This is a genomic window from Amycolatopsis panacis (assembly GCF_003600245.1).
Classification (GTDB): domain Bacteria; phylum Actinomycetota; class Actinomycetes; order Mycobacteriales; family Pseudonocardiaceae; genus Amycolatopsis; species Amycolatopsis sulphurea.
Map to the genome: position 1 here is coordinate 114171 of NZ_QZFV01000087.1, position 55671 is coordinate 169841.

A 55671-nucleotide genomic window follows, 5' to 3' on the forward strand; every position below is an offset into this window, starting at 1 on the left:
CCCTTTCCACGGACACCTTTTTCGACCTGGACAATCTGTCCACAGTGGTCCAGCAGTCGCTGGTGGTCGGCACGCTGGCGCTCGGCCAGACGCTGATCATCCTGATCGCGGGCATCGACCTGTCGAACGCCTCGTCGATGGTCGTGGCCACGCTGGTGATGGCGAAACTCGCCGCGGCGGACACGAACGGGTTCGTCGCGCTCCTCGCCGGGGTCGTGCTGACCGTCCTGGTCGGCCTGTTCATCGGCACGCTGGCCACCAGGGTCAAGCTGCCCGCGTTCATCATCACGCTCGGCACGTTCACCGGACTGACCGCGGTGGCCAAGCTGATCGCGGGCGGGCAGGCGGTGCCGGTGAGCGACGGGCTGCTGCAGTGGCTCGGCACCAAGCGCTACCTGTTCGGCGGCATCCCGATCACCTACGGCATGACGCTCGCGCTGATCATGTTCCTCGTCGTCTGGTACGCACTGACGAAAACCGCGTGGGGCAAGCACGTCTACGCGGTCGGCAACGCGCCGGAATCGGCCCGGCTGTCCGGGATCAAGGTCAACCGCACGGTGCTTTCGGTGTATCTGGTCGCCGGGCTGTGCTTCGGCATTGCCGCGTGGCAGGCGCTCGGCCGCACGCCGAACGCCGACCCGAACCAGTTCCAGCTCGGCAACCTCGACTCGATCACCGCTGTGGTGCTGGGCGGCACGAGCCTGTTCGGCGGCCGGGGCTCGGTACTCGGCACGCTCTTCGGCGCGCTGGTCGTGGCGGTGCTGCGGTCCGGGCTGACGCAGATGGGTGTGGACGGCAACTACCAGGACCTCGCCACCGGTGCGCTGCTGATCGCCGCCGTCGTGGTGGACCGGATCGCACGGAGGCAGCAGTCATGACTTCCGAGAACCCCACGCTGTCCGCGCGCGGCCTGGTGAAGCGCTACGGCCGGGTCACCGCGATCGACGGCGCCGACTTCGACCTCTACCCCGGCGAGGTGCTCGCCGTGGTCGGCGACAACGGCGCGGGCAAGTCCAGCCTGATCAAAGCCCTTTCCGGGGCGGTGGTACCGGATGCCGGGGAGATCAAAGTGGACGGCCGGACCGTGCACTTCAAGTCCCCTTTGGACGCCCGGCACTTCGGGATCGAGACGGTGTACCAGGATCTCGCCGTGGCACCCGCGCTGGACATCGCCACGAACATGTTCCTCGGCCGGGAGAAACGGCTGCGCGGGCCGCTCGGCATCGGGCTGCGCAAGCTGGACGCTGCGACCATGCGTGCCGAGGCGCAGCGGATCCTGGACGACCTCGGCATCCAGGTCAAGTCCATCTCGCAGCCGGTCGAAACGCTCTCCGGCGGCCAGCGCCAGGGCGTCGCCGTCGCCAGGGCCGCGGCGTTCGGCACCAAAGCGGTGATCATGGACGAGCCGACCGCCGCGCTCGGGGTCGCGGAGTCGGCCAAGGTGCTGGAGCTGATCGGCCGGATCCGCGATCGCGGCCTGCCGGTGGTGCTGATCAGCCACAACATGCCGCACGTGTTCGACATTGCGGACCGGATCCACGTACACCGGCTCGGCAAACGGGTCGCCGTGGTGTCGCCGAAGACGCATTCCATGAACCAGGTGGTCGGACTGCTCACAGGTGCCCTGAAGCTGGCCGAAGACGGTGAGGTGGTCGAAGTCGCGGCCACCACGCACGCTGGGCTGACCTGACGTGCGAGTGCTGCTGGCGGGCCTGTGCACCGTCGACGTGGTCCAGCGGGTCGCCGCTTTCCCGGAACCGGGCGAGAAGGTGCAGTCGCTGCGGGTGGACGTCGCGGCCGGTGGGCCGGCGACGAACGCCGCGGTGACTGTGGCCGCGCTCGGTACCGGGGCGACCCTGCTGACCGCGCTTGGTGCCCACCCGCTGGCCGCACTCGCGTACGCCGACCTCTCCGCGTACGGGGTCGATTTGGTCGACCTAGCCCCAGGCAAGACCGAGCCGCCGCCCGTGAGTGCCGTCGTCGTCCGAGACGGCGACGGGGAGCGCACGGTTGTCTCTCGTAACGCCGCAACCGACGAACCTCTGTCCCTTCCCGCGCAACCCGGGTTGTTCGACGACCTGGGCGCTGTGCTGCTGGACGGGCACCACCCGGAGCTGGCGCTGGCCGTCGCCCGCGAGGCGCGCCGCCGTGACATTCCGGTGGTCCTGGACGCGGGCAGCTGGAAACCCGTGCTGGACGAGCTGCTGCCGCTGGTCGACGTGGCCGCGTGCGCGCAGCGTTTTTCCGCGCCCGGTCCGACGCTGTCCGAACGCGGGGTTCCGGTGGTGATCACCACCGCCGGGCCGGACCCGGTGCGCTGGCGCACCAAGGAAGATTCGGGGCAGGTCGCCGTGCCACGGGCCGAAGCCCGGGACACGCTGGGGGCAGGCGACGTATGGCACGGCGCACTGGCACACGCCGTGGCGACGCTCGGGCGTTCGGTACCCGGCTGGATCCGGGAGGCGAACGCGGTGGCTGCGGAACGAGTACGGCATATCGGTCCGCGGTCCTGGACTGGCGCGGTCGGGTTGTGGACCGCGAAAAATGCGGAAGAGGGAGAACAATGACGGCTTTCGACCACCTGCTTATGCGGGCCGAGGGGCTGGCCAAACCACGCGAACGGCACGTGCTCGGCATCATCGGCGCACCGGCGTCCGGCAAGACCACGCTGGCCTGGGCGCTGGCCAACGCGCTCGGTTCACGGGCGGCGGTGGTCGGCATGGACGGGTTCCACCTGGCGCAGGTGGAACTGCGGCGGCTCGGCCGGATCGAGCGCAAGGGCGCGCCGGACACCTTCGACGCGGCCGGGTACGTGCAGCTCGTCCGGCGGCTCGCAGAGGGCAAGGAGACCGTCTACGCGCCGGAGTTCCGCCGGGAAATCGAGGAGCCGATCGCCGGCGCGGTCCGGGTCGCGCCGGAGGTCCAGCTGGTCATCACCGAGGGCAACTACCTGCTGCTGCCGGACGATCCGTGGAGCGGCGTGCGGCAGTACCTCACCGAGGCCTGGTACCTGGCGCCGGACGAGCCGGAGCGGATCGAACGGCTCGTTTCCCGGCACCGTCGTTACGGCCGGTCACTGGTCGAGTCCCGTCGGCGCGCGCTGGGCTCCGACCAGCGCAACGCCGATCTCATCGCGAACACGGCCGACCGTGCCGACCTGGTGCTGGAGAACCTGCCCCTGCGAAACTTCGTGCTATGACCCGGACCGGCGGCGAGGTCGCGACCGGCGTACTCGTGGTCACCGGTGGTAGCCGCGGGATCGGCGCGAAGATCTGCGAGCTGGCCGCCGAACGCGGGTACGCCGTCGTGGTGAACTACTCCGGCGATCCGGCCCCGGCCGAGGCCGTCGCCGAACGGGTCCGCGCGCACGGCGGGCCGGGCCTCGCGGTGCGCGCGGACGTTGCCGACGAACAGCAGGTCAGCGCCCTGTTCACGGCCGCGGAAGCGCTCGGTCCGCTGGTCGGCGTGGTGAACAACGCGGCGATTACCGGCAACACCCCCGGGCGGCTCGACGAGCAGCGTGCCGACACTGTGCGTCGGGTGCTGGAGGTCAACGTCGGCGGGGTTTTCCTGTGCTGCCGAGAGGCAGTCCGGCGGATGTCGATCAAGCACGGCGGTGCGGGCGGCGCGATCGTCAACGTGTCGTCGACGGCCGCGCGCACCGGCTCGGCCGGCGAGTGGGTGCACTACGCGGCGTCGAAAGCCGCGGTCAACACGCTCAGCTTCGGCCTCGCACAGGAGGTCGCCGACGAGGGTGTCCGGGTCAACGTGGTCGCTCCGGGCCTGGTCGAGACGGGATTGCACGAGGCGGCCGGGCTGCCGGACCGGATCGCCCGGATCGCGCCGGCCATTCCGTTGCGCCGCCCAGGACAGCCTGCGGAAATCGCCGAAGCGGTGCTGTGGCTGCTCTCGCCCGCGGCGTCCTACACCGTCGGTGCCGTGCTGGAGGTCGGTGGCGGCCGCTGAGTCCCGGCCGGAGAGACGGGGTTATCACGATTCGTGGTGGATGTCGTCACCTCACCGGTCGTGTACGCCGGCCTGTGTCACGCTTGGTGCGCCCTACGGGGAGGGGATGCGAAAGGACGGCCTCGAAAGTCATGCCCAAGCTCACGTCTGTGCACCATCTGGCGCTCACCGTGACCGATGTGGACCGCAGTGTGCCGTGGTACGTCCGGGTACTCGATCTCGAAGAGAGCCACCGGCGCGAATACCCCGAGACCGGGCTGATCAAGGTGGTGCTGCGCTCGGCGGGCGACGGGTTCTCCGTGGTGCTGGTCCAGCATCCCGACACCGGGCGGCGGGCCTTCGACGAACGCCGCACCGGCCTTGATCACGTCGCGTTCTGCGTCTCGTCGCGGGTCGAGCTGGCCGAATGGGAGGCGCGGCTGGCCGAGTTCGGCGTGGCCTACACCCCGCCTGCCGAATCCCGCACGTTCGAAGGATCCTGCGTGATCGTCTTCCGCGATCCGGACGGCATCCAGCTGGAGATCTGGTCCGACCCGGACTCCTGACTCGCGTCGGCCGAAGAGCTGTGAAGGGTCCCTTCACAGCTTTGGGGCGGCCCGGACTCAGGCGCGTGCGTCGTCGGTTTCCTCGACCGGCCGGCGCATTTCCTGCCGGTAGCGCAGCACGCCGTAGGCGGTGCCGAACACGAAGAACGCCACACTCACCCACAGCGCGGCCGTCTTGACCCACGGAATCGCGTCGAGCAGCCCGGCGCCGTAGTAGCCGAGCAGCACCAGCGTGGGCACCCAGAGCAGGCCGCCGACGGCGGTGGCGAGTATGAACCGCCGCGAGTCCATCCGCGCGGCACCCGCGACGAGCGGCGCGAGCGTGCGGATCCACGGGATCCACCGCGCCGCCACGATCGCGAAGAACCCTCTGCGGTCGAGAAACTCTTGCGCGCGTTCGAGATTCGCCCGGTTGAGCATGCGCCCGCCGCGGCGGGCGATGAGCCGCGTGCCGGTACCACGGCCGATGTAGTAGCCGACCTGGTTGCCGAGCACCGCGACGACCAACGCGGCCGCGGACAACAGCCAGGCGTCGAGGGCCGAGTTGTGCTGGGCGAGCACCACGCCCGCACCGAACAGCAGTGAATCGCCGGGCAGGAACAGCCCGATGATGAGCGCGCATTCGACGAACACGAAGCCCAGCACGATCACCCAGACGAGCAGCGGCCCGGCCGTGTCCAGCCAGCTCAGCCCGGTGCCCGCGGCCTCGACGCTCACGACATTCACGCGAGGAGCCTACGTGCCCGGAATCGGGGTGAACGACAACACCATCGAATTCCCGCCCTTCGGTAACTTTCGGTATTCCACTGGTGAACTACCTGTTCACCCGGGACAAACGAACGGGCCGCCCGGAATGGTTCCCGGGCGGCCCGTTCGGTGCGTCCCGCTACAGCTGCGGCAGCGATTCGCCTTGCACGGCCTCGATGTCCAGCTCCACCTTGACGGTCGTGCCGATCGCGGCCACGCCCGCTCGCACCATCGCGCTGTAGTTGATCGCGAAATCATTGCGGTGCAATTGCGTTTCGGCATGGAAAGCGGCACGTACCCCGCCCCACGGGTCCGGGCCGTGCCCGGTGTAGCGCAGGTCGAGTTCCACTTCCCGTTCCTCGCCGTGCAGGGTCAGCACCCCGCCCAGCGCCCACCGGTCGGTGCCGCGCCGGGAAAGCCCGGAGCTCTCGAACGTGATCAGCGGATACGCCTCCACGTCCAGGAAATCGGCCGAGCGCAGGTGGTCGTCGCGCATCTGGATACCGCTCTCGATGCTGCCCGCCTTGATTTCCGCGCGGACGCCGGAGCGCTCCACCGGGCGCGCGACGTCGATCCGCCCGCCGACATCCGGGAACCGGACCTTGATGCTGGCGATGCCCATATGCCGGGCGGTGGCCACCACGGAGGAATGCATCGGGTCGATCGTCCACGGCCCCTCCGGCGGCAGCTCGACCGCCTCGGCCACCGGGGCCAGCGAGATGTCGCCGAGGAGGCCGGCGCCGTCCGAGCCGATCTGCACGGTGCGGGCCAACGGCGTGAACCCCGGTGCGGTGATCACCGCGGTGTACATCCCCGGGGGCAGCGCGTCGGTGTGCACTGCCCCCTTCGCGTCAGTGGCTTCCCGCGCGACCTGGCGGCCGTTCAGGTCGGTGACCGTCAGCACCGCGTTCTCGACCGGCCAGCCGCCGCTCGAGCGCAGCTGTGCCCGCAGCCCGCCACTCATGCGCGGTCCACCAGATCGTCGAGCGCCTGGTCGTAGCTCAGCTGCACGTCGTGCTCGGCTTCACCCTCGCGGAGGGTCACCTGGCTGGTCGCGGGCGGGTAACCGCTCGCCACCACGGTGTAGGACCCGATCGGCAGATCGCTCACCACGTACCGGCCCTCACTGTCGGTGCGGGCCACCGCCGAGACATTGCCGTTCGCGTCCAGCACGGTGATCCGCGCGTCCGGCACGACCCGATCGCCCTCGGTGCGGGCGACACCCTGCAGCAGCACCGCCCCGGCCAGTTCGACGTCGTGACGCAGCACTCCGCTGTCGGGCACGGTCAGCGTGACCGCGACCGGACGGAACTGCGGGCCGCTGGCGACCAGCGTGTACTGCCCGGCACCGACCCCGGTGAAGGTGTAGATGCCGTCGTCGGCGGTGATGAACGCGCCGTTCACCTCACCGCGCGAGTCGGTCAGCGTCACCGTGGCGTTCGCCAGCGGCGCCGCGGAACCGACCGAGCGGACCACCCCGGTCAGCTCGCCGGAGCCGGTGAGCGTGACGTCGAGCTTCGCCGGTCCGCCACCGACCACCACGCTGGAGGCCTGCGGCTGGTGCCCATGCGCGGCCACGATCAGCACGTAGGTGCCCGGTCCCTGGGTCGGGATCGAGTAGCTGCCGTCGCCGTTGCCGACCGCCCGCGCGACCTGGCGGCCCTGCTGATCGATCAGCGTCAGCGCCGCCCCGCTCACGTGGCTGCCGTCCTGACGGCGCACGTGCCCGGTGATCGGGACGCTGCCGGCCTCGCCGCCCGCCGAATTGCTGATCGGCATCGGCAGAGCGCCGGACACTGCTTGCGGGTCACCATGGCCGTTGGCCAAGGCGTGCCTCCCTCCGGGGTTGGCCGCGGAGCCGACGAGAACCGGTTCCCGCGGCGTTTCTTCGAACAGCGATCCGGGCTTCTCCGCGGCCGGCTCGGCGATCGCCGCCGGTGCCTTGTCCTCGTCGAGGTCCAGCAGCGTTTCGCCGCCCTCGACGGCGGCCGCGGCCGGGTTCATGCCGGCCAGCGGGATTTCCTTCATGAACAGCAGTACGAGGGTGCCGAGCAGGGCCACTCCGCCTGCCACGTAGAACACCGTGGTGATCGACTCGGTGAAGCCGATCAGGACCGGTGTCTTCACCGCCGCCGGCAGCGACTGGATGATCCCGGTGTTGCTCTGCAGGTCACCCACCTGTCCGGCGGCGCCGGGTGGCATGTGCCCGCCGAACGCCTTGGTGATGTTGCCGGGCAGCACGTTGAACAGAATCGTCAGGAACACCGCGACGCCCGCGGTACCACCGATCTGCCGGAAGAACGTGGCCGAAGCGGTGGACACGCCCATGTCCTTGCGCGGGCCGGCGTTCTGCACCGCGATGATCAGCGTCTGCATGCACTGGCCGAGACCGAGGCCGATGACCAGCGCGGCGACCAGTGGGTGCCACAGCGGTGAGTCGTACTTGAGCTGCGCGAAGAAGAGCGCACCGGCGGCGATCAGAATCGTGCCGAGCACCGGGAAGATCTTGTAGCGCCCGGTCCTCGAGGTGATCCGGCCGGAGATGATCGAGCTGGACATGATGCCCGCCATCAGCGGCAGCATCAGCAGCCCCGACTGGGTCGGCGTGTACCCCTGCACCACCTGCATGTACTGCGGAATCATGGTGATCGCGCCGAACATCGCCACACCCACGATCACGCCGCCGACGATGGCCACGGTGAAGGTGGAATTCTTGAACAGCCGCAACGGGATCAGTGCTGCATCCCGCATCAGCTTCTCGACCACGATGAACAACACGACGCCGACGCCGCCGATGGCGTACATCCAGATGGACTTGACGTCGCCCCAGCCCCACTTCTGGCCCTGTTCGGCGACGATCAGGAACGGCACCACGGCGACCACCATGGTGAGCGCGCCCCACCAGTCGATCTTGTGATCGTGGCGCTGGTGCGGGACATTCAGCACCTTCGCGACGACGAACAGCGCGACGATGCCGATCGGCACGTTGATCAGGAAGACCCAGCGCCAGCCGTGCAGGCCGCCCAGGACGTCGAACCCGGCGAAGAACCCGCCGAGCACCGGGCCGAGCACCGTCGAGATGCCGAACACGGCCAGGAAGTAACCCTGGTAGCGCGGGCGTTCCCGCGGCGGTACGACGTCGCCGATGATGGTCATCGCCAGCGACATCAGGCCACCGGCGCCGAGCCCCTGCACCGCGCGGAAGGCAGCCAGCTCGTACATCGAGGTGGCGAAGCTCGAGGCGAGCGAACCGGCCACGAAGATGCCGATCGCGGCGAGGTAGAACGGCTTGCGGCCGTAGATGTCGGAGAGCTTGCCGTAGATCGGCGTGGCGATCGTGGAGGTGATCAGGTACGCGGTCGTGGCCCACGCCTGCAGGTCGAAGCCGTGCAGGTCGTTGGCGATCCGGACGATCGAGGTACCCACGATCGTCTGGTCGAGCGCGGCGAGGAACATGCCGCACATCAGGCCGCTGATGATGGTGATGATCTGGCGGTGCGTCAGCCGCGGTGTGTCGCTGTCCTCGGCCGGAGTGCTCCCCTGCGGCTGAGGTTGTTTCTCGACGGTGGACGTCATGTGGTTCTAGGCCCCCTTGGCCGAAGACACCCCGGGGGTGTCGGACGGCGGTGGAAAGTTGTTCTCGATCCCGGTGTTGAGCCGCTCGAACAGGTTCCGGAGCGTCTCGCGTTCCTCCTGCGCCCAGTCGCCGAGCACGTCGGCCAGCCACAGGTTGCGTTGCTTGCGGTTCTCGTCGAAGACCCGCAGGCCCTCGGCGGTCGGGGCGAGCAGGCAGGCGCGGCCGTCCTCCGGGTCCGCCTGCCGCTCGACCAGTCCGTGCTGCACCAGTGAGCTCGACTGCCTGCTGATCGTGGAGATCTCCGAATGCAGGAATTCGGCCAGCTTGCTGGTGCGCTGCGGCCCCTCGTGGATGAGGCAGAAGAGGATCGCGTAGGCGGCCCGCTCGATGCCGTCCGGACCCTGCTTGGCGACCTGCGCCTTCGCCTTGGTGATCAACCGCACGAATCGGACCAGCTCGTTGCTGAGCTGGTCGGCGAGGTCGAGTTCGGCCTTGGGCCGGACGGTGGAGCTGTTCGGTGCCATGGGCGGATCTTTCTGCCGGTGGAACGAACCGTTGCTTGGCGGCTGCAACTAGTTGCCTAGGGCAAGGGTGTGCCCGTTCGGCACATTCTGCAAGCGTGGAACGCGTGGTTGTGTCAGAGGACACTTTAGTTGTTACGTGCAAGCACATTTACGCAGGGTGGTTTGCCGGATTCCTCCGGCTTGCCCTGCTGCCCGGGAACAGATCCGGCTCCGGCGGGTTGAACCTGGCATGACCCACGACACAGCGCTGTACGACCTGATCGGTTCTGGCAGGCAGGGAGTCCTCGCGACCCTCAAGCGCGACGGCCGCCCGCAGCTGTCCACCGTCAGCCACCACTTCGATCCGGAGAGCCGCCGCCTGCGGGTGTCCATCACGGACTCGCGGGCGAAGACGAAGAACATGCGCCGCGACCCGCGGGTCAGCTACCACGTGAGCAGCCCGGACGGCTGGTCGTACGCGGTGGCGGAGGGCACGGCTGTGCTGACCCCGGTCGCGGCCGCCCCGGACGATCCGACGGTCGACGCGCTCGTCGAGCTGTACCGGGCGCTGGCAGGTGAGCACCCGGACTGGGCCGAGTACCGGCAGGCCATGGTGGCGGACGGGCGGCTGGTGCTCACGGTGGAGATCGACCGGGTGTACGGGATAGTCAGGTGAGTTCGCCGGGCTTCGCCGCTGTTGCGGGCTCGGCGGTGACGTTGTTTTCGAGCTCGTCCGCCTGCGCGGTGGCGACGGCGTCGATGACCTGGCCGGGCGGTTGGCGCGCCCTTGTTCAATTTCGTTGGTAGCGATCCCGGCTGACCCCGGCGACGGTCGCCTGCTCCTCGCGTCGCAGACCGGGAACGCGGCGCCGGCCACTGGCCGCCGGCTCTGGCTCCGACGGCCGAGTGCGTCGGCTCTGGAGGAATGCGCCCGGTTCGGTTACCGCCATGCCGCTCACTGCTGCCCTCACTGAACTGCCTCCGTGGCTCACGGTGCGTTCATGGCTTTGTTGTTCACCCGCAACCATTTCCGCCGGTGCGGACCGCGCTGTCCGTCTTGTTCCCTGCGGTCATCGTGGTGGATTTGCGCTGCCGCCAAACGATCCTGACCCCTGCCGGACGCTCTCGTACTGTCCCGCACGCGTCAACGCAAGGTCATCGCGACCGCCCTCCCACTTTGTCCGCTTGACCGATCGGGCCTCCTTCGGCTGCGGCTTTTCGTTTGTTTCGTAGGAAAATCCAGGGCTTCAGTGGTGGCGTTCGCCCATCCGACACCACCGTTCCACGTCACCACCGACGGATCTCGTCAGTGCTCGACTCCGCTCTGGTCACCCACATCGAGCCGGTTCGCGATGATGTCGATCCGTCCCAGTAGCGAGTTCGTCCCGTCCTCACTGAGCGCCGTGCGCATATAGAGCCCTTCGCCGACCAGTAATACGAGTTCCGCCGTCAACGGATCGTCCACATGCTCCGTCAACAGGTCGCGGAACCAGTTCATGCACCGCAGCGACACCTCGGCCGCGATCGGGTCGTTCAGCACCAGCCGGAGGGTCGCCATGTTCGTGCGGTGCACCGGCAGGTTTTGCGTCACGTCGGTGACCGCAGTGCGCAGGTAGTAGCGCACCACGCCTTCCGGCGCTGCGCGGGCGAGCGCGAGATCCTCCTCGGTGAGCCGCTCCAGCCGCTCGAGCAGGCCGTCGCGCAGGGCGTCCTTGGACCCGAAGTGGTAGAGCAGCCCACCCTTGGACACCCCGGCGTGGGCGGCCACCGAGTCAAGGGTGATCTCGAGTGGTCCCCGCTCGATCAGGAGAACCTCGTAGGAATCGAGGATGCGGTCTCGTGCTGAAGGTCTGGCCATTGACCTTGACTATACCGTCCGGACGGTTTACCTTCAATCCGGGATCGAAACTGTACCGTCTGGACGGTGCAAGAAAGGATGAGTGCGCCATGGCGAGGCGCGGACAATGGCTGGCGTTGGCCGTACTGGTACTCCCGGTACTGCTGATCAGCGTGGATTCGACAGTGCTCGGCTTCGCGCTGCCCTACCTGAGCGCGGATCTCGCGCCCACGGGAGCCGAACAGCTGTGGATCGTCGACGTCTATTCCTTCGTGCTGGCCGGATTGCTCGTTTTCATGGGCACGCTGGGTGACCGGATCGGCAGGCGCAGGCTGCTGCTCTGGGGCGGGGCGGCCTTCGGCGCGGCTTCCGTGCTGGCGGCGTTCTCGACCTCGCCGTTGATGCTGATCCTGGCGCGGGCGCTGCTGGGGGTCGGCGGGGCGACGCTGATGCCCTCCACGCTGTCCCTGATCCGCAGCATCTTCATCGGCGAGCGGGCCCGCCGCACCGCGGTGGCCGTGTGGAGTGCGGCGTTCTCCGGCGGTATGGCGGTCGGTCCGGTCATCGGTGGCTGGCTCCTGGAGCACTTCTGGTGGGGTTCGGTATTCCTGATCAACGTCCCGGTGATGGTGGTTCTGCTGATTGCCGGACCGTTGCTGCTGCCGGAGTTCCGGGATCCGAAGCCGGGCCGGTTCGATCCCTGGTCGGCGCTGCTCTCGTTCGGCACGATGCTGCCGGTGGTCTACGGCGTGAAACTCGCCGCCACCGAGGGGTTTTCCTGGACTGCCGGGCTGGCGATTCTCGCCGGGCTGGCGCTGGGGGTGCTGTTCGTTCGCAGGCAGCGCCGGCTGGCAGCGCCGATGCTTGATCTCGGGCTGTTCACCGACCGGATGTTCGCCGGCGCGGTGATCACCAACATGCTGGGCGTGTTCGCGATGGTGGGGCTGCTTTTCCTGCTGCCGCAATATCTCCAGCTGGTGCTCGGATTGTCCCCGCTCGTGGCCGCGCTGTGGATGCTGCCCGCGACCGCGGCCGGCGTCATCGGTTCGCTGATCGCAGCCCGGCTCGCCCGCCGGGTGCGGGTGCCGGCGCTCGTCAGCCTGGGCTTGGTGTTCGGCGTGGTCGGATTCCTGGTGCTCACCGCGATCGGCACCCAAGCCGGGCTCGCCGCCGTGGTGGTGTCGTTCGTCCTGGTCGGCGGAGGGGTGGCGTTGTCCGAGACACTGACCAACGACCTGGTCATCTCCGCCGCTCCCGCGGACCGGGCGGGCGCTGCCTCGGCGATCTCGGAGGCTGGTTACGAACTGGGCGCGGCGCTCGGCACTGCCCTCCTCGGCAGCCTGGCCACTGCTGTCTACCAGTCAGGACTGCCCGCCGGGGCGCCTGCGGCAGCGCACGACACCCTTGGCGGTGCTGTCGCAGCCGCGCACTCCCTGCCGCCTCCCGGCGCGGCAGCCATGCTCAGCGGCGCCCGCGAGGCGTTCGTGGCGGCACTGCACACCAGCGCCTGGGTCGGCGCCGCGGTCCTGATTTACACGGCCGTGCAGGCGTATTACCTGCTGGCCCGGCGGCGAAACCGGCCGAGGTCCGGGAATCCGGAGGAGGTGGTGTCGCACGGCTGATTCAAGACGGTTCCACACGACCGCGCCGACTGCCCGGATGAGCCCAGAGACGACCTCCGGCTCGGGCCGTGGGTCCAGACTCCGGTTCGAAAGTCGTTGCTAGGAAACGGAAGCCGGTCCCGGAAGGGAGTCACGCGTTCGGATCGACGGGGCGGCGGGCGTCTGTCCGGAAAGGAACCTGCGCAGTCAGGGTGAGGGCGGCAGGAGCGCCTTGGTCGCTGCGCGGGTTCACCCCGCCAGTCCAAGGAGTCCCTGTCTGGACAGGCACAGGCGGCTGTGGTCCGGAATGACCGGAGGTGGCGCGTTTCTACCTCAGCCAGAGGTAGAACAGGTGGTGCGCGACCCTCATCGCTGCCGTGGCGGGGTTTGCCGGACGCGTCCAGCCGGCTGGGGGTTCCGGCCCGCACCGCGGAATGCTCTTCGGAAAAAACATTCCGCACTGTGGAGTTCCCGGTCTACCATGACGGCATGAGCAACGATGCCCTCCTCCAGCGGTTGCGGGACCAGCTTGGTTCCGGTGCTGTGCTCACCGACGCCGACGTCACCAGTACGTACGCGCGCGACATGATGCCGCTCGCGCCCGTGGGCAAGCCGTTGGCGGTGGTGTTGCCGGCGGACACCGCGGGGGTCCAGGCGGTGGTGCGTGCTTGCGCGGAGGCGAAGGTGCCGATCGTGCCGCGTGGGGCGGGTAGTGGGCTCTCCGGTGCGGCGAACGCGGTCGACGGCTGCATGGTCCTCGTGCTGACGAAGCTGAACGAAATCGTCGAGGTCGATGCGGGCAACCGGCTCGCGGTCGTGCAGCCGGGCGTGGTCAACCTCGATTTCCGGTCGGCGGTCGAGAAGCACGGGCTGTTCTACCCACCCGACCCGTCGAGCTACGACTGGTGCACCCTCGGCGGCAACCTGTCCACCAATGCGGGCGGACTCTGCTGCGTCAAGTACGGCGTGACCACGGATTCCGTGCTGGGGCTTGAAGTCGTGCTCGCCGACGGGTCGTTGCTGAAGACCGGACGGCGCACCGTGAAAGGAGTTGCCGGCTACGACCTCACGAAGCTCTTCATCGGCAGCGAAGGCACGCTCGGGGTGATCACGCAGGCCACCGTCGCCTTGCGGCCGCTTCCGCAGGCGCCGGCCACCTTCGTCGCGGGCTTCGCGACCACCGAGGCGGCCGGTGAAGCAGTCGCGCGGGCGGTACGGGAAGGACTGGTGCCGTCGCTGCTGGAGATCATGGACGCGGCGTCGATCAAGGCCGCCGAGACCTACCTCAACACCGACCTCGGCGCCGGCTCCGACTGCCAGGCTTTGCTACTCGGCCAGTCCGACGCGGGCGGCGAGGTCGCCCGCCGTGAGCTGGCCGCGCTGGAGCAGATCTGCACCGACTGCGGTGCCGATCTCGCGTACGCCACCGACGACCTCGAAGAGGGTCGGATGCTGCTGCAGGCCCGGCGCGTGGTGCTCACCGCGCTGGAAACCTACGGTGTCTGGCTCACCGATGACGTCTGCGTGCCCCGCACCCGCATCGCCGAACTGATCCGCGGTTGCGAGCGGATCAGCCAAAAGGTAGGCCTCAAGATCGCCGTGGTCGGCCACGCCGGCGACGGCAACATGCACCCGACCATCGTCTACTCGCCCGACTCCGAAGCGGAATTCGCCCGCGCGCAGCAGGCGTTCGACGAAATCCTTGAGGTCGGCCTGTCACTCGGCGGCACCGTCACCGGTGAACACGGCGTCGGCAAGATCAAACGTGAGTGGCTCGCCCGGGAAATCGGCCCCGTCGGCATCCGGGTGCATCGGCGGATCAAGCAGGCTCTCGACCCGGAGAACCTGTTCAACCCGGGTTCGATGTTCTCGATGGCCGACTGAGCCGGCGGACGGTCAGTCGCGCACCCGCGGGATCTGCTGGGTGACCTCGCCGGCGTCCTCGGCCGGCGCGTTCTTGCCGCGCCGTCCACGCAGGTACTCGATCGCGATCGGCACCACGGACACCAGCACGATCACGATGAAGATCGCGTCGACGTTGTTGCGGATGAACTCGATGTTGCCGAGGACCGCACCGAGCACCGTGATCCCCGCGGCCCAGAGGATGCCGCCCAGCACCGTGTAGGTGAAGTAGCGCTTCGGGTCCATCCGCCCGATCCCGGCGATCCACGTGATGAAGGTCCGCACGAACGGCACGAAGCGCGCCAGCACCACGGCCTTCGGGCCGTGCTTCTCCAGGAATCCGTGCGTCTTGTCCACGTACTCCTGCTTGAAGATCTTCGAATCGGGCCGGTTGAACAGCTTCGGCCCGACGAAGTAGCCGAGGTAGTAGCCGCCGACGTTGCCTGCCAGCGCGGCGATCGTGACCAGCACGCACACCAGCCACAGCGGAGCTTTGAGCGTGTCGTTCGCAATGAACAACCCTGCGGTGAACAGCAGGGAGTCCCCTGGCAGAACCGGGAAGATGCTGCTCTCGATAAAGATGATCAGGCACAGCACGGCGATGACGGGAGCGGTCAACCCGCTCAGCAGGTGCTGCGGATCCAGCCACGACGGCAGGAGGGACATGGTCGTCACTGTGCTCTGCGCGAGAATCACACCGAAAACGGTACAGGGTGACGCTGTGTGCTTTCACCGGGCAAGGAATCGCAGGTCAGCGAGCGTCAACCGGGCATATCGGACGCGACCGCCCGGTGCGTCCCGACTCGCGGCGGAAACGTGACGAACCGGCCGGAGCGGTATGGGTAGCCGGATGGCCGGACGGACGCTGTGATCCCGCGCGGACTCGGCTGGGAAGCGTGGCCCGGGCAGTGTGGCTACTGGTTGGCGTGGCTACCGATTGGCCGTGTGGTGGCAGCGGTCGTGGCGGTGTCGGTGGCCGTGGCCGGGCCGAATGGCCGTGGTCGGGCCGAGATGTCACGGTCGTCAGATCAGAGTCAGCAGGCCGATCACCGAACCGGCGGCGAGGCCGAGCAGGACCGCGAGCAGCAGAATCCAGTGCGCGGGCAGCGGACCGGCCTGTTGGGCCGGCTGGACGCTGGTGCCGGAGGTGGTCGGCTCGGCGTCTTCGAGTGCCGCGCGTTCGCGTTCCAGGGAGTCGGCGCCGGCGCCGGAGAGGAGGCCGTAACGGGGTGGCAATTCCGTCGTGGGGCCTGTTGCCCTTGCTCGGCGGCTTGTCGCGCCGTGAGCGTACGCAGGGGAGGCGCCAGGGGGGATCGGGCCGGTCACGGCGGAACTGGAGGTGGCCGGGCGCGAACCGGTGTGGCCCGGAGCAGCAGGGCTCGGGACTGCGGGGAACGAACCCGTAGACCCGGAGGCGTGCGGGGGCCGGCCAGTCGTGACCGGGCCGGAGCCGGTCGAGCTTGCTGCCTGGCCGAGGTGACCGGTGCTGTGGTTGCCCTGGCCCGCTGCGGCCGGGCCTGCGGCTGGAGCGCCGGGGCCGGTTGGGCTCGCGGCGGCGTTGCCTGGGCCGGGACCGGTGGGGACGGTGTTTGCCGGACCAGAGCCGGCAGGGCCGCCGCTTGCCGTGCCGGAACCGGTGAGATCGGCACCTGCCGGGGTGGTGGCCCCCAAGCCGCTGGCGGGGCTGGTACCGGTGCCCGTGGCGCGGCCATCAGCGGAACCAGAGCCGGTAGGGTCGCCGCTTGCCGTGCCGGAGCCGGTGAGATCGGCACCTGCCGGGGTGGTGGCCTCCAAGTCGCTGGCGGGGCTGGTACCGGTGGCCGTGGTGCGGCCATCGGCGGAGGCAGAGCTGGGCTTTCCGGCCCCGGTACCGCCGGGCGTAGAGCTGGGTGTGCTGACGGCGCCGGTACCGGTCAGAACAGAGCGGGGCTCGCCGGTGGTGTTAGTACCTGCGGGAGTTGAGCTGGGCTGACTGGTGGCGGAGTCGCCGGTGACGGACTTGGTGGTGCTGGTGCCGGTGGGACCTGAGGCGCTGGGGCTGGGCATGCCGGCGGCTGGGCCGGTGCCGGTGACGGTGACGCCGGGGTCGGTGCCGGGATCGGGGGTGGGCTGGGCGGTGCCGGCGTCAGCCGAAGTGGAATCAACCGGAGCAGGACCGGGCGGGTTGGATCCTGTGGCGCCAACCCTGGTGCGGTCGGGGTTTTCTGGGACCGTGCCTGTCCTGCCGGGACCTGCCGGGTTCAGCGAGGGCGAAGCGGCGCCGCGGGGCAGGATCGGACCGGCCTCGCTGTCATCCGAAGTGCCTGAACCGCTCTGATCCGGTGTGCTCGGAGTTTCCTGATCCAGAGCGTTCCGGCCCGGATCGCCGTCGCCCTGGAGCGTGGGATTGACTTCGGTCGCAGCGCTCGGGGCTGGGCCGTTCTGATCCGAGGGGCTCGGGTTGCCTGTACCTGCGGCGGTCGACGCATCCGGGGTGGCCGGAATGCCCGATGTGCCCGGATCGGACACCGTCGGAGCACCCGAGGCACCGGGAGTGCTCGACGCGCCGGGAGTGCCTGGCGCAGCGGGGGTGCCTGACTCGGCCGGAGTGCCTGACGCACTTGCAGTACCTGACTCGGCTGGAGCATCCGAGGCACCATGAGCACTTGCCGCCACCGGACCATCCGACTCGCCCGGAGCCAAAGCGCCCGGAGCCGCCGCACCCGCCGCCGGATCATCCGCCGCACCCGGAGCGGGTTCGGCCCGACGGCCCGAGCCTGGAGCCAGATGGGGTGCGAATGCCGCCTGTGCGCGCAGCGCCTCGGCCAGCAGGCGCTCCGGGTCCTTCGGCTCGCTCATCCGCTCCGTCTTCCTCCGGGGTCTCGGGTTTATGTGCTCAAGGTAGCCCTGCCGACCTCGGCCACCCACTCGCCCTGGCGCAGGACGCGGGTCGGGTGCAGGTCGTCGTCCAGTACTACCGCGTCGGCGGCCAGACCGGGGCGCAGGGAACCCGTGCGGTCCGCGATGCCCAGCAGTTCCGCGGGGCGTCCGGCGGTGGCCCGGACGGCTTCCAGGATCCCGAGTTTCGCCCCCTTCACCAGGTTCCGGAAAGCGGCGTCCATCGTCAACGTGCTGCCGGCCAGCGAGCCGTTGGGCAGGGTCGCCACCCCATCGTGGACGTCGACTTCCAGGCGGCCGAGGGTGTAGCGGCCGTCGGCGGCGTCGGTGGCGGACATCGCGTCGGTGATCAGCACGGTCCGGCCCTGGCCGGCGTGGTTCGCGGCCAGGCGGACCACGGTCGGGTGCAGGTGCACGAGATCGCAGATCAGCTCGACGGTGACCCGTTCGTCGTCGAGCAGTACGCCCACCGGGCCCGGTTCGCGATGGTGCAACGGGCGCATGCCGTTGAACAGGTGGGTGGCCACCGTCGCGCCCGCGTCGATCGCGGGGACCAGCTGTTCGGCGACGCCGTCGGTGTGCCCGATCGCGGCGAGCACGCCGGTTTCGGCCAGTTGGCGGACGGCCTTGACACCGCCGGGCAGCTCCGGGGCGAGGGTGACCATCCGGATCGCGCCGTGTCCGGCCCGGAGCAGCTTCTCCACGGTGCGGGTATCCGGTTCGCGCAACGTGTCCGGATCGTGTGCCCCGCAGCGGGCCCGGGAGATGAACGGGCCCTCCAGGTGAATCCCGGCCAGCTCGCCTTCCTGCACCAGTTCGCGCAGCGCGGCGATCTGCCCGGTGAGCAGGTCGATCGGATCGGAGACCAGGCTGGCCAGGGTGGTCGTGGTGCCGTGCCGCCGGTGCGCGCGCACCGCGGTGAGGACCTCGTCGGCGTCCAGTGTGGAGAACGAGCTGCCGCCACCGCCGTGGCAGTGGGTGTCGATGAACCCGGGTACGACCAGGCTCCCGCCGACGTCGACGAATTCGGTTTCCGGGCCGCCCGGGGGCGTTCCGGTGCCGAGCGCGCTGATCCGCCCGTCCGACACGGACAGCCAGCCGTCCTCGAGAACGTGGTCCGGGGTGGCGATGCGGCCACCCGTGATGACGAAATCTCCGGCGTGCTTCACACACTCCAGCATATATTGGTCTGGACCAGATCTGGGGTCATCCCACCGGGTCACAGTTGGGGTGCCTGCATTGCCTTCTGCAGCGCCTCCAGCGCTCGGCTGGCGGTTGACTTCACGGTCCCCTTCGAGATACCCGCGGCCTCGGAGATCTCCGCTTCGCTCAGCCCGCCGTAGTACCGCAGCACGAGCACCTCGCGCTGTCGCGGCGGCAGCTTCGAGAGCGCGCTCACGACGGCCTGATGCTCGCTCGAAAGCATCGCGAGGCTTTCCGCCGACCGGGCGTTGACCGCGTGCGGCGGCACGTACTCGCGCGCGGTCTTGCGCCGGCGCAACACGCTCCGCGATCCGTTGACCACGGCGGTGCGCAGGTAACCGACAGCGGCCGCGGCGTCACGCAGCCGCCCCCAGTTGCGGTGCAGGCCGGTGAACGCCTCCTGCACGACGTCCTCGGCCGTGGCCGGCTCGTCCACCAGGAGTATCGCCAGCCGGACCAGTCGCATCCGGTGCTGTTTGTACAGGTCTTCCAGGGTCAGCGGAGCGGCCGGTGGCTGCACCGGTGCCGGTCCGTCCATGGTCCGCAAGTGTCCGAGGGTCGCCTCGACACTGCGTTCCGCGTTCCCCTCGAGCATGTTTCCCCGCCTGTCCTCGACATATCGGGTCAGCGGATCTGTGGCGGCTCCGGTTCGCACAGCGTGCACACAGGTGCTGACGCCCACCTAGGGTATCGGGTCGCCCCGGCCCCGCCACTGATCGGATGCTGGGATCACTCCGCCGGGCACAGGTAGCGTCCCTGCGGTCACCGCAACCTCTACCCGGGAGATCCGCATGGCCTGGTACCTCGTCGAAATCCGCTACGTGCCGGAGAAACTGGCGGACGTTCGTCCCCGCCACCGCGCGTACCTGAACGAGCACGCCGCGCAGGGCCGGGTCGCGGTCGCCGGTCCGCTCGGCGACGACACCGGCGGCCTCGGGCTCTGGCAGGCCGAGAACGAGGCGGAACTGCAGACCCTGATCGACAACGACCCGTACTACCTGGAAGGCGTCGTGGCAGAACGCTCGGTCCGCGAGTTCCGGCCGGTACTCGGCTCTTGGCTGCCCGGCCAGGACTAGAGATCAAGGACGGCGGGCACCCGCGTCTGCCCGCCGTCCGCGGTCGGCACCGCGCAGGTGCCGCAGAAGCCCTGTCGGCACGAGTAGGGCAGGTCCGGCGCGAACGGCATCGACGCCCGGTCCCGTCCGGTGTAAACCAGCTGCCAGTCGGCGCCGTGAGCGGCCGCCTGGGGCACCATCGGCGGGATCGGGGTGATCCCGATCCCGCCTGCCACGAAGTGGTACGCCGCAGCGGCGACGAACGGGAACGCGTTGCGCGGCCCGCGCACAGTCACGCGGGTTCCCGCCGTCAGCGCGTGTGCCTCCGCGGACGCGCGGCACCGAGGCGGCGCACTGCGATCAGGCGGCAAGAATGATCTTTCTGGTTGCCGCACAGTGAGTATTGCCAGCGCGGCAGCGCACTGCCGTCCGGAGGCTTACCACGTCATCGGCCTCCGCGCGCACCGCGTCGATGACAAACTGCAGTCGACGGTCCACTGTGCGTACCGGTGGGGCGCCGGCGTCCGGAAAATCCGGCCACTCGCCGATCCGCCGCGCCGACAGTGACCAAAGTGGACAGCAGCAGGTCCGTCCGCTCGAGCCGCGCCGGAAGCGCGGACCGGTCATGGGCGGGGGTCGGCGGCGCGGGCCGCCGGTGAACTCGCGAGGTAGGCGACGGCCTGGCCGGTGTTCCTGGTTTCGGTGGGGTGACAGGACTTCCGGAAGTACGGCCGGATCGCCAGCGCCCGCGGGCCGGGCAGCAGGACCACGGAGTGCTCGGGCTCGGTGTTCACGACCGGCCGCTCAGCTCGTAGTCGCTCGGCTCGACGCGGCGGGTCTGCAGCCAGTACCGCCAGGTGAACCCCGGCCAGGTGGCGCGGTTGATGCCCTTCGCGTCGAGGTACCAGCTCTTGCAGCCACCCTGCGTCCACACGCTCTTGGCCAGCTTGCCCTGGAGGTGTTCCTGGAACCGCTCCTGCACCGATTCGCGCACGTCGAGCGCCTCGGCACCGCGGGAATCGGCCAGCCGGATCGCGTCCACCACGTACCGGGCCTGCGCTTCGATCATGAAGATCACCGAGGTGTGCCCGACCGCGGTGTTCGGGCCGAGCAGGAAGAACAGGTTCGGGAACCCGGAGACGGTGATCCCCTTGTGCGTCCGCGCTCCCTCGGTGGCCCACGACTTCGCCAGATCGCGCCCGTCCACCCCGGTGATGTCGAGGTAGTCCAGCGCGTCGATCACCTTGAATCCGGTGCCGTAGATGATCGCGTCGACCTCGTGCTCCACACCGGCGCCGTCGACCACGCTGTGGGCGCGGACCTCGGCGACTCCGTCGGTGATCACGTCCACGTTCGGCCGGTCCAGTGCCGGGAAGTAGTCGTTGGACAGCAGCACCCGCTTGCAGCCCATCGTGTAGTCCGGGGTGACCTTGCGCCGCAGCTCGGGATCCTTGATGCCACGGGCGATGTGCCGCCGGGAAAGCACTTGCCCAGCCTGCATGATCCACGAAGGACCGGTGAACCCGAGCGCGCGGGCCTCCCGTGACCAGTACAGCGCGCCGCGGTAGAGCCGCTGGGCGCCCGGCACCTGCCGGAACACCCGTCTGGTCCAGGCCGGCATCGGGTGGTCGGGTTTGGGCAGCAGCCACGGCGGGGTGCGCTGGAACAGCTTCAGCTCGGCGACCTCGGGGGCGATCTGTGGGACGAACTGCACGGCGCTCGCCCCGGTGCCGACCACCGCGACCTTCTTGCCGGGCAGGTCGAACTCGTGGTTCCACTGCGCGGAATGCCAGGCCTGGCCCTGGAAGCTCGCGATTCCCGGCAGCCGCGGGATCTGCGGGATGTGCAGTCCGCCGACCCCGGAAACCACGAACTGTGCGGAGAACTCCTGGCCACCCTTGGTCTCCACGGTCCAGCGGCGGGCGCCGGCGTCCCAGTGCGCGCCGGTGATCTCCACGCCGAACCGGATCCGCTCGCGCAGCCGGTGGGAGTCCGCGACGCGCTTGAGGTATTCGAAGATCTCCTGCCGCGGGGAGAACGACCGGCTCCAATCCGGGTTCTGCGCGAAGGAGAACGAGTAGATGTGCGATTGCACGTCGCAGGCGCATCCGGGGTAGGAGTTGTCCCGCCAGGTGCCGCCCACCTCGCCGGCCTTCTCCAGGATCAGGTAGTCCCGGATGCCCGCTTTCTCGAGCTGGATCGCCTGGCCCAGCCCGGAGAACCCGGTGCCAACGATCACGACCTTGAACTGCTCGGTCATCTCCTCGGCCTCCGCTGCGGTGGTGGTCTGGCGACGGTTGATGTTACCTCAGGTAACAGTTACCGGGAAGTACTACCTACTGATCAGTAGACTCCGGCCAGCTTGCGGTGGTCCCAGCTGGTGAGCTTCGTCGGACGGAAGATCAGGCCGACCCGTTTCGGGGCCTGGCCTGCGACGAAGGCCTCAAGTTCCGGGGCGGGCCGCGCGCCCGGCTCGGCGCCGGAGTAGCGCTGCATGAGCGTGATGCCCATCTGGGTGACTACCGGGGTGTCATCGATGAGCTCGACGGTTGCTTCGAACGAGACGCCGCACAGCTGCTCGTACGACTCGCCGCTTTCGACCAGCACTGTCGCCTCAGCGAGCCGCCGCAGGTTCTTCGCCTTCTGAGAGCTGCCGTACGTCCACGTCGCGACGCCGCCCTCGTGCGGGTAGTACCAGAGCGGTGCCAGGTGCGGCCTGCCCTTCGGGCCGATCGACGCGACGTTGATGACCTTCTGTTCGGCGAAGTAGGCCTGTACCTCGTCCGGCGTCATCCGGATCTGGTCGCGACGGGACATGCGCGCTCCTTCAGTGCTGCTTCGTGGCAGCGCGCCCTCCGTGGCCGTTGACCGCGGACTCGAACGCGCCGCGTTCTTCGATGTCCTTCAGCGCGTCCCGATCCGCCGAGGGCACCCGGGACCGTGAGGAGAACTCGATGATCGGCGGTAGGAACGCGCGCAGTAGCTTAAGTCCGCCGACCCAGCGAGGTACATGGATCGTCCGTGCACGCTTGAGAATCCCGGCTTCGAGGCAGTCGAGCGCCACGGTCGCCGGGTAGGTCTTGCCGATCAGTCCCGGCATCGACGCGCGAAGCTTGCCGAAGACCGGGTGCGTGTCGGCGCTTTCGACCAGGTCGGTGCGGATCCACGTCGGGTGCGCGACGCCGACCCGGACCCCGAGATGGGCCACCTCCGCGCGGAGACTGTCGGAGAATGCTTCGACGCCCGCTTTGGCCGCGGTGTAGTTCGCGATGCCGGGCGCGTGCGCGATCGCGGCCAGCGACGAGATCGCGAGCAGAGCAGGTAGCCGCGGCGTTCGATGACGTACGGGAGGGTGACGCGGAAGGTGCGCCATACGCCGAGCAGGTCGACCTCGATCACCTTCTCGAAGGCCGCCCGGTCCACCGAGCGCACGAAACCCACCGTGGCGATGCCTGCGTTCGCGATGACGATGTCGATGCCGCCGAAGTGCCCGACGACGCCGGCGGTGGCCGCTTCGAGGGCGTCCCAGCTGGTCACGTCGGCTTCCCAGGAGTGGGCGGCCGGGCCGAGTCCCTTCGCCACCTTCTCCTGCTCCGCGGCTTCGAGGCCGACCAGTGCGACCTTGGCGCCGCGGGCCACCAGACGTTCGGCGAGTCCGGCGCCGAGGCCGCGGGCGGCGCCGGTGATCAGCACGACCTTGCCGTCGACCGAAGTGTTCTGAAGCGGAGCCATGGTGCCCTCCTCGGCAGCCTTTGCCTTGTGGCCGGGACGGTACCTCAACCTACCCCGAGTAAGCTACTTGAAAGTAGGTATCGGGGATGCGCGGCTGATCCGCCGCGGCGCTGAATCGTTCCACCTGGTCCGGCCAGGGTGTGCGGGAGGACTACCGCGGCCGATCGTGTCCACCTCGTACGATGCGGCTATAGCAGCAGTCGTCCCGAGGAGGAACCGATGCCCATCGCCACCCCCGAGGTCTACGCGGAGATGCTCGACCGGGCGAAGGCGAACGAATTCGCCTACCCGGCCATCAACGTGACCTCGTCGGAAACCGTGAACGCCGCGATCCGCGGGTTCGCCGAGGCGGAAAGCGACGGGATCATCCAGTTCTCCACCGGCGGCGCGGAGTTCGCGTCCGGGCAGAAGGTGAAGGACATGGTCACCGGCGCGACCGCGCTGGCCGAGTTCGCCCAGGTCGTGGCGGCGAAGTACGACGTCAACGTCGCCTTGCACACCGACCACTGCCCGAAGGACAAGCTGGACGGCTTCGTCCGCCCCCTGATCGAGATCTCCGCCGAGCGCGTGCGGGGTGGCGGCCTGCCGCTGTTCCAGTCGCACATGTGGGACGGCTCGGCGATCGACCTGGACGAGAACCTGCAGATCGCGCAGGAGCTGCTGGCCAAGACCGCGGCGGCGAACATCATCCTCGAGGTCGAGATCGGCGTGGTCGGCGGCGAGGAGGACGGCGTCGAGGCGGAGATCAACGAGAAGCTCTACACCGCCGAAGGCGACTTCCTCAAGACCATCGACGCGCTCGGTGCCGGCGAGAAGGGCCGCTACCTGCTGGCGGCGACCTTCGGCAACGTGCACGGCGTGTACAAGCCGGGCAACGTGAAGCTGCGCCCGGACGTGCTCAAGGGCGGCCAGGAAGCCGCGGCGAAGAAGCTTGGCCTCGAGGCCGGTGCCAAGCCGTTCGAATTGGTCTTCCACGGCGGTTCCGGCTCCCTGCCGGAGGAAATCCGCGAAGCCGTCACCTACGGCGTGGTGAAGATGAACGTCGACACCGACACCCAGTACGCCTTCACGCGCCCGATCGCCGACCACTTCTTCAAGAACTACGACGGCGTCCTGAAGGTCGACGGCGAGGTCGGCAACAAGAAGGTCTACGACCCGCGTTCGTACCTCAAGGCCGCCGAGGCCGGCATGGCCGCGCGCGTCGTCGAAGCGACCCAGGCGCTGGGCTCGGCGGGCAACAAGCTCCGCTGATCGCGGACCCGGAGGCTGTGAAGGGTCCCTTCACGGACGCAGAGTCCGTGAAGGGACCCTTCACAGCGCTTGTGTTCAGGCCGGCACGCGCCGTCGCGCCAGCCCCCACAGCGCGAGCAGCCCCGCTGCCGTCACCGCGGCCGTCCAGTACGCCGCCGGGGGCGCCGATTCCGTCTGGCTGTCGCCAAGAAGTAACGGGCGCAGCTGGGACTGTAACCAGAACGCGCCGTATCCCAAGGCAGTCACCAAAATCGCGCCGGACAGCGCCGGACGCGGGGTTCGGTACGCCAGGTCCACGGCCAATCCGACGGCCAGCAGATAGAACGGCACAGTGGACACCGGGAAGTTCAGCCCGAGCAGCAGCGGCCACATCACGCACCGGTAGGCGACGTACGCCGCGGTCACGGTGAGGGCGGTCCAACGTAGACCGACGGTGCGGCGGGCCAGTGCGAGGACCAACGCAGACACCCCGATGCCCCACAAGAGATAGACCCAGTCCGGGATCGGCATGGTGAAGTGCATGACCGCGGCGCGGTCCACCGGGTGGCCGATCTGCTGGGCGGCAAAGGAAAGAAGGGTCGGTTCGGCCTCCGGGGTGCCGCGTTCCCAGGAGCGCAGGCCGAGGATGCCGTACTCCTGCTGGCCATTCGGGAAGAAGGTGTTCTCCAGGAAGAACGCCCACAGCGCGAGCAGTACACCGGTGCGGAAGCGACCCGGCGGGGACAGCCGCAGCCAGCCCAGCAGCACCCCGGCCTGCATGATGCCGGTGCCCAGGTACAGCATCATGTGCGACGGGCTCCACGCGGTCAGGTCGAGGCCGTTGACCCGGTGGTTGATCACGTCCAGCGGCGCGGCGATCAGGAATACCGCAAGCCCGGCCTGCATCAGCCGCAGGGAGCCGCGGTCGCAGCCGAGGCCGGTGTAGCTGTGGATGGCCACCAGCACCACGATGATCACCGTGCCGACGGTGTTGATCAGGTGCGGTGGCGCCAGATCGTCACGCAGCCAGCGGAAATGCCAGGACATGTCCCACGACGAACCGAGCAGCTTGAACACGAACGCGGTCAGCCACATTCCGTAGCAGAACCGCAGCGCCCACGCGGGGGCCGGCTGACCGGGCGCGCCGCGGTGCCAGTGCCGGGCGAAGAAGAGCCGGGTCTTGCCCACCGGTCCACGCGGGATCGCTTCGGCCGTGTCCTCAACTGCCATACCGGTCATCCTGCCGTACCCGGTTCATCCCTCCGGGTGGCGGAGTTGGCTTCGGTAAGGTGTCGGCCCATGATGCCGAAACGGGTCGTCGCCGCCGTGCTCATCGCCGCCCTTGTGCTCGCCGGTGGGGGCCTGCTCAGCAGCCTGTTCCTCTGACCCCGCGGTTCGTGGGCAGAATGGCGGTATGACGCACAATCTGCTTGGCCCCGAACCGACGCTGCTGCCCGAGCACACCGCCGCGCAGGCGGCTCTCGACGCGGGCACGGACCCGTCGGCCGTCGCGGCCGAACATCCCGACTACAGCGAGGCCTGGGCGGTCCTCGCCGAGCGCGCGCTGGCCGACGGCGAGACCGTCGCCGCGTACGCCTACGCCCGTACCGGTTATCACCGCGGGCTCGACCAGTTGCGTCGCGCGGGCTGGAAGGGTTTCGGCCCGGTGCCCTGGGCGCATCGCCCGAACCAGGGTTTCCTGCGCGCGCTCGCCGTGCTCGGCACCGCGGCCGGGCGGATCGGCGAGACCGAGGAACACGAGCGCTGCAAGACCTTCCTCGCCGAATCCGATCCGGCGGCGGCGGAGGCGACCGGCCTGAAGTGAGGTGGGCGCCGGGGTTCTGCGGAGCCCCGGCGCTCCACCATCGGGTGATCACCGAGGTGTTTGCGGCTGGAGACACCTATAGATCACCGCATGCGAGGCACGGCCATGCTCACCCCCCGGATCCGCACGCTGGGCGCCGCCCTGCGGAACGCTCGGGTCGAAGCCCATTTCGGCGTCCGCGAACTGGCCCGGCGGGTCGGTGCGAACCCGGCACTGCTGTCCAACTGGGAACTCGGCCAGCGGGTCCCCGGGATCGAGGACGTCGCCGGGATTCTCGGCGCGCTCGGGGTTGTCGGTGAGCACAAACAACGAATCCTGTACTTGGCCCGCGGCACTGCCGATCCCGGCTGGATCACGCTCGGCAGGCAGGCCGCACCGGACCACATGGCGGGCCTGCTCGCCTGTGAGCGGGCGGCCACTTCGCTCGTGGAGTGGCAGCCACTGCTGGTGCCGGGACTGCTGCAGATCCCGGACTACGCCCGCGCGCTGTTCCTCGCCGAGGGGCTCTCGCGCGAGGTCGCCGAACGGCAGGCGGACGCGCGGATCGCCCGCCGCCCGCTGGTGGTCGGTCCGCTGGCCATTCCGTTCGAGGTGCTGCTCGGCGAGGCGGCGCTGGGCAATCCGGTCGGCGGCACCGAGACGATGGCCCGGCAGCTGCGGTTCATCGCCGATCTCGCGGCCACGTCGGCGAAACTGCGCGTTCGCGTGGTCCGGATCAGCTCCGGTGCGCATCCGGGACTCGGCGGGCAGTTCAGCCTCTACGGCATGCGCTCGGCGGACCCGATCGTCTACTTCGAGCACTACAGTTCGGGCGCGTTCGTCCTGGACGCCGGCGACGTGGGCACCTACCGCGACGTGATCGGCCAGATCCGGGAAAGCGCGTTGAGCCCGGCCGATTCGGTGACGTTCATCGAACAGCTGGCCGCGGAATTCCGGACCGCCTCCCGCCCACCCCCCGAGTCCGGACCTCCTCCCTCAGGGCTGTGAAGGGTCCCTTCACGGACTCTGGGTCCGTGAAGGGACCCTTCACAGCCTTCCGGATCGCTCCCCCTGGCGCGTGTTGAAGGGCCGTGGTGGTGGGGAGAAGGCCCGGCCGGCCGGGGGAGGGAGCCGGCCGGGCCGAGCCAGTCGGGCGCCTCAGACGCCGACGAGTTCCGGCCGGGTCGGCGCCGCGCCGATCCCGGCCGGGCGAGATGCGGCGGGCACCCCGCCCGTCGCCTTCGCGGGCGAGCCGACCACGCGGTTACGCCCCTTGCTCTTCGCCACGTACACCGCGGCATCCGCGGCTGCCATCACTTCTTCGATGTCCCCGCCGTCGAGCGGGAAAGCGGCGACGCCGATCGACGCGGTGCGCCGTTCGATGGCCACCGCCTCGCCCTCGTTGGTACGGGTCGGGATCACCAGCTCGCTGATCCGCTGACGGATCCGTTCCGCGGTCACGATCGCGTCCTCTTTGGACGTTGCGGGCAGCAGGGCGACGAATTCCTCGCCGCCGAACCGGCCGACCAGATCATGTGCCCGGGTTTCCCGCTTCACCACCGCGGCGACCGCCTTCAGCACGTCGTCCCCGGCGAGGTGGCCGTAGGTGTCGTTGATGTGCTTGAAGTGGTCGAGATCGATCATCAGCGCGCCGAAGCTGCCCTGCTCGCGCTCCGCGCGCGAGATCTCCCGCTGCGCGCCGTCCTGCCAGGTGGTGGCGTTGAGCAGCTGTGTCTTCTGGTCCGTGGTCGCCAGTTCCTCGAGCCGCTTGATCAGCACCGATCGCTGCAGCACGTACAGCGGCAGGATGACCAGCCCTGACAGCAAAGGCTGCTGGGTGATCACCATGGCCAGCAGGCCGCCGACGCACAGGATCGCGGCCTCCAGGACGTTGTCGTCGATGCCGCCGAGGCAGTGCGCGGGCGTGGCCGTCTTCGGCGCTGCCAGGTAGAGGCCGAGGCCGGTGAGCGCGGTGTTCACCACGAAGTAGCCGAATGCAGCGGCAACAATCGTCGACACGTCCTGTCCACCGGCGAGTTCGGCGGCCAGCGTGGCGCCGAAACCGGACAGGATCATCGTCGTCGCGTTCGCGGCGACCCGATGCCCCTCCCCGGGCCGGGTCCCGTTCCAGCTGCGGAACGCGAGGTACAGGTAGATCACCACGCCCAGCGCGGCGACCAGCTGTGGCGGCGTGAGCAGGGCCGCGGGCAGCAGCCACACCGACGTCACGGTGATGTGCGGGCCGTGGCTGAGCATCCGGCGCTGCCGCTCGATTTGCCGGGTCACCTCGGTCTGTGCCACGGCCAGCCCGGCGAGCAGCCCGAAGATGCCCAGCTCGGTCAGCGTGACCGGCACCAGCACGGTACTCAGGACGGTCAACGCGACCGCGGCGGTCAGGCTGGTCAGTGTGACCGCGATCCACGGGCGGGGCCGGGTCCACAGTGTCCAGCTGCGGATCGTTTCATTCGGATTACAGCGAGATCGTTCCCCCGATGTGAGCATTTTTCCCCCAGGTCCTTGCTTACTTGTCCGGTGACAAGCTCCTCACACACAGTTTCAGCCCATTTGCAGCCTGTCCACAAGGGGCTTTGGTGTGTACATTTTTCCCGAACACGCCGGATGAAGGGTGACCAGCGATGCGCAGCAAGGAACAGTGACCGCGTAGCAGCACCGCAAGGTCGCGCAGGTCAGAGCCCACGCGCGGAACTTGTCATGCAGGTTCGGCGCGTGCGGCTTCCTGCTCCCGCTCGTCCGCGGCCGGTTCCCGGCCCGCCCGCCGCCACATGATCGACAGCGGAATCGTAATCAAGAGCCCGGCCAGTCCGAAAATACCCACAGTGGTCTGTGCGGTGAACTGATCGGCCAGTACTCCGCCGATCAGGGGAACCACGCCCATGGTGGTGGTCAATCCGGTGTTCGACAGCCCCATCGTCTGCGCCCGCGTCTCGTCCGGCACCGCGACGGTCAGCGAGGCGGTCGCCTGCAGCAGGGCGATCGTGCCGAACCCGCCGGAGATCACGAACAGCACCAGCGAGACGACCGGGCCGGGCTGGAGGAAGCAGATCAGCAGCGGAATCGCGGCGAGCGCGGTCATCGGGCCGATCAGCCGCGGCCGCAGTTCGGCGGGCACCCAGCGGGTGTAGGCGAAGGTGAACAGGACGCTGCCCACCGGATCGGCGGCGAGCAGCAGGCCGATCATGGTGGAGCCGCCCCCGGCGGAGGAGACGTACGGCGCGGCGATTCCCTCGTACACCGGGAGAAGTCCGGCCAGCCAGGTGAACAGCATCAGCGGCCGCAGCGCCGCGGTCGAGAACGCGATCCGTCCGCCGGAGCTGAGCGAGGAGAGGAACGGCTTGCGCTGGTTCCCGCTCGCCGCGGCCGGGCGGTCCTTCAGGCCGAACCTCAGGAACAGTGCGGAAAGGACGAACGTCCCGGCGTCGAGCACCAGCGCCAGCCGCGGGTCCAGCGCCATCAGCAGCGCGCCGCCGCCGGCGAACCCGAGCAGCTGCGCCGACTGCACGGTCATGCTGCGGATGCCCATGCCGACCACGAACCGGTCGCCCGCCAGCACCTGGGGCAGCAGCGCCAGCTGGGAGGCCTTGAACGGCGGATTCAGCAGGGAGACGCAGCCGACCAGGACGCACAGCGTCCACAACGGCAGCCCGGGGATGGCGACCAGTGCGATCAGCACCGCGCGGGCCAGATCGACGGTGACCATCACGGTGCGCCGCGGGAACCGGTCGGCGAGCCCGGTGAGGAAGATGCCGCCGAACAGCGACGGGAAGAAGGTGAGCGCGTAGGTGAGCCCGGTCAGCGTGGCCGATCCGGTGTTCGCGTAGACCAGCACGGACAGCGCGACCCTGGCCAGCTGGTCCCCGGCGATGGACAGCAGTTCGCCGAACCACATGGCACGGAACTCGGCGACCCCGAATACCTCGCGGAACGTGACACGTTCCGGTCCTGCCGTCATACCTGTACTCCCCGCTCCGGGTGCGGACCGTGCCGTGCCAGGGGCGACGATAGTTCCCCCTGGTTACAGCGTGATCACACGTGGTGAGCCGTCCGCCGCGATGGTTCGTGACGGTTGGTGATTCTCCAGGGTGGTTCGCCGGTCTCCATCAGGTCACCGCAGGTTCTCCGGGTGTCCAGACGATAGCGCTCCGCACTCGAAAGAATCTCGCGTCCGCGCCACTGTGTCCCATGCCACATCCGGATGGCCGCCGTCCGCAGAGTGAAACGCCGCCCGCGCAGGCCGTTCGTGCGCGTAGCTTCAGCCGCGTGACCGACCCTGTGACGTTCACACTCGCCATCGTGGGCGCCGGGCCTCGTGGGGTCGGCGTCCTGGAACGGCTGTCCGCCAACGCCGCCGAACTGCTCGGCGGCGGGCGGCTGGTGGTGCACCTGATCGATCCGTTTCCGGCGGGTCCCGGCCGGGTGTGGCGGTACTCGCAGTCACCGCTGCTGCGGATGAATTCGATGCCCGAAGACGTCACCGTGTTCACCGACGACACGGTCCGGATGGCCGGTCCGGTGCGGACCGGTCCCTCGCTGATCGAATGGGTCCGGCGGGTGCGTTCCGGCGAATCGGCGCATTCGGTGCCCGCGGACCTGCGTACCGAACTGGAAACGTTGACCAGCACGGACTTCCCCACTCGCCGGCTGCAGAGCCGGTACCTGGAGTGGTTCTACCGCGAGGTGCTCGACGGTTTGCCGCCCGGGATCGAGGTGGTCGAGCACCGGGCGACGGCGATCGGGCTGGACGGCGGTGAGCGCGAGTCCGTCCGGCTTTCCGACGGCACGGTGGTCGCCGCCGACGCCGTGGTGCTGACCGTTGGGCACCTGGACGCGCTGCCGGACCGCGCCGAGCGCGCGCTGTCCGAGTTCGCCGGACGGCACGGGCTGGCCTACTACCCGGCGGGCTACACCGCCGATGTCGACTACTCGGGCGTACCGGCTGGAGAATCGGTGCTGGTGCGCGGTTTCGGTCTGGCCTTTGTGGATCTCATGCTTCTGCTGACCGAAGGTCGCGGCGGCCGCTTCTCCCGCCGTCCGGGCGGCGGGCTGCAGTATCACCCGAGCGGCGCGGAACCGATCCTGCACGTCGGTTCTCGCCGCGGGGTGCCCTATCACGCGAAGACCGGGTATCGGCTGCGCGGGAAACCTTTGCAGCTGCCCAGATTCTTCGATCAGTACGCGATCACCGAGCTGACCGCACGCCCCGGTCCGCTCGACTTCCGCGCGGACGTGTGGCCGCTGATCGCCAAGGAACTCGCCTGGGCGTACTACACCGAGCTGTTCACCGGCCACCCTGATCGCGTGCGAACCGATTTCGCGGTGTTCGCCGACGCGTTCGCCGGCCTGCGCTGGGGAACGTCCGAAATGGACAGTCTGATCGCGGGTGCGGTACCTGCCGAAGCGGATCGGCTCGACCTGGCGAAGCTGGACCGCCCGTTCGCCGGGCAGCGGTATGCCTGCGTGGAGGAGTTCGGGAAGGCGCTGCGAAAGTACGTGGAAGACGATCTCGTCCGCCGTGGCGACGGGTACTACAGCGCCGACCTGGGTGCGTTCATGGCGTTGTTGTCCGTGATCGGCCAGCTGCCCGCGCTGTTGGCGACCGGACGGCTCGCGGCCGCCTCGCAGGTCAGCGGGCTGGACGGCTGGTTCCACGGGTTCTTTTCCTTCTATGCCAGCGGTCCGCCACCGCGCCGGCTGGAGGAGCTGCTCGCGCTCGCGGACGCCGGGATCGTTTCGTTCCTCGGCGCCGATGTGCGGCTGAGGGCCGACGAGGAGGCCGCGGTGTTCGTCGCGACCAGCGGCAGTCATCCGGACGCGGTCAGTGCGCGCACGCTGATCGAAGCACGGCTGCCGGAGGCCGGCGTGCCGCGGGTTTCCGATCCACTGCTGCGGAATCTGCGGGATGCCGGAGAGCTGGTGGAAGAACAGGTGCCGGACTCGGCCGGGGAGTCGTTGCCCTCCGGCCGCATCGCCACCACGCTGGACGACTTCCGCGTGCACACCGCGGACGGCGCGGCGCATCCCCGCCGGTTCGCGGTCGGGCCGCACACCAGCGCGCGGTCCGCGGGCGCGTTCACCCGGCCACGGACGAACGCGCTCCCGTTTCGGCAGAACGACGCGCTGGCAAGGGAAATCCTGCGGATGGTGCGAGCAGGTCACTGACGGCCGCGAGCGGTTGCCCTCCGGGCTTCCGGAGGGCAACCCCCCGATTCAGCAGCGGCCGAGCATGTCGGTCAGCGCCGACTTCTCCGCGGTGTTGACGGTGAGCTTGAACTTGTACTTCACGGCCACCCACATCTTGGCGTAGGTGCACCAGTAACCGGTGGACGGCGGCTTCCACTGGTCCGGCGACTTGTCGCCCTTGGCCTGGTTGACGTTGTCGGTCACCGCGATCAGCTGCGGGTCGGCCAGGTCGTTGGCGTAGGCCTGGCGCTGGGCTTGCGTCCAGGACGAGGCGCCGGTGCGCCAGGCGTCGGCGAGCGGAACCACGTGGTCGATGTCCACATCGGACGGTGAGGTCCAGGTGGCATCGTCGTAGGGCGACTGCCAGGAACCCGAGGTCGGGTAGCAGTTCGCACCGACCTGGACGCCGGTGCCGTCGCGCTTGAGCACGACCTCGCGGGTGTTGCAGTTGTTGCCCTGGTCGATCCAGTGCGGGAACTTGTCCCGGCTGTAGCCGGTGAGCGAACCGTCCGCCTGCACCTTGAGCGCGGCGAGGTCGCTCTTCGCGGTGGCGGCGGACGGGATGCCCGGCGGGGTGGCTTCGGCGACCCCGATCGTGGTGGCGCCGAGCAGGACGACACCCGCTACGACGGTCAACGAATTTCGAACAGCACGCACGGTCAGCATTTTGCTGCCTCCCAGTCAGATGCAGGGACTTATTTACCCTCAATCACGGAAGTGACCGCCGCAACACCTCGGGGTGACATGTAACAGACCTTCAGTGAACAGAACGTCACCAGCGCGTCGCCGATACCGGAACTTCGCGTTCACCCACGGACGAGCCGAAGGTCGGCGGTATGCCGGTACCAAGTCCGCCGGGTGATCTCCCGCCCGGCCGGGATGCCGTCGATGACCAGCGAAGACGTCGGCAGGCAGCCGATCTGGAAGGCCCGGCCGTGGAAGGTCGCGGTGCGTTTCAGGAACCGTCCACGGGTCACCCGGGCGAGCACTCCGGCGTCATCCGGGGCGATCTCCACCGCGGCGGCCTCTCCGTCGAATGCCACCTGTTCGTCGCAATACGCCTGGCCCTTGACAGCCTCCAGACGGGCTGCTCCGAGCAGCACGCCGCCGGTGTCGTCCCGCACCAGCGGGACCGCCGTGTCGGCTCCGCCGGCCGCGAGCGCGAGCGCGGCGGACGGGTCGGCGGGCAGCTGCCAGCGTGCGGCCGCGGGGGACGGCGCGACCGGCAGGTAGCCGAGTGACACGTCGGCGAGGCGTTCCCGGCGCATGATCCGCACCACCACGGCGGCGAGGTCGCCATCCGTGCCCGCGACCACCAGCCGGTCGTATTCCCCCAGCAAGGAATCGATTTCCGGCTTGCCGGGGCGGGTACCGGCCGCGGTCACCGGGAGTTCGGCACCCGCCGCCGCCCGCTGTCCGGCCGCGCCGCAGGCCACCACCGTTCCGCGCACCGCCGGGTCCTCCGTTACAGTCATGCACCGGCATTTACCAGCGCCACCCGTGTCCCCTGCCGGGGACGCGTTTTCCTGTTTGCCGAACATCTGGAGTGTCACATGCCGGCGATCGTGCTGATCGGGGCCCAGTGGGGAGACGAGGGCAAGGGCAAGGCGACCGACCTGCTCGGCGACCGCGTCCAGTGGGTCGTCCGCTATCAGGGCGGGAACAACGCGGGTCACACCGTGGTGCTGCCGAACGGCGAGAACTTCGCGCTGCACCTCATCCCGTCCGGGATCCTGACGCCGGGCGTGAGCAACGTGATCGGCAACGGCGTGGTGGTCGACCCCGGGGTGCTGCTCGACGAGCTGGCCGGCTTGGAGGCCCGAGGCGTCGACACCAGCGGCCTGCTGATCTCCGCGGACGCGCATTTGATCATGCCGTACCACGTGGAGATCGACAAAGTCACCGAGCGCTACCTCGGCAGCCGCAAGATCGGCACCACCGGCCGCGGGATCGGGCCGTGCTACCAGGACAAGATCGCCCGGGTCGGCGTGCGCGTGCAGGATCTGCTGGACGAGAAGATCTTCCGGCAGAAGGTGGAAGCGGCGCTGGAGTTCAAGAACCAGGTGCTGGTCAAGGTCTACAACCGCAAGGCGCTCGACGCCGATCAGGTGGCCGACGAGGTGCTCACCGCGGGTGAGCGGTTCGCGCACCGCATCGCGGACACCCGGCTGCAGCTCAACCAGGCGCTGGAGCGCGGCGAGACGGTGCTGCTGGAGGGCTCGCAGGGCACCCTGCTCGACGTGGACCACGGCACCTATCCGTTCGTGACCTCGTCCAACCCGACCTCCGGCGGCGCCAGCGCCGGCTCGGGCATCGGTCCCGGCCGGATCACCACCGTGCTGGGCATCCTCAAGGCGTACACGACGCGGGTCGGCTCCGGCCCGTTCCCGACCGAGTTGCTCGACGAGTCCGGCGAGTACCTGCGCAAGCAGGGCGGCGAGGTCGGCGTGACCACCGGCCGCGCGCGGCGCACCGGCTGGTTCGACGCGGTGATCGCCCGTTACGCGGTCCGGGTCAACGGCATCACGGACTACTTCCTCACCAAGCTGGACGTCCTGTCCGGTCTGGAGCGGGTCCCGGTGTGCGTCGGCTACGAGGTGGACGGCTTCCGTACCTCGGACATGCCGATGACCCAGACCGACGTGCACCACGCTGTGCCGATCTACGAGGAGCTGCCCGGCTGGTTCGAGGACATCTCCTCGTGCCGCACCTTCGCCGAGCTGCCCGCGAACGCCCGCGCGTACGTCGAGCGCCTGGAGGAACTCTCCGGCGCCCGGGTCTCGGCGATCGGCGTGGGCCCCGGTCGCGAGCAGACGATCGTGCGGCACGAGTTCGCCTAGCTTCCGCTTCTGACGCTGTCAAGGGACCCTTCACGGACTCTGCGTCCGTGAAGGGTCCCTTCACAGCTTTGGTCTGGACGGGGTGCGCCGCCGAGCGCGTCAGCCGAGGTCTTTCAGCTCCTGTTCCACGGCGGCCAGCTCGGCCGCGGAGCCTTGCACCTTCGGGCCGGTGAACCACTTTCGCGCGGACAGTACCCACCACAGCGCCGCGCCGCCGAGCACGATCAAGAACGCGATGGGCGTGTAGTTGAACGTGTCGACGGTGATTGGCGAGGACTGCGGCAGCATGAAGAGCACGAAGATCACCACGACCCATGCGGTGGCGACGACGCCGATCGGCTTGCCCCAACGGCCCAGGTTCCACGGCCCCTTCTCGAAGCTGTCACCGCGACGAACACGAAGGAACACGGGGATCACGTACGCCACGTACAGGCCGACGGTCGCGATGGAAGTGACCGCGGCGTACGCCGTCTGGCTCCAGAGATAGGGCAGCGCCAGAATCAGCGCGCCGCCGGCGGCCAGCCATACGGCGTTGGTCGGGGTTTGGGTGCGTTTGTTGATGCGGTGCCAGAACGACGAGCCGGGGATCGCGCCGTCGCGGGCGAAGGCGTAGATCATCCGCGAGTTGGCGGTCACCGAAGCCATCCCGCAGAACAACTGCGCGCCGATGCAGATCAGCAGCAGGAACTTGCCGGTCACCGCGCCGGTCGCGTCGATGAAGATCTGCGCCGGCGGCACCCCGGTGGCCGAGTTGACCGCGCCGTCGTAGTCCTGGATGGCGAAGGTCAGGCCGATCAGCAGCACCCATCCGGCGACCAGGGAGACCAGGATCGACGTGATGATCCCGCGTGGCCCGGCCTTCGACGCGTTCTTCGTCTCCTCGGTCATGTGCGCCGACGCGTCGTACCCGGTGAGTGTGTATTGCGCCAGCAGCAGCCCGAGCGCGAACACGTACGCCATCGAGCCCCAGCCGGTCTGGTTCACGAAGCTGCCGAACACGAACGACGCGTCCTGGTGGTGCGCCGGCACGATCACCAGCACGCCCACGATCACGAGCACGCCGAGCAGGTGCCACCACACGCTGACGCTGTTGAGCACCGCGACCACCCGGACACCGAAGGTGTTCAGCACGCCGTGCACGACCAGGATGATCGCCAGCAGCAGAATCGTATGCCCCGGCGTGGCACTGAATCCCCACTGCAGATCGAGGAACGCGTTCAGGAACAACGCCGCGCCGAAGTCGATGCCCGCGGTGACCGCGATCTGCCCGATCAGGTTGAACCAGCCGGTGAACCACGACCACGCCGGTCCGTTGCGGGTGGCCAGCTTCGCCGCCCAGTAGTAGAGCCCGCCCGCGGTCGGGTAGCTCGAACAGACCTCCGCCATCCCGAGCCCGACGAGCACCACGAACAACCCGACCAGCGGCCAGCCCCAGATCATCACCGCGGGCCCGCCGGTCTTCATGCCGAAGCCGTAGAGGGTCAGGCAGCCGGACAGGATCGAGATGATGGTGAAGGAGACGGCGAAGTTCGAGAACGCCGACATGGTGCGCTTGAGTTCCTGCGCATAGCCGAGCGCGTGCAGGCGGGCGCTGTCCTCGTCGGGATGGCCGGGTTCGGAGGTGGTCTGCGAGTCGGGGACATCCATCGGGTACCCACCTGAAAGGTATGCGGACAGACCTTTGAATCGCCGAAGCTAGCCCGCCCCGTTCACAGGTGTCAAGATCCGGGCAGCACCTCCTCCGCCAGATGGCGGACGACCGGCCAAGCCCCTTCCGCGGTATTCGCCAGCACCGTCATGCTCAGCTTTCGCCCCGGTTGCCACACACTGCGAAACGAGACGCCGTAGTCGTATCCCTCCAGCAGGACCGTGTCCCCGCGCGCGGGCAGCCAGAAACCGAGGCCGTACCGCAACTTCTCCCGGGTGCCGGTTTCCGGGCTGTGCGCCGCGGTCATCCGTGCCACCCACTGGCGTGGCACGATCCGGCCGGCCTGCAACGCGGGCCAGAACGCCGCGAAATCCGGCGCCGTCGAGTAGCAGCCGCCATCCCCGCTGCCCACCACCGGCAGGCTGAACACGTTGGTACGCCCGTCTTCCAGGTACCCGGTGGCGGTGCGCGCGGGCAGCTCGTCCGAACGGAGGAACGCGGTGTCCGGCATGCCGGCGGGCTCGGTGACCCGCGTCCGCACGAGTTCCGCGAACGGCAGCCCGGCCGCCCGCTCGGCGAGGATCGCCAGCACCGCGTAGCCGCCATTGTTGTATTCGAACCGCGTGCCGGGCCGGAATCGTTGCGGCTGCCCGTCCAGCGCCGGCAGGTACGCCGCCGCGGACGTGAATTCCCGCGGCCGAGGCGGCGGTTGCGCGTCCTCGCCGAAGTAGTCGCCGATCCCGGACCGGTGCGCCAGCAGCTGTTCCACCGTCACCGCGTCCGCGATCAACGGCAGGTCCGGGCCGAGTAGCTCGCGTACCCGGGTGGTCAGCGCGAGCAGCCCGTCGACGATCAGGCTCACCACGACCAGCGCGGTGAACCCCTTGGTACCACTGGCAATCCCGAACCGCGTATCGACGGTGTTCGGGACCCTGTACCCCCGATGCGCCCAGCCGTATGCGCGGCCGAGCACCGTTTCCATGCCTCGCCGGACCAGCAGCGCGCCGGTGAACCCGGTACGCGCTGCCAGCCGGTCGATCCCCTCCCCAAGATCCATACGAGAAGGTTAGCGAGGGGGACCGACAGAAATCAGCGGCCGAGGAAGTCGTGCAGCGATTCCAGCGCGGTGTCCGGCTGGTCGGCGAAGAATCCGTCCACCCCGGCCCGGAAGAAAGCGGCCTCCTCGGCGAACACATTCCCGAATGCGGTCGGGCTGTCCGAGGAACGCAGATTCGCGGGCAGGAACGGGTTTTCGTTGCGGAACGTGTACGGCTGCACCTTCAGTCCCACCCGGTGCGCGTCGGAAATCAGTGAAGTGGGCGTGCCGAGATTACCCTTCGCGTCCAGCGGGATGATCTGCGACTTCTCCGGTCCGAGGTAGACCGCGTACTTCGCGACCTCACGCAGCCCGGCAGGCGAGACAAGATCGGCGTACGTGCGTTTGTCGCCCTTGGCCACCCAGTCCGCCGGCGCCCCGGTCGCGCTGCTCAGCTGCAGCAGCGGAACCTTCACCTGGCGGTGCAGCGCCTGCAGGTTCGACACCTCGAACGACTGGATGGCCACCGGCGCGTTCGGCCGGTTCAACCCGTTGCGGGTGAGCAGATCCACCAGCTTCGGCTCGGTCGGGTTGCCGATCGAGGAGAAGTAGGTGGAGTGCTTGACCTCCGGGTAGGTGCCCAGCGTGCGGTGCAGCTCGCGGCCGAGCCGCCGGGCGTCGTCGAGCACCTCCTGGTAGGTGGCGATCCGGAACCGGCCGTTGTAGAGCTGGTTGTTCGGGCGGTTCTGCGGGATCCGCTCCTTGGCGAAGAGCGTCTTCAGCTCGGCGAGGGTGAAGTCCTCGGTGAACCAGCCGGTCATCTTCGTGCCGTCGATGACCTTGGTGGTCTTGCGCGCGGCGAACTCCGGGTGGTCCGCGACGTCGGTGGTGCCGCCGATCTCCGGCTCGTGCCGGGCCACCAGCTGCCCGTCCTTGGTCGGCACCAGGTCGACGTCGACGAAGTCGACGCCGATCCGCCAGGCCAGCTCGTAGGAAGCGAGGGTGTGCTCCGGACGGTAGCCGGGGGCGCCCCGGTGGCCGACGATCACCGGGTCATCGTGCCCGCGGCCGTGCGCCACCGCATCCGGGGCGGTCTGCTCGACGGCCGCGGCCGGGCCGACGGTGAGGCCCGCGACGCCGAGCAGGGCCAGACCGGACAGGGCGAGCATGCCGAGACGTGTGCGTTTCATGGGGAGACCTCTCTCTACCGGGTGCCCGGGGAGTTGCGACCGGGGCCACGAGTACCGCGCCACCCTCACCGCCGCAAGCGTCCGCCGGACTGACCCGCCCGGACGTGGGGCTGACAACCGGGTAAACGGTGCATGGATTCCGTTTTCGGGCACCTCGGACACCCGGGGGTGACCGGCCAGGCGGCCGGTTACGGCCTGGATCGACGAGGGTTCGGGTGACCGGTACGCCGGGTTTGCTGCCGCCGGGGCGATCGCCATGCCCGCCCGAGTCCGGTACGGCCTGCCTGACCAGCCGTAACTCCGCTCGGTGACCCCTTGCCCGGATATTCGGGTGACCCCTGGACCGGACGGCCATCTGCCCGGCCGGTGCACGCACCGTTACGCTGTCCGGCGTGCGCGTACTGGTAATCGGGTCCGGCGCCCGTGAGCATGCAATCGCCCTTGCGGTGTCCGGTGATGCTGGAGTGACGGCGCTCGCCTGCGCGCCCGGCAACGCCGGTACCGCGGCGGTCGCCGAGCAGCTCGGAGTCGACCCTGCCGATCCGGCAGCGGTCGCTGTGCTGGCCAAGGAGTGGGGGGCCGACCTCGTCGTGATCGGCCCCGAGGTGCCGCTCGTCGCGGGCGTCGCGGACGCGGTGCGCGAAGCGGGCATCGCCTGCTTCGGGCCGAGCGCCGCCGCCGCGCGGATCGAGGGCTCGAAGGCGTTCGCGAAGGACGTGATGTCCGCCGCAGGGGTGCCCACGGCCCGCAGTGAGGTCGTTGACACACCCGCGCGGCTCGACGCGGCGCTTCAGCGTTTCGGGCCTACTTGGGTGGTCAAGGACGACGGGCTCGCCGCCGGCAAGGGCGTGGTGGTGACCGAGGACATCGAGGTGGCCCGCAAGCACGCGCTGATGCTGCTCGACGGCGGCCACCCGGTGCTGCTGGAGTCCTTTTTGGACGGGCCGGAGGCTTCGCTGTTCTGCTTCGTGGACGGCCGCACCGTGGTGCCGATGCTGCCCGCGCAGGACTTCAAGCGGGTCGGCGACGGTGGTACCGGCCCGAACACCGGCGGGATGGGTGCGTACGCGCCGCTGCCGTGGGTGTCCGAGGACCTCGTCAACCACGTCGTCGCGCGCATCGTGCAGCCGGTGGTCGACGAACTCGACGTGCGGGGCTGCTCGTTCTCCGGTCTGCTGTACGCAGGGCTTGCGCTCACGTCGGACGGCCCGCAGGTGATCGAGTTCAACTGCCGCTTCGGGGACCCGGAGACGCAAGTTGTGCTCGCGCTGCTGCGTACGTCTCTGGCTGAGGTGCTGAAGGCCACGGCGACCGGGCGGCTGGCTGAGCTTCCGCCGCTGGAGTGGTCGCGCGGCGCCGCGGTGACCGTGGTGATCGCAGCCGACGGTTATCCGGGCAAGCCGCGCACCGGTGACGTCATCACCGGCGGCGAGATCGAAGGCGTGCTGCACGCGGGTACGCGGCGTCGCGAAGACGGTGCGGTCGTGTCCTCTGGTGGGCGCGTGCTCTCCGTGGTGGGCACCGGCAAGACGCTCAAGTCCGCGCGTAAGCACGCGTACGAGACAGTCGAGCGCGTACACCTGGCCGGCTCGCATCACCGCACTGACATCGCGCTGCGTGCTGCGAACGGCGAGGTCGCCGCCCCGGTCTGAACGGGCCGGGCGAAACTCGCCTCGGATTCACGCGTCCGTTGGTAGCCTCGAAGCGGGTTGCCGCGGTCACTGTCCGTATCACGTGAGGGGTAGCGCATGCCAGGAAGCACTCCGCCGTCCGGCCTGGCGTCCTCGGTCCCGGCTGTGCCGGGGGTCGCGGACCTGGTCGTGCAGCCCAAGAAGCTGCTCGACGTCGCCCGCGTGGTGGAAGAGCAGGTCACTGCGCTTGAAGACAAGCTGCTCACGCGCCTGGGCGAGCTGCGCATCGACACGCCTTCGGCGGACACGGTGAGCATCAACGCGATCGGCGCCTGGAACATGCTCGTGGCCGAAGGCGACCAGTCCTACGTCGCGCAGGTACGCGAGTACGTCGCCAACCTCCATCGTCTCGTCGCGCAGTTGCGCGAAGCGGCGAAGACCTACGAAGCAAGCGAAGCGGACAAGGCCGCGGCTTTCGGGGACCGCGGTGCGCACGGCATCCATTAAGCCCTTGGTCGCCGTCGTCGCGGGCCTCGGTATCGCCGGATGCTCGTCCGGTGACGAGGGCACGGCGTACCCGGCGCAGGCCTCAGTGAGTTCGGCTTCCCAGCAGGCGATGGCTTCGCAGCTGCCGCCGCGTCCGGCCGAGTTGCCGATCGCCGGCACCGATCCGTGTCAGTTGCTCGGGCAAGCGCAGTTCGACGCGCTGAAGGTGACCAGCGTGCCGCGGAAGGCCGCGGACCCGCAGGACGGCCCCACGTGCGTGCTTGACGCGAACCAAACCGAGCCGTTCCACGCGTTCCATCTGCGGGTGGTCGGCGCGGATCTGCAGGAGTGGCTCACCGGCAAGCGGCGCAAGAACAGCGTGACCACCACGCCCACGAGTGTGGAGGGCTATCCGGCGCTCGCCGGCTATCGCGCGTCCGGCACCCCCTCGGACTGCGAAGTGCTCGTCGGCGTCGCGAAGGGGCAGACGCTCGCTTCGCAGGCTTTCGCCATCACTGCCGGCGGTTTCAGCCGGCCACAGCTGTGTGAACTCGCCAGCAAGGCCGCCGGACTGGCGGTCCAGGACCTCAAGGCACGGAGCTAAGGGAGCGCGCGTGGAGATCTCGGAACTCGCCGGCAGGATCCGCGACCACCGCTTCGACGGCTGGACCGACACTGCCATCTCCGAGGAGATCGAGAAGTTCGCCACCGGCGACGGAATCGACAGCATCGGCACCGCGGTCGAAGCGCTGAAGGCGGTCTCGGCCGCGCTCGCGGAAACCGACGGCACGTTGCGGGAGCAGCTCGCGAAGCTCGGCGTCGAATGGCAGAGCGCGGCGGGCGGGCAGGCCGGGCAGGTGCTCACCGCGCAGGCCGGATTCTCCCAGGATGCCACGACCAAGGTCGCGCACACCGCGGAAATGCTGTTCGCCCAAGGGGAATTGTTCAGTCACACCAAATACAAGCTGCCGAACCCGGCGACCGTGCGCAAGGGGGCGGGCGGGCTCACCCTCGGTGACTCGGTGCTCAGCCTGATCGGCTTCGAAACTGATCACGCCGCGGAGGTCGAGGCCGCGGAGAACGCGCGGGCCCAGGCACTTGAGGCGTTGAACGCCTACGCCCAGCAGAGCGGCGAGATCCTGTTGTCCAACAAGGAATTGAGCAAGCCACAGGCGCTGTCCATGTCCGCGCCGGTTGGGCCGGGCGTGGTGGACCGCGCCGGCACGGCGGTCGAGGTGACGCCGGATGGCGGGGTGAAGCCGGCGTCCGCGTCGATGCGCTCACAGCACGTCGAGCCACCTTCGGTACAGCAGGTCAGCAGGCCGGTGGCCGATCCGCCGGTGGCCACGTACGGCGTTGCCACTCCTGCGCCGCGGCCAAGCCGGGTCACCCCGGCTTCGTACGTCAAGCCGTCCCCGCCTCCGCCGCCGGTTCAGGAAGCGTCGGCCGGACATGGCTCGGCGGAACCGCAGGCCCGTGTCGGATGGCGTGCTCCTGAAGTGCCGGTCAGTCCCGGAAACCCTCTTGTGGCAGGGAATTCCGGCGGTACTCGGGTGCCGGGCGGTGCGTCGGTGCCGGGCGGTTCGCGGGAGCACGGTGGCTTGCCGGTGTCGCGAGGACCGGTCGGCAGCCACGGCTCAGGGGTTGCGGAAGGAGGCAGGCCCGGTGGCATCCACCCGGAGCCGCCCCGGGGCGACTCCGGGCCGGACGGCGCGCTCAGCCATCGCGGCGGTGGTGCGGACGACGGCGGTGGTGCAGCAGGTCGCGGTGGCGCAGCAGCCGGCGGTGGCGGCGCGGCCGGTGACAGCGGCACGGTCGGCGGTGCGGCAAGCGGCGGTGGTGGTGCCGCAGGAGGCGGTGGTGCGGCCGGCGGTGGTCTCGGGAGTACGCACGACCACAGGCTGAACCCCGGTCATCTGGTCGGCAGCGTTCCGCAGCCGCCGGACCCGCCCAGCACCGGCAGTGCTCCGCCCGCTCCGCCACAGAGCGATGCTTCGGCCGGCGACATCGGTGCGGGCGCCGCGGCGATCGGCGCCGGAGTCGCCGGTGGCGCGCTGGCCGGGGACCGCGAACGGCAGGGCCGCGGGTTCGGCGGGCCGCCGACGAAAGGCCTGGCGCAGCCGTTGCCGGTGGACGACCTGCCCGAGGAAGAAGCGGTCGCGCTGCGCAAGGCTGAGCAGATCAGCCCGCGAACGGGCGGCGGCGACGCGAAGTTCCTCTCTCCGGCCGCGACCCAGGCCGAGGTGGACGCCGAGCCCGTGCGCCGCTTCGGCGTCGACGACCGGGACCTGTTCACCGACGGCCGGATGGTCAGCCGCGATGTGCTCGGCGGGGGCGCCGGGGAAGAGCGCCGCCTGTGAGCCTGGTGCTGTCCACGCTCGAATTCGACGTGCTGTGGGAATCGCTGGATCTCGGCGCCCGCCCGCCCGCGCTGGGGGTGCGTTCGCCCGGTACCACGCATTCACAACGCCGGTCGCTGGTCGAGTCGGCCTGGGAGTCGCTGGCGCAGCGCCGGCTTGTCCGCGCCGGCCGTCCGAACAGCGCCCTGCTCGACCAGCTGCACCTGCTCGCGCGGCCGCAGTTCGCGGTGGACGTGTGGGTGTGGGCCGAGCGGGAGATCCACGGCCGCGCGGTGAGTCGCGGCAGCCAGGCCGTACTCGGCGTGATCGACCGGGACGAGGTGTGGCTGATCCCGGCAGACGAGGGCTCGCTCGCCGAGGCCGCCGTCCCGGTCGCCGGTGAGCTCGGTCCCGGTGTCGGCCAGTCCATCTCGGTTCCGCACGACATCTTGGTCGCCGCCGACGCGGCCGCGCAGGGCGAACCGAAAGCACTGGTCACCGCACTGGAAGACCGTGGCCTGGATCTGTGGCACGCGCAGGAGCTGGCCGGCATGCTGCTCGGCCAGGAGGCCCGCGGCCAGTTCTGCGCGGAACGCGTCCTGCGCGACGGCACCGTCCGCCGTTCTCCCCGGGTGGCCGCCTTCTACGACACCGATTCCGGCCGGTACCTCTTCCAGCTCACCGACGACCCGGACGGCCGCGCCTGGGCCACGGTCAGCCCGGCCGACAACGCGGTACTCCTCGACCGGGTGCGCGAGCTGCAGTCCGGGCTCTGATTCCGGGCAGCGAGTACCTGCCTCCGGTGGAAGTCGGGCAGAATCGCACACGGCGCGCGTTCGACGTCTTACAGTGTGCAGGGAACCGGCCTGATCACCGGTGCGTCCGAACCGTTCGGAAGCGAGAGTCGCGAAAGGGATGGCGAACGGGTGCCTGTCTACGATGCGGATTCCATGGCCATTGCGGCCCGGAACATCGAGAAGTTGAAGGATGAGTTCGAGAAGTCCCGAAAGCAACTCACCGGCGTCGACGACGAGCCGGACAGCCCGTTCGGCACGATGGGTGGCTCGAAGGACGTGCACGGCGCGGTCGGCCAGTTCAAGCAAGGCGTGCACAGCGAGTTCGACGCGGCCGGGAAGCTGATGGAGGCGACCGGATTCATCCTCCGCAAGGCGGCCGGGCTGATGGCCGAGACCGACCAGGTCGCCAAGAGCGATCTGACCGTGCACGAAGACCGCTGAACAGGCACTACGTGGGTGAGGGGCGACAGGGATGGGGTTGATCGACTTCCCGCCGGCTTGGCAGGGCATTGTCGACAAGGCGAAGAAGGTCGACGGCATCAAGCCGGAGTCGATCGAGAAGGCCGCGCAGCAGTTCAAAGACGCCGCGCAGCAGGCAGGTGATCACAGTGCGGCGATGAAATCGTCCACGGATTCGCTCGCGGAGGGCGTCTGGAAGGGCGACGCGGCAGACGCGTTCGTCGGGTACGTCCGGCAGATCACCTCCGCCGGCGACAAGGTGCAGGGGCACCTCTCCGACGTCGGCAATGACCTGAGCAAGCTGTCGCAGGATCTCAGCGGCGTGAAGAACAAGGTAACCAGCGCGCTGGACGATGCGCACAAGTCGATCGACGCTCGCATCAAGGCCGAGACGACGAAGGCCCAGAACGCGCAGAACGCCGAGGCGGCGTACGCGAAGTCGGACAAGAGCGGTCCCGCGCCGAGCCCCACGTCGCAGTCGATCATCGACGCGGCGAACAAGGCGAACGAAGCGGACGCCACGAAGGCGCAGCAGACCATCGATCCGCTGCTCGAACAGGCAGACGGCATGGTCAAGTCGTCGCAGCAGCTGATGCAGACCCAGATCGAGGGCGGCTACTCGAAGGTCCCGCTGCCCGGCTCGGACGGCACGATTCCGCAGAGCACCGGCGGCCTGCACACCGGTCACGGCGGCGGTGGCGGTGGCCACCACAGCGGCGGTGGTGGGGGCGGCGGTGGCGGTGGCCTCGGCCCGAGCGGCGGCCCGCCTTCCTCCCCGCCGCCGGGGAACGTGCAGCAGTGGATCGACGAGGCGATCAAGGAGCTGCAGGCCGCCGGGGTCAACGTGACCGAGGCAGATGTCAAGAACATCTGGGCGATCATCCAGCACGAGTCCGGCGGGAACCCGAACGCGATCAACAACTGGGACTGCGTTCCCCTCGACACGGCGATCCTGACCCGGCGCGGCCTGCTCAAGCACCGCGATGTCCTGGTGGGCGACGAAACCATCGGCTACAACCCGGCGACCGGCCGCAGCGAGTGGACCCGGATCACCCGGGTTGTGCACCACGAGAACGCACGGCTGGTCCGGATCGCGAACAGCCGCTGGCAGGCGACCACGACACCGAACCATCGCTGGCTGACGTTTCCGCGGGTTAGCGTCGCGAAGGCCGGGCAGCCGTGTACGGAGACTCAGGCCGCGGTGGGCGTGGCTGTGCACCCCGAGCCGGCTAGGACCGCGTACGCGACCGAAGGGCGCTTCGTCACCACCGACGAGGTGGCCGATTGCGATCGGCTCCTGCTGTCCGCGGCCGCGGAGACCGGGGACGGTTTGGACGTGACCGTGCGGGAAGCCGCCCTTCTCGGCTGGATCGCCGGCGACGGGCGCGTCGAGAGCCGGCAACAACGTCCGACGATGTCGATCGCACAGTCGAAATCGGCTGCGGCCGGCAAGATCCGGGAGCTGCTCGCCGGTATTCCGCATGCCGAGTATCTCGACGATCAAGGTGGCCCGCGGTACCAGTTCCGTCTCGACCCCGGTTATGCGCAGGATTTGCTGCGGCGGGCGGGAAATCCGAAGTCGGAAGCGTTCGCTCAGGTACTCGCGATGTCGGCGCTGCAGCGGGCCGCCTGGCTCGAAGCCGTGATCGACGCGGAGGGCGCCTGGTACGACGAGCCGGGCTGGCCGGCGCCGAAAGTGACGATCCACCAGGCACCGGGTGAAGTGCTCGACGCCATCGTGCTCGCGGTCTACCTTTCCGGCGCGCGGCCGGGAGTGTCCTTTGTAGACCAGGTGGATGCCTGGCAGCCGGAGTCCTCGGTGCGGGCGAACCGTCCCGTCGTCTCCGGTGGATCGCTCAGCCGGGAGGAGGCCGGTCGCGGGGACGTCTGGTGCGTCACCACCGAACTCGGCACCTGGACGGCACGCGAGGGCGAGCACCTCTTCCTCACCGGGAACTCGAACGCGGCCGCCGGGCATCCGTCCAAGGGCCTGATGCAGTGCATCGACTCCACCTTCAACGCGCACAAGCTTCCCGGGCACGACAACATCTACAACCCGGTGGACAACATCATCGCCGGGGTCCGGTACTCGATCGACCGGTACGGCTCGATGGGCAACGTGCCGGGGGTCGCCGCGATGGCGCACGGCGGCGCGTACCGAGGGTACTGACCGCTTCACCGAGTGCCGAGAACGGTGCCCGGCCGTTCTCGACACTCCTACGGCGGTTCCGGGCTACCTCCGCAAACCGGCCATCCTGTGGCCCGGGGTGCGCTGAGGCTGTGAAGGGTCCCTTCACGGACTCCGAGGCCGTGAAGGGACCCCTCATTGCGCCTTCCCCCGGTGAGGGCGATCCTGGGCGCCGGACTTGAGGCCGGCTTGAGGCTTTAGCCTGACGACATGGTCGACCTTGGTACTTTCGGCGGTCCAGCGCTGCGCGCGGGCGTGCCTCCTTTCCACGTGATGGACGTGCTGTCCGCAGCGCAGGCCCGGCAGCGCAGCCACGGCGACGTCGTCTCGCTCGCTGCCGGGCAGCCGTCCGTGCCCGCGCCGGAGCCGGTGCGACGGGCCGCGAGCGAGGCGCTGGGTAGGCAAACCCTCGGCTACACCGAGCAGCTCGGCATCCCTGAGCTGCGCGAAGCCGTCGCCGGGCACTACCGGCGTACCTACGACGTGGACGTGGCGGCGCAGGACGTCGTGCTGACCACCGGCTCGTCCGGCGGGTTCCTGCTGTCCTTCCTGAGCGCGTTCGACCCCGGTGCTCGGGTCGCCATGGCGCGGCCGGGCTACCCGGCCTACCGCAACCTGCTGAACGTGCTGGGCTGTGAGGTGGTCGAGTTCCCGACCACGGCGGAGACGAACTTCCAGCCCACCGTCGAACTGCTCGACCGGCTCGGCCCGCTCGACGGGCTGATCGTGGCCAGCCCGGCCAACCCGACCGGCACCGTGCTGCCGCCCGGCGAGCTGGCCGCGATCTCCGGGTGGTGTGCTTCACGCGGGGTCCAGCTCATCAGTGACGAGATCTATCACGGCATCACCTACGGTGCGCAGCTCGACTGTGCCTGGCAGTACAGCCGGGAAGCCCTCGTGCTCGGCTCGTTCTCGAAGTATTTCGCGATGACCGGCTGGCGGCTCGGCTGGATGCTGGTGCCGGCCCGGCTGCACCGCTCGATCGACGTGCTGACCGGCAACTTCACCATCTGCCCACCGGCGCTCTCGCAGCACGCGGCCGTCGCGGCGTTCACCCCTGAGTCCTATGCGGAGGCTGACGCGCACGTCGCGCGCTATCGCGACAACCGCGACCGCCTGTTCGCCGGGCTCCGCAGCATCGGGCTCGACAAGCTCGCCCCCGCCGACGGCGCCTTCTACGCGTACGCGGACGTCTCTGCGTACACAACGGACAGCTTGAGCTGGTGTCAGCGGCTGCTCGCGGACACCGGGGTCGCAATCATCCCCGGGATCGACTTCGACCCGGTCGACGGTGGCCGGTTCGTGCGGTTTTCCTTCGCCGGAGCAGCCGAAGACATCGACGAGGCGGTGCGCCGGCTAGGCACCTGGCTGGGGTGAACACCGTCAGGGGAACCCGGAGAAACCCCTGAACGTTGACTCGGAAAGGCGCGTTTCCGGCGGTGAAGTGGCACGCTGGAGGGCACCGGGCCGAGATGGCACGGAACGGCACTCGGAGGGGCCATGTTCTGGAAGATCGTCGGAGGACTCATCGTCGCGTGGATCGCCTTCATGGTGCTCGGCGGGATCCTCGGTTTCGTGTTCAAGACGGTCCTGTGGATCGCGATCATCGGCGGTGCGGTGTTCCTGGGCACCGCCGCCTACGGCGCGATCTCCGGACGGAAGAACTCCAAGCGGATCAATGGCTGACGTGAGGTGAAGGGCTGTGAAGGGACCCTTCACGGACGGAGAGGCCAGGGTTCCGGCAAAGTCGGTGTAGAGGTCCGTGAAGGGTCCCTTCACGGACTCTGAGTCTGTGAAGGTTCCCTTCACAGCCATGGGATCAGCCCAGCGCGGCGCGGGCGGCTTCGGCGCCGTTCCATACGTGCGCGCGCAGGCCCACGGCCCGCGCGCCTTCCACATTGGACGCTCGGTCGTCGAAGAACAGGCACTCGCCGGGTTCGGCGCCGAGTTGTGCCAGCAGCAGCCGGTAGATTTCCGCGTCCGGTTTCGCGCATCGCACGTCGCCGGAGAACATCGTGTGGCGGAACAGCTTCGCCCACTCCTGCTCGCGCACCCAGGCACCGAAGGTGACCGAGGCGTTGGACAGCAACGCCAGCGACGCACCGGCCTCGGCCAGCGATCCGAGCAGGTCGAGCGCCTCCGTGGTCAGGTGTGACCAGCCCGCCACGTCCAGCGCGGTGAGTTCGGCCGAGAGCGCCTCGTCCACCTGCACGCCGAGGCGCTCCCCGATCGCGGTCCAGTAGGCGAGGTCGGTGGATCCCCGGTCGTAGGGTTCGCGCAGCTCCCAATACACCGGCTCGAAGTCCTCGGCCGGCACGCCGGTCACGGCGGCCAGTTTCGGTAGTGCCGTGGTGCGAGTGCACAGCACTTCGCCGTAGTCGAACACGATCCAGTGGGACACGTGACTTCCCCGGGGGTCAGGCGCCGGTCTTGAGACGGCGCAGCGTTTCCTCGATATCCGTGGCGGAAAGGTCGCGGTGCGTGGTGAATCGCACCTTGCCCGCCATCGGCACGGTGCGGATGCCGAGCGAGTCCAGCCAGCCCAATGCGGTGGGCAGATCCGGTACATCGGCGAGCACGATGTTGGTCTCCGGCGTGTTGACACCCCAGCCGTGTTCGACGAGCCCGGTGGCGAGCCGCCGGGCGAACTCGTGCGTCTCGGCCAGCTCGCCGGTCCGGCCCAGCGCGACCAGGCAGGCCGCGGCGAGCACGCCGCCTTGACGCACACCGCCGCCGAGCATCTGCCGCATCCGGCGAGCACGCTCGACGAAGTCCTTGCTGCCCGCGACCACGGAACCGACCGGCGCGCCGAGCCCCTTGCTGAAGCACGCCGACACGGTGTCGACGCCGACGGTCAGCGCCGCGGGAGGCACTTGCAGCGCCACTGCCGCGTGCCAGATCCGGGCGCCGTCCAGGTGCACGGTGAGCCCGGCCTGCTTCGCGACGGACAGTAGTTGCGCGTGTTCGTCCGGCGGCGTGACCGCGCCGCCGGCGGCGTTGTGCGTGTTCTCCAGGCACAGCAACGTGGTGCGCAGCGTGAAATACGGGCCGGTGCTGCCGATCGCGGCGGCCAGCGTGTCCGGGGTGGGACGGCCGGGGCCGGCGTCGTGTTCGAGCGGATCCGGCATCCCACCGGCCAGCCAGGCGGCCGAACCGAGTTCGTTGGCGAGCACGTGCGCGCCGCGGGTGGCGAGGAACCGGTCGCCACGCTGGAGGTGCAGGCTCAGCGCGATCAGGTTCGCCATGGTCCCGCTCGGCGTCCAGAGCGCGGCGGGCATGCCGAGCACCTGCGCGGCACGCCGTTCCAGCTCGGCGACGGTCGGATCGGTGCCGATGACGTTGTCGTCGACCTCGGCCTCCGCCATTGCCCGGCGCATCACCTGGTCCGGACGGGTGACGGTGTCGGAGCGGAAGTCGATCGGCCGGGCAGTACTGGTCACGAACCGATCACAGCACAACTACGGAGCGGGATTCAATGCGCTCGGGTGGAACGAACCCGGTTGATCGTGCAACCGTGTACGCCCCCGGTTCCGTCTTCCAGACGGACCTGTCACGAGTGGAGCTGCAGAGCGCGTGGACCAGCGCGACGAACAGGAGTTCGCGGAGTACTTCGCCGCGAAGCGGGAGGCTGTCCGCCGGACCGCGTACCTGCTCTGCGGTGATTGGCACAAGGCCGACGACCTCGCCCAGACCGCGTTCGTCGCGCTGCACCGGAGGTGGAAGAAGATCAGGGACCGGGCGGCCACCGATGCGTACCTGCGCAAGACGCTGGTCCGCGCGGTGATCGACGAGTCGCGCCGGCCGTGGCGGCGGGAGCGGCAGACCGAGGTGCTGCCGGAACCGGTCTCCGACGGCCCCGGCGTGGCCGAGCGCGTGGCGAACCGGGAAGACCTGCTCGCCGCGCTGAAGGAGGTGCCGCGCAAGCAGCGGGCGGTGCTGGTGCTGCGGTATTTCGACGGGCTCGACGTGAGCGCCGCGGCGAAGGCGCTCGGCTGCAGCGAGGGCAACGTGAAGAGCCAGACGGCGCGTGGGCTGGCGAATTTGCGGCAGGTACTGGACCGGGAGGTGGAGCCGAATGGATGAGCACGACCTGGAGAAGCTGCTTTCCGGCGCTCCCGGCGAGGTCCCGCCGGCCGGTTTCGACCTGGCGGACGTGGTCCGGCGTTCGCAGCGCGAGACGCTCCGCCGCCGCAACCGGATCGCTGTGGGTGCCGCCGCGGTGCTCGTGGCCGCGGGTTTCGGTACCTGGGGAACCGTCGGCAGTCTGGGTGATACGTCCGGTTCGTCCCCGGTCATGAATTCGGCCGGCGGACCGGCGCAACCCAGTGGTCCGGCCGCACGTCCTTTCGGTACCGGGGGTAACCAGAACTTCCCGTCCCAGCAGTCTCGGCAGGGAGACGGCGGGGACGGGAAGACCGGCCCTGTGGCCGAAGGCACCCACGGGTGCGCACGGGTGGACTGGGAGCTCGCCACAGCCCTCGCTGGCGAGCTCCCAGGCCACTTGATCCCTGCCAATGCCTCCCCGGGTAGCGCCTGTACGACGGATTCGCGCGGCGCCGGGTTCCCGCTTCCGGACGGCGCGATCTCGGCCGCGGTGTTCCCCGCGGGCCGGCCGGTCGTAGTGCCCGCCCAGCCCGCCGGATCGCGCACGGTGCGGCACGCGGCCGCCGGGGGCGGGACTGTGGTGCTGGTCAGTGTGCCGGGGACGAGCGGGCAGCCGCCGCCGTTCGCGGCGGAGCTGGACCGGCTCGTGGCCGGGCTGGCTGCGCGGTTCTGATCTCGGCCAGTCCGCTGGGCTGGCAGAATGTGCGGCCATGACGGCAGCGACCACCCCGAAGGGCGAGCGCCGCCGTGCGGCACTCGTCGAATCCGCGGCCGGACTGCTGGTCGAGGGCGGATTCGACGCCGTGCGCCATCGTGCGGTCGCCGAGCGGGCCGGGTTGCCACTCGCCTCCACCACGTACTACTTCGATTCGCTGGAGGACCTGGTCACCGCCGCGGTCGAGCATCATTCGCAGGCCGAGCTGGCCAACGGCCGTCGCCGGTTGGACGAGCTGGCCACCCGGCACCGCGGGGTGCAGGCCACTGTGGAGCTGGTGCTGGACCTGCTGCTCGGACCGTCCAGCGGCGACCCGGAGGCGGATGCGGAAGCCGTGCTGCTGCGCTACGAACGGCTCGTGGCCACCGGTCGGCGGCCGTATCTGCGCCCGCTCATGCGTACCTTGTCCGCGCAGCTGAACGAGCTGCTGACGGAGATCTTCGCCCGCTCGGGCACCCCGGTGACCGAGGTAGAGCTGGAAAGACTGGTCGCGCTGGTCGACGGCGCGGTGGTGAACGCGTTGATCGCGGTCGACCCGGAGCCCCGCGTGTCCGCGGCACGCATGTTGACCGCCGCGTTGTCCGAGGGCTGAGGCCGGGTCTACGGTTTCCGGCCGCGGGCTTGGTTGAGATCTTCGTGGGATTTCCTCACCAGCGCCACCATTGCTGATTCCGCGGCGTCCGGGTCGCGGGCGACGATGGCGTCCAGCACCTCGCGGTGGCTCGGTACCGGGTCGTCGGCGGTCCGGGCGTGGTGCACGATCCGGTCGCGTTCGGCGAGTCCGATCGCGAGCACGCGCTCGACCTGGCGCAGGAAGTTGTTGTGGGTAGCGGTCATCAGCGCCCGGTGAAAGGCGAGATCGGCTTCGACGCCGGCGTCCGGATCGGACTTCGCGGCGGCCATCCGGTCGAGCGCGCTTCGCAGCGCCGCGATGTCCTCGTCTCCGGCGCGTTCTGCCGCGAGCCGTGCCGCCGAGGGTTCCACCACGGTGCGTACCTCGGTCAGCTCGTCGAACAGGGCCGGGTTGCCGCTGGCCGCGGTCTGCCAGCGCATCACGTCGGCGTCGAGCAGATTCCAGCGATCGCGGGGCTGCACGAACGTGCCGCGCTTCTGGCGTGCGTCGATCATTCCCTTTGCTGCCAGCACTTTCAGTGCTTCACGGAGTGCGGTCAGGCTGATGTCCAGCTCCTCGCGCAAGGCGGGGAGGTCGAGCACCGTGCCTTCGTCCCATGCGCCGGACAGGATGCGGGCGGACAGCGTTTCCACGGTCTGGCCGTGCAGGCCGCGCGGGCGAGGTTCGTTCAACGCAGCTCTCCTCGGCAGGGCAGGAGGAAGCTCGGCGACCCGGTGTCCTCGACATCGAGTGCGGTCAGCACCCCGCCGTCAAGCGAAATCGACGTGACCGCACCGCTTTTGGCCTCGTTGCCGCCGCATTCCGCGGTGTGGCAGCCGGCCGGCAGCACGCTCATCGCTGCACCAGCGCAACGACCCGTGCCCGGATTTCCTTGGCCGTGCCATGGGTCAGCGCCGATCCGATCCCGCACGCGACCGCGCCCGCCGCGAGCCATTCCGGTACGTCGGCGGGCTCGATTCCGCCCGTCGGCACGAGCGGAGCCTGCGGCAAGGCCGCGCGCACGTCCTTCACCCACTGCGGCCCCAGTGCCGAGGCCGGGAAGACCTTCACCGCGTCCGCGCCTTCTTCCAGCGCGCGCACGATCTCGGTGACCGAGCCGGTGCCGGGAAACGCGGCGGCGCCGTACCGGTGCGCGGTGCGGATAACACCGGTGTGCAGCGACGGGGACACCAGAAACCGTGCCCCGGCCCGGATCGCCGCCGTCGCCGACGATTCGTCGAGCACCGTGCCCGCCCCGATCGTCGCGTCCGGATACGCCGAGGTCAGCTCCTCGATCGCGGCCAGCGCGCCCCGGTTCGTGAGCGGCACCTCCACCGACCGGAGCCCGGCGTCGAGCACTGAGCGCGCGGCTGTGACCGCGGAAACCGCATCCGCGGTCCGCACGATGCCGACGACCCCCTGCCGCACTGCCTCGTGGGTGATCTGCCACCGGTATCCCATCGACGCACCTCCTCGCGACGCCACTGTGGCACGGTTGCCAGCCGGGCGGTTGAAATACTAATTTAGTATTTATTCCGGGGCCAGGCGGGCCCGGGAGGAGTCTGCCGAGGAGGTGGCATCCGGATGAAGATCACCGGGATCGAGACGTTCCTGGTCGCTCCGCGCTGGCTGTTTCTCAAGGTCAGCACGGATGAAGGCATCTGCGGCTGGGGTGAGCCCGTGGTCGAGGGCCGGGCGGGCACCGTCCGCGCGGCCGTGCACGAGCTGGCCGAACTGGTCGTCGGCAAGGATCCGCTGCGGATCGAGGAGCACTGGCAGGTGCTGCGCCGGGGCGGGTTCTACCGGGGTGGCCCGGTGCTCTCCAGTGCGCTGGCCGGGATCGACCATGCGCTGTGGGACATCGCCGGGAAGGTGCGCGGCGTGCCGGTGCACGAGCTGCTCGGCGGCCCGGTCCGCGACCGGGTACGGGTGTACTCCTGGGTTGGCGGCGACCGGCCGTCGGGCATTTTCGATGCGGTGTCCGCGCAGGTCGCCGCGGGTTTTACGGCGGTGAAGATGAACGTTGCCGGCCCACTGGCCCCCATCGCCACACCTGCCGAGGCGAACGCCGCCCTCGCCCGCGCGCGGCAGGCGCGCGAGGCCCTCGGCCCGGACCGCGACCTGGCGATCGACTTCCACGGCCGTGTCTGTCCGGCAATGGCGCGACGGCTGCTGAAGATGCTCGAAGAGGTCCAGCCGATGTTCGTAGAGGAACCAATCCTGCCCGAATTACCCACGACGGCGCTCGCGTCCGTCGTCGAGACCTCCACCGTCCCGATCGCGACCGGGGAACGGCTCTACTCTCGCTGGGAGTTCAAGCCGGTGCTGGACGCCGGCGTCGCCGTGGTGCAGCCGGACCCGTCGCACGCCGGCGGCATCTCAGAACTGCGGCGGATCGCGTCACTCGCGGAGATCTACGGCGCGCATCTCGCCCCACACTGCCCACTCGGCCCGATCTCACTCGCCGCCGCCCTGCAGGTGGCGTTCGCGACGCCGAATTTCCTGATCCAGGAACAGAGTTTCGGTATGCACTACCACGATGGCCATGAGCCGGTGGCTTATCTGGCCGACTCCACGCTGTTCCGGTTCACCGACGGGTACGCGGCCCGCCCGCTCGGCCCGGGGCTCGGCGTCGAGATCGACGAGGAGGCGGTGCGGCGGGCCGATGAAGCCGGGCATGAATGGCGGTCGCCGGTGTGGCGGTTGGCGGATGGGGGATTGGCGGAATGGTGAGGCTCTTGGTTCGCTGGACTGTTCAGCCGGCCGACGAAATTCCGTAGGTGCAGCTACTTGTGGATCTCGGGGTCATACTCTTCAATTCGTGCCTGGTCCAACCGGCCTTGCCGCA

The 55671-nt window shown here is 69.3% G+C and carries 54 protein-coding genes and 3 pseudogenes (2 of these 57 running past the window's edge); 29 read left to right on the plus strand and 28 right to left on the minus strand.

Annotated elements, in window-relative coordinates; genetic code table 11:
* The 6 genes from D5S19_RS17270 to D5S19_RS17295 all read left to right on the plus strand — a co-directional run.
* Nucleotides 1–878 carry the 3' portion of an ABC transporter permease gene (locus tag D5S19_RS17270; protein ID WP_120024362.1) on the plus strand. The gene continues 109 nt to the left of window position 1, outside the view, so 878 of the gene's 987 nt are visible here — the last part of the coding sequence; the start codon falls outside the window, past its left edge; its stop codon occupies nt 876–878.
* Nucleotides 875–1690, plus strand: coding sequence for an ATP-binding cassette domain-containing protein (locus tag D5S19_RS17275; RefSeq protein WP_120024363.1), 816 nt, complete (start codon nt 875–877; stop codon nt 1688–1690). Before D5S19_RS17270 ends, D5S19_RS17275 begins: the two co-directional genes overlap by 4 nt.
* A gap of 7 nt (nt 1691–1697) precedes the next feature.
* Entirely contained in the window at nt 1698–2567 is an 870-nt protein-coding gene (locus D5S19_RS17280) for a PfkB family carbohydrate kinase (RefSeq protein WP_120024449.1), read from the plus strand.
* Entirely contained in the window at nt 2564–3199 is a 636-nt protein-coding gene (locus D5S19_RS17285; protein ID WP_098512578.1) for a nucleoside/nucleotide kinase family protein, read from the plus strand. The genes D5S19_RS17280 and D5S19_RS17285 overlap by 4 nt, the downstream gene beginning before the upstream one ends.
* On the plus strand, nt 3196–3966 hold the full coding sequence (locus D5S19_RS17290) for an SDR family oxidoreductase (RefSeq protein WP_120024364.1): 771 nt from the start codon (nt 3196–3198) through the stop codon (nt 3964–3966). The genes D5S19_RS17285 and D5S19_RS17290 overlap by 4 nt, the downstream gene beginning before the upstream one ends.
* 131 nt (nt 3967–4097) lie before the next feature.
* The gene (locus tag D5S19_RS17295) at nt 4098–4511 is read left to right on the plus strand and encodes a VOC family protein (protein ID WP_120024365.1); all 414 of its coding nucleotides are present in this window, start codon (nt 4098–4100) and stop codon (nt 4509–4511) included.
* 57 nt (nt 4512–4568) lie between these two features.
* Here the strand turns inward: D5S19_RS17295 and D5S19_RS17300 are convergent, their stop codons facing one another.
* The 4 genes from D5S19_RS17300 to D5S19_RS17315 all read right to left on the minus strand — a co-directional run bounded on the left by D5S19_RS17300 (nt 4569) and on the right by D5S19_RS17315 (nt 9359).
* Entirely contained in the window at nt 4569–5237 is a 669-nt protein-coding gene (locus D5S19_RS17300) for a DedA family protein (RefSeq protein WP_120024366.1), read from the minus strand.
* Nucleotides 5238–5397: 160 nt separating this feature from the next.
* Nucleotides 5398–6222 (minus strand): YceI family protein, encoded by an 825-nt coding sequence (locus tag D5S19_RS17305; protein WP_120024367.1) that lies wholly within the window; start codon nt 6220–6222, stop codon nt 5398–5400.
* Complete coding sequence (locus tag D5S19_RS17310) at nt 6219–8834, minus strand: MFS transporter (RefSeq protein ID WP_120024368.1); 2616 nt, start codon at nt 8832–8834, stop codon at nt 6219–6221. The genes D5S19_RS17305 and D5S19_RS17310 overlap by 4 nt, the downstream gene beginning before the upstream one ends.
* Before the next feature lie 6 nt (nt 8835–8840).
* Complete coding sequence (locus tag D5S19_RS17315) at nt 8841–9359, minus strand: MarR family winged helix-turn-helix transcriptional regulator (RefSeq protein ID WP_120024369.1); 519 nt, start codon at nt 9357–9359, stop codon at nt 8841–8843.
* A gap of 229 nt (nt 9360–9588) precedes the next feature.
* Between D5S19_RS17315 and D5S19_RS17320 the strand changes: the two genes are divergently transcribed.
* Nucleotides 9589–10014 carry a PPOX class F420-dependent oxidoreductase gene (locus D5S19_RS17320; protein ID WP_120024370.1) on the plus strand — a complete coding sequence of 142 codons (426 nt, stop codon included), beginning with the start codon at nt 9589–9591 and terminating at the stop codon, nt 10012–10014.
* A gap of 630 nt (nt 10015–10644) precedes the next feature.
* On the opposite strand, the gene D5S19_RS17325 is transcribed toward D5S19_RS17320, so the two are convergent.
* Nucleotides 10645–11196 (minus strand): TetR/AcrR family transcriptional regulator, encoded by a 552-nt coding sequence (locus D5S19_RS17325; protein WP_120024371.1) that lies wholly within the window; start codon nt 11194–11196, stop codon nt 10645–10647.
* An 89-nt stretch (nt 11197–11285) separates the two neighbouring features.
* On the opposite strand from D5S19_RS17325, the gene D5S19_RS17330 reads away from it, so the two are divergent.
* Nucleotides 11286–12797 carry an MFS transporter gene (locus D5S19_RS17330; protein WP_120024372.1) on the plus strand — a complete coding sequence of 504 codons (1512 nt, stop codon included), beginning with the start codon at nt 11286–11288 and terminating at the stop codon, nt 12795–12797.
* 468 nt (nt 12798–13265) lie between these two features.
* Complete coding sequence (locus D5S19_RS17335) at nt 13266–14660, plus strand: FAD-binding oxidoreductase (protein ID WP_120024450.1); 1395 nt, start codon at nt 13266–13268, stop codon at nt 14658–14660.
* A 12-nt stretch (nt 14661–14672) separates the two neighbouring features.
* On the opposite strand, the gene D5S19_RS17340 is transcribed toward D5S19_RS17335, so the two are convergent.
* The 4 genes from D5S19_RS17340 to D5S19_RS17355 form a co-directional block, all read right to left on the minus strand.
* Entirely contained in the window at nt 14673–15374 is a 702-nt protein-coding gene (locus D5S19_RS17340; protein ID WP_120024373.1) for a DedA family protein, read from the minus strand.
* A 327-nt stretch (nt 15375–15701) separates the two neighbouring features.
* Entirely contained in the window at nt 15702–15914 is a 213-nt protein-coding gene (locus D5S19_RS17345; protein ID WP_120024374.1) for a hypothetical protein, read from the minus strand.
* Nucleotides 15915–17545: 1631 nt separating this feature from the next.
* Nucleotides 17546–18736, minus strand: coding sequence for an N-acetylglucosamine-6-phosphate deacetylase (gene nagA / locus D5S19_RS17350; protein ID WP_120024375.1), 1191 nt, complete (start codon nt 18734–18736; stop codon nt 17546–17548).
* Nucleotides 18737–18774: 38 nt separating this feature from the next.
* Complete coding sequence (locus D5S19_RS17355; RefSeq protein ID WP_098512592.1) at nt 18775–19353, minus strand: SigE family RNA polymerase sigma factor; 579 nt, start codon at nt 19351–19353, stop codon at nt 18775–18777.
* Between the two features lie 196 nt (nt 19354–19549).
* Here D5S19_RS17355 and D5S19_RS17360 point away from each other — a divergent pair, with 196 nt between their 5' ends.
* Entirely contained in the window at nt 19550–19834 is a 285-nt protein-coding gene (locus D5S19_RS17360) for a YciI family protein (RefSeq protein WP_120024376.1), read from the plus strand.
* Here the strand turns inward: D5S19_RS17360 and D5S19_RS33805 are convergent.
* The 5 genes and pseudogenes from D5S19_RS33805 to D5S19_RS17385 form a co-directional block, all read right to left on the minus strand.
* Complete coding sequence (locus D5S19_RS33805; RefSeq protein ID WP_325050279.1) at nt 19831–20109, minus strand: 2Fe-2S iron-sulfur cluster-binding protein; 279 nt, start codon at nt 20107–20109, stop codon at nt 19831–19833. The two genes, D5S19_RS17360 and D5S19_RS33805, sit on opposite strands and share 4 nt — an antisense overlap.
* 327 nt (nt 20110–20436) lie before the next feature.
* Nucleotides 20437–20607, minus strand: coding sequence for a hypothetical protein (locus tag D5S19_RS17370; RefSeq protein WP_233574002.1), 171 nt, complete (start codon nt 20605–20607; stop codon nt 20437–20439).
* On the minus strand, nt 20604–22073 hold the full coding sequence (locus D5S19_RS17375) for a flavin-containing monooxygenase (protein ID WP_120024377.1): 1470 nt from the start codon (nt 22071–22073) through the stop codon (nt 20604–20606). The genes D5S19_RS17370 and D5S19_RS17375 overlap by 4 nt, the downstream gene beginning before the upstream one ends.
* Nucleotides 22074–22156: 83 nt before the next feature.
* Nucleotides 22157–22630, minus strand: a complete 474-nt coding sequence (locus tag D5S19_RS17380) for a pyridoxamine 5'-phosphate oxidase family protein (RefSeq protein WP_120024378.1) — start codon at nt 22628–22630, stop codon at nt 22157–22159.
* A 10-nt stretch (nt 22631–22640) separates the two neighbouring features.
* Nucleotides 22641–23545: pseudogene (locus D5S19_RS17385) on the minus strand (short-chain dehydrogenase/reductase).
* 219 nt (nt 23546–23764) lie between these two features.
* Between D5S19_RS17385 and fbaA the strand changes: the two are divergent.
* Nucleotides 23765–24796, plus strand: a complete 1032-nt coding sequence (gene fbaA / locus D5S19_RS17390; RefSeq protein WP_098512597.1) for a class II fructose-bisphosphate aldolase — start codon at nt 23765–23767, stop codon at nt 24794–24796.
* Between the two features lie 75 nt (nt 24797–24871).
* On the opposite strand, the gene D5S19_RS17395 is transcribed toward fbaA, so the two are convergent.
* Nucleotides 24872–26014, minus strand: a complete 1143-nt coding sequence (locus tag D5S19_RS17395; protein WP_120024379.1) for a hypothetical protein — start codon at nt 26012–26014, stop codon at nt 24872–24874.
* 175 nt (nt 26015–26189) lie between these two features.
* On the opposite strand from D5S19_RS17395, the gene D5S19_RS17400 reads away from it, so the two are divergent.
* Both D5S19_RS17400 and D5S19_RS17405 read left to right on the plus strand, forming a co-directional pair.
* Complete coding sequence (locus D5S19_RS17400) at nt 26190–26600, plus strand: DUF3151 domain-containing protein (protein WP_120024380.1); 411 nt, start codon at nt 26190–26192, stop codon at nt 26598–26600.
* Nucleotides 26601–26690: 90 nt separating this feature from the next.
* Nucleotides 26691–27587 (plus strand): helix-turn-helix domain-containing protein, encoded by an 897-nt coding sequence (locus D5S19_RS17405; protein ID WP_120024381.1) that lies wholly within the window; start codon nt 26691–26693, stop codon nt 27585–27587.
* Nucleotides 27588–27737: 150 nt separating this feature from the next.
* On the opposite strand, the gene D5S19_RS17410 is transcribed toward D5S19_RS17405, so the two are convergent.
* Entirely contained in the window at nt 27738–29081 is a 1344-nt protein-coding gene (locus D5S19_RS17410; protein WP_120024382.1) for a GGDEF domain-containing protein, read from the minus strand.
* A gap of 208 nt (nt 29082–29289) precedes the next feature.
* Complete coding sequence (locus tag D5S19_RS17415) at nt 29290–30549, minus strand: MFS transporter (protein WP_120024383.1); 1260 nt, start codon at nt 30547–30549, stop codon at nt 29290–29292.
* A 308-nt stretch (nt 30550–30857) separates the two neighbouring features.
* Between D5S19_RS17415 and D5S19_RS17420 the strand changes: the two genes are divergently transcribed.
* A complete protein-coding gene (locus D5S19_RS17420; RefSeq protein ID WP_233574003.1) occupies nt 30858–32756 on the plus strand; it encodes an FAD/NAD(P)-binding protein in 1899 nt (632 codons plus the stop codon).
* 48 nt (nt 32757–32804) lie between these two features.
* Here D5S19_RS17420 and D5S19_RS17425 read toward each other — a convergent pair whose 3' ends face one another.
* Both D5S19_RS17425 and D5S19_RS17430 read right to left on the minus strand, forming a co-directional pair.
* Entirely contained in the window at nt 32805–33443 is a 639-nt protein-coding gene (locus tag D5S19_RS17425) for an HNH endonuclease family protein (RefSeq protein ID WP_120024385.1), read from the minus strand.
* Between the two features lie 140 nt (nt 33444–33583).
* A complete protein-coding gene (locus D5S19_RS17430; protein ID WP_120024386.1) occupies nt 33584–34252 on the minus strand; it encodes a hypothetical protein in 669 nt (222 codons plus the stop codon).
* A gap of 78 nt (nt 34253–34330) precedes the next feature.
* Between D5S19_RS17430 and D5S19_RS17435 the strand changes: the two genes are divergently transcribed.
* Entirely contained in the window at nt 34331–35617 is a 1287-nt protein-coding gene (locus tag D5S19_RS17435) for an adenylosuccinate synthase (RefSeq protein WP_120024387.1), read from the plus strand.
* A gap of 99 nt (nt 35618–35716) precedes the next feature.
* Here D5S19_RS17435 and D5S19_RS17440 read toward each other — a convergent pair whose 3' ends face one another.
* The 3 genes from D5S19_RS17440 to D5S19_RS17450 form a co-directional block, all read right to left on the minus strand.
* Nucleotides 35717–37264, minus strand: a complete 1548-nt coding sequence (locus D5S19_RS17440) for an amino acid permease (protein ID WP_120024388.1) — start codon at nt 37262–37264, stop codon at nt 35717–35719.
* A gap of 71 nt (nt 37265–37335) precedes the next feature.
* Nucleotides 37336–38322 carry a serine hydrolase domain-containing protein gene (locus tag D5S19_RS17445; protein WP_120024389.1) on the minus strand — a complete coding sequence of 329 codons (987 nt, stop codon included), beginning with the start codon at nt 38320–38322 and terminating at the stop codon, nt 37336–37338.
* A 32-nt stretch (nt 38323–38354) separates the two neighbouring features.
* Nucleotides 38355–39491, minus strand: a complete 1137-nt coding sequence (locus tag D5S19_RS17450; RefSeq protein WP_120024390.1) for a glycerophosphodiester phosphodiesterase — start codon at nt 39489–39491, stop codon at nt 38355–38357.
* A gap of 392 nt (nt 39492–39883) precedes the next feature.
* Between D5S19_RS17450 and purD the strand changes: the two genes are divergently transcribed.
* From purD to D5S19_RS17500, 10 genes and pseudogenes are all read left to right on the plus strand, one after another.
* Nucleotides 39884–41143: a phosphoribosylamine--glycine ligase gene (gene purD, locus D5S19_RS17455; RefSeq protein ID WP_120024391.1), complete on the plus strand. Its 1260-nt coding sequence runs from the start codon at nt 39884–39886 to the stop codon at nt 41141–41143.
* 96 nt (nt 41144–41239) lie between these two features.
* Nucleotides 41240–41629, plus strand: a complete 390-nt coding sequence (locus tag D5S19_RS17460; RefSeq protein WP_120024392.1) for a PE domain-containing protein — start codon at nt 41240–41242, stop codon at nt 41627–41629.
* Complete coding sequence (locus D5S19_RS17465) at nt 41610–42212, plus strand: DUF3558 domain-containing protein (RefSeq protein ID WP_120024393.1); 603 nt, start codon at nt 41610–41612, stop codon at nt 42210–42212. Before D5S19_RS17460 ends, D5S19_RS17465 begins: the two co-directional genes overlap by 20 nt.
* Before the next feature lie 10 nt (nt 42213–42222).
* The gene (locus tag D5S19_RS17470; protein WP_120024394.1) at nt 42223–43968 is read left to right on the plus strand and encodes a hypothetical protein; all 1746 of its coding nucleotides are present in this window, start codon (nt 42223–42225) and stop codon (nt 43966–43968) included.
* Nucleotides 43965–44723 carry an ESX secretion-associated protein EspG gene (locus D5S19_RS17475; RefSeq protein ID WP_120024395.1) on the plus strand — a complete coding sequence of 253 codons (759 nt, stop codon included), beginning with the start codon at nt 43965–43967 and terminating at the stop codon, nt 44721–44723. Before D5S19_RS17470 ends, D5S19_RS17475 begins: the two co-directional genes overlap by 4 nt.
* A 150-nt stretch (nt 44724–44873) precedes the next feature.
* Nucleotides 44874–45185: a hypothetical protein gene (locus D5S19_RS17480; RefSeq protein ID WP_120024451.1), complete on the plus strand. Its 312-nt coding sequence runs from the start codon at nt 44874–44876 to the stop codon at nt 45183–45185.
* A gap of 31 nt (nt 45186–45216) precedes the next feature.
* Nucleotides 45217–45507, plus strand: a pseudogene (locus D5S19_RS33180) (WXG100 family type VII secretion target); the annotation flags it as partial.
* Nucleotides 45508–47157: 1650 nt separating this feature from the next.
* A pseudogene (locus tag D5S19_RS17490) lies at nt 47158–47373 on the plus strand (transglycosylase SLT domain-containing protein); the annotation flags it as partial.
* A 228-nt stretch (nt 47374–47601) separates the two neighbouring features.
* Nucleotides 47602–48768 carry a pyridoxal phosphate-dependent aminotransferase gene (locus tag D5S19_RS17495; RefSeq protein WP_120024396.1) on the plus strand — a complete coding sequence of 389 codons (1167 nt, stop codon included), beginning with the start codon at nt 47602–47604 and terminating at the stop codon, nt 48766–48768.
* A gap of 123 nt (nt 48769–48891) precedes the next feature.
* Nucleotides 48892–49077 (plus strand): hypothetical protein, encoded by a 186-nt coding sequence (locus D5S19_RS17500; protein WP_098512615.1) that lies wholly within the window; start codon nt 48892–48894, stop codon nt 49075–49077.
* Nucleotides 49078–49210: 133 nt separating this feature from the next.
* Here D5S19_RS17500 and D5S19_RS17505 read toward each other — a convergent pair whose 3' ends face one another.
* Nucleotides 49211–49792, minus strand: coding sequence for an HAD family hydrolase (locus D5S19_RS17505; RefSeq protein ID WP_120024397.1), 582 nt, complete (start codon nt 49790–49792; stop codon nt 49211–49213).
* A 16-nt stretch (nt 49793–49808) separates the two neighbouring features.
* Nucleotides 49809–50831 carry a threonine aldolase family protein gene (locus D5S19_RS17510; RefSeq protein ID WP_120024398.1) on the minus strand — a complete coding sequence of 341 codons (1023 nt, stop codon included), beginning with the start codon at nt 50829–50831 and terminating at the stop codon, nt 49809–49811.
* A 133-nt stretch (nt 50832–50964) separates the two neighbouring features.
* Here D5S19_RS17510 and D5S19_RS17515 point away from each other — a divergent pair, with 133 nt between their 5' ends.
* The 3 genes from D5S19_RS17515 to D5S19_RS17525 are packed head-to-tail and all read left to right on the plus strand — an operon-like array spanning nt 50965 to nt 52802.
* Nucleotides 50965–51474, plus strand: coding sequence for a SigE family RNA polymerase sigma factor (locus tag D5S19_RS17515; RefSeq protein ID WP_098512618.1), 510 nt, complete (start codon nt 50965–50967; stop codon nt 51472–51474).
* Entirely contained in the window at nt 51467–52168 is a 702-nt protein-coding gene (locus D5S19_RS17520; RefSeq protein WP_120024399.1) for a hypothetical protein, read from the plus strand. The genes D5S19_RS17515 and D5S19_RS17520 overlap by 8 nt, the downstream gene beginning before the upstream one ends.
* Before the next feature lie 37 nt (nt 52169–52205).
* Nucleotides 52206–52802 (plus strand): TetR/AcrR family transcriptional regulator, encoded by a 597-nt coding sequence (locus tag D5S19_RS17525; protein WP_120024400.1) that lies wholly within the window; start codon nt 52206–52208, stop codon nt 52800–52802.
* Nucleotides 52803–52810: 8 nt separating this feature from the next.
* On the opposite strand, the gene D5S19_RS17530 is transcribed toward D5S19_RS17525, so the two are convergent.
* Genes D5S19_RS17530 through D5S19_RS17535 form a run of 3 tightly spaced genes read right to left on the minus strand, consistent with a single transcriptional unit; the run spans nt 52811 to nt 54284 of the window.
* Nucleotides 52811–53515, minus strand: a complete 705-nt coding sequence (locus D5S19_RS17530; protein ID WP_120024401.1) for a FadR/GntR family transcriptional regulator — start codon at nt 53513–53515, stop codon at nt 52811–52813.
* Nucleotides 53512–53679: a hypothetical protein gene (locus D5S19_RS32035; protein WP_158605552.1), complete on the minus strand. Its 168-nt coding sequence runs from the start codon at nt 53677–53679 to the stop codon at nt 53512–53514. The genes D5S19_RS17530 and D5S19_RS32035 overlap by 4 nt, the downstream gene beginning before the upstream one ends.
* The gene (locus D5S19_RS17535) at nt 53676–54284 is read right to left on the minus strand and encodes a bifunctional 4-hydroxy-2-oxoglutarate aldolase/2-dehydro-3-deoxy-phosphogluconate aldolase (protein ID WP_120024402.1); all 609 of its coding nucleotides are present in this window, start codon (nt 54282–54284) and stop codon (nt 53676–53678) included. Before D5S19_RS17535 ends, D5S19_RS32035 begins: the two co-directional genes overlap by 4 nt.
* A gap of 123 nt (nt 54285–54407) precedes the next feature.
* Here D5S19_RS17535 and dgoD point away from each other — a divergent pair, with 123 nt between their 5' ends.
* Nucleotides 54408–55556, plus strand: a complete 1149-nt coding sequence (dgoD, locus tag D5S19_RS17540) for a galactonate dehydratase (protein WP_120024403.1) — start codon at nt 54408–54410, stop codon at nt 55554–55556.
* A 53-nt stretch (nt 55557–55609) separates the two neighbouring features.
* Here dgoD and D5S19_RS17545 read toward each other — a convergent pair whose 3' ends face one another.
* Nucleotides 55610–55671: the end of a hypothetical protein gene (locus D5S19_RS17545; RefSeq protein WP_120024404.1), read on the minus strand. The gene runs 385 nt beyond the window's last position; 62 of the gene's 447 nt are visible here — the last part of the coding sequence; its start codon lies off the right edge, out of view — the gene reads right to left on this strand; the stop codon is at nt 55610–55612.

What these genes read in the sequence shown, in the direction of transcription:
- D5S19_RS17275 (WP_120024363.1), top strand. Translation starts at nt 875, where the DNA reads ATGACTTCCGAGAACCCCACGCTGTCCGCGCGCGGCCTGGTGAAGCGC.
- D5S19_RS17285 (WP_098512578.1), top strand. Translation starts at nt 2,564, where the DNA reads ATGACGGCTTTCGACCACCTGCTTATGCGGGCCGAGGGGCTGGCCAAA.
- D5S19_RS17290 (WP_120024364.1), top strand. Translation starts at nt 3,196, where the DNA reads ATGACCCGGACCGGCGGCGAGGTCGCGACCGGCGTACTCGTGGTCACC.
- D5S19_RS17295 (WP_120024365.1), top strand. Translation starts at nt 4,098, where the DNA reads ATGCCCAAGCTCACGTCTGTGCACCATCTGGCGCTCACCGTGACCGAT.
- D5S19_RS17305 (WP_120024367.1), bottom strand. Translation starts at nt 6,222, where the DNA reads ATGAGTGGCGGGCTGCGGGCACAGCTGCGCTCGAGCGGCGGCTGGCCG.
- D5S19_RS17310 (WP_120024368.1), bottom strand. Translation starts at nt 8,834, where the DNA reads ATGACGTCCACCGTCGAGAAACAACCTCAGCCGCAGGGGAGCACTCCG.
- D5S19_RS17315 (WP_120024369.1), bottom strand. Translation starts at nt 9,359, where the DNA reads ATGGCACCGAACAGCTCCACCGTCCGGCCCAAGGCCGAACTCGACCTC.
- D5S19_RS17320 (WP_120024370.1), top strand. Translation starts at nt 9,589, where the DNA reads ATGACCCACGACACAGCGCTGTACGACCTGATCGGTTCTGGCAGGCAG.
- D5S19_RS17325 (WP_120024371.1), bottom strand. Translation starts at nt 11,196, where the DNA reads ATGGCCAGACCTTCAGCACGAGACCGCATCCTCGATTCCTACGAGGTT.
- D5S19_RS17330 (WP_120024372.1), top strand. Translation starts at nt 11,286, where the DNA reads ATGGCGAGGCGCGGACAATGGCTGGCGTTGGCCGTACTGGTACTCCCG.
- D5S19_RS17335 (WP_120024450.1), top strand. Translation starts at nt 13,266, where the DNA reads ATGAGCAACGATGCCCTCCTCCAGCGGTTGCGGGACCAGCTTGGTTCC.
- nagA (WP_120024375.1), bottom strand. Translation starts at nt 18,736, where the DNA reads ATGCTGGAGTGTGTGAAGCACGCCGGAGATTTCGTCATCACGGGTGGC.
- D5S19_RS17355 (WP_098512592.1), bottom strand. Translation starts at nt 19,353, where the DNA reads ATGCTCGAGGGGAACGCGGAACGCAGTGTCGAGGCGACCCTCGGACAC.
- D5S19_RS17360 (WP_120024376.1), top strand. Translation starts at nt 19,550, where the DNA reads ATGGCCTGGTACCTCGTCGAAATCCGCTACGTGCCGGAGAAACTGGCG.
- D5S19_RS17375 (WP_120024377.1), bottom strand. Translation starts at nt 22,073, where the DNA reads ATGACCGAGCAGTTCAAGGTCGTGATCGTTGGCACCGGGTTCTCCGGG.
- D5S19_RS17380 (WP_120024378.1), bottom strand. Translation starts at nt 22,630, where the DNA reads ATGTCCCGTCGCGACCAGATCCGGATGACGCCGGACGAGGTACAGGCC.
- fbaA (WP_098512597.1), top strand. Translation starts at nt 23,765, where the DNA reads ATGCCCATCGCCACCCCCGAGGTCTACGCGGAGATGCTCGACCGGGCG.
- D5S19_RS17395 (WP_120024379.1), bottom strand. Translation starts at nt 26,014, where the DNA reads ATGACCGGTATGGCAGTTGAGGACACGGCCGAAGCGATCCCGCGTGGA.
- D5S19_RS17400 (WP_120024380.1), top strand. Translation starts at nt 26,190, where the DNA reads ATGACGCACAATCTGCTTGGCCCCGAACCGACGCTGCTGCCCGAGCAC.
- D5S19_RS17405 (WP_120024381.1), top strand. Translation starts at nt 26,691, where the DNA reads ATGCGAGGCACGGCCATGCTCACCCCCCGGATCCGCACGCTGGGCGCC.
- D5S19_RS17410 (WP_120024382.1), bottom strand. Translation starts at nt 29,081, where the DNA reads ATGCTCACATCGGGGGAACGATCTCGCTGTAATCCGAATGAAACGATC.
- D5S19_RS17415 (WP_120024383.1), bottom strand. Translation starts at nt 30,549, where the DNA reads ATGACGGCAGGACCGGAACGTGTCACGTTCCGCGAGGTATTCGGGGTC.
- D5S19_RS17425 (WP_120024385.1), bottom strand. Translation starts at nt 33,443, where the DNA reads ATGCTGACCGTGCGTGCTGTTCGAAATTCGTTGACCGTCGTAGCGGGT.
- D5S19_RS17430 (WP_120024386.1), bottom strand. Translation starts at nt 34,252, where the DNA reads ATGACTGTAACGGAGGACCCGGCGGTGCGCGGAACGGTGGTGGCCTGC.
- D5S19_RS17435 (WP_120024387.1), top strand. Translation starts at nt 34,331, where the DNA reads ATGCCGGCGATCGTGCTGATCGGGGCCCAGTGGGGAGACGAGGGCAAG.
- D5S19_RS17440 (WP_120024388.1), bottom strand. Translation starts at nt 37,264, where the DNA reads ATGGATGTCCCCGACTCGCAGACCACCTCCGAACCCGGCCATCCCGAC.
- D5S19_RS17445 (WP_120024389.1), bottom strand. Translation starts at nt 38,322, where the DNA reads ATGGATCTTGGGGAGGGGATCGACCGGCTGGCAGCGCGTACCGGGTTC.
- D5S19_RS17450 (WP_120024390.1), bottom strand. Translation starts at nt 39,491, where the DNA reads ATGAAACGCACACGTCTCGGCATGCTCGCCCTGTCCGGTCTGGCCCTG.
- D5S19_RS17460 (WP_120024392.1), top strand. Translation starts at nt 41,240, where the DNA reads ATGCCAGGAAGCACTCCGCCGTCCGGCCTGGCGTCCTCGGTCCCGGCT.
- D5S19_RS17495 (WP_120024396.1), top strand. Translation starts at nt 47,602, where the DNA reads ATGGTCGACCTTGGTACTTTCGGCGGTCCAGCGCTGCGCGCGGGCGTG.
- D5S19_RS17500 (WP_098512615.1), top strand. Translation starts at nt 48,892, where the DNA reads ATGTTCTGGAAGATCGTCGGAGGACTCATCGTCGCGTGGATCGCCTTC.
- D5S19_RS17520 (WP_120024399.1), top strand. Translation starts at nt 51,467, where the DNA reads ATGGATGAGCACGACCTGGAGAAGCTGCTTTCCGGCGCTCCCGGCGAG.
- D5S19_RS17525 (WP_120024400.1), top strand. Translation starts at nt 52,206, where the DNA reads ATGACGGCAGCGACCACCCCGAAGGGCGAGCGCCGCCGTGCGGCACTC.
- D5S19_RS32035 (WP_158605552.1), bottom strand. Translation starts at nt 53,679, where the DNA reads ATGAGCGTGCTGCCGGCCGGCTGCCACACCGCGGAATGCGGCGGCAAC.
- D5S19_RS17535 (WP_120024402.1), bottom strand. Translation starts at nt 54,284, where the DNA reads ATGGGATACCGGTGGCAGATCACCCACGAGGCAGTGCGGCAGGGGGTC.
- dgoD (WP_120024403.1), top strand. Translation starts at nt 54,408, where the DNA reads ATGAAGATCACCGGGATCGAGACGTTCCTGGTCGCTCCGCGCTGGCTG.